This window comes from Pengzhenrongella phosphoraccumulans, from assembly GCF_045689905.1.
Classification (GTDB): Bacteria; Actinomycetota; Actinomycetes; order Actinomycetales; family Cellulomonadaceae; genus Pengzhenrongella; species Pengzhenrongella phosphoraccumulans.
Genome location: NZ_CP144210.1, coordinates 850,844 through 908,514, shown reverse-complemented (window position 1 = coordinate 908,514; position 57,671 = coordinate 850,844). Strand labels below are relative to the sequence as shown.

Annotated in this window: 45 protein-coding genes and 1 pseudogene (2 of these 46 running past the window's edge); 30 read left to right on the top strand and 16 right to left on the bottom strand. The window is 71.1% G+C overall.

What is annotated here, in order from left to right; all coding sequences use genetic code 11:
* The 7 genes from VTA80_RS04330 to VTA80_RS04300 all read right to left on the bottom strand — a co-directional run.
* Positions 1–91 carry the start of a ferredoxin family protein gene (locus VTA80_RS04330; protein ID WP_407344178.1) on the bottom strand. Its footprint begins 197 nt before the window's first position, so only the first 91 of its 288 coding nucleotides appear in the window; the start codon lies at positions 89–91; the stop codon falls past the left edge of the window.
* Positions 88–1,401, bottom strand: coding sequence for an FAD-dependent oxidoreductase (locus VTA80_RS04325; protein ID WP_407344177.1), 1,314 nt, complete (start codon positions 1,399–1,401; stop codon positions 88–90). Before VTA80_RS04325 ends, VTA80_RS04330 begins: the two co-directional genes overlap by 4 nt.
* Positions 1,402–1,412: 11 nt before the next feature.
* Positions 1,413–2,321: an electron transfer flavoprotein subunit alpha/FixB family protein gene (locus VTA80_RS04320; protein ID WP_407344176.1), complete on the bottom strand. Its 909-nt coding sequence runs from the start codon at positions 2,319–2,321 to the stop codon at positions 1,413–1,415.
* Between the two features lie 31 nt (positions 2,322–2,352).
* Positions 2,353–3,129 carry an electron transfer flavoprotein subunit beta/FixA family protein gene (locus VTA80_RS04315; protein ID WP_407344175.1) on the bottom strand — a complete coding sequence of 259 codons (777 nt, stop codon included), beginning with the start codon at positions 3,127–3,129 and terminating at the stop codon, positions 2,353–2,355.
* A 222-nt stretch (positions 3,130–3,351) separates the two neighbouring features.
* Positions 3,352–5,499: a 1,4-alpha-glucan branching protein GlgB gene (glgB, locus tag VTA80_RS04310; RefSeq protein WP_407345684.1), complete on the bottom strand. Its 2,148-nt coding sequence runs from the start codon at positions 5,497–5,499 to the stop codon at positions 3,352–3,354.
* Between the two features lie 157 nt (positions 5,500–5,656).
* Positions 5,657–7,321, bottom strand: a complete 1,665-nt coding sequence (gene treS / locus VTA80_RS04305) for a maltose alpha-D-glucosyltransferase (protein ID WP_407345683.1) — start codon at positions 7,319–7,321, stop codon at positions 5,657–5,659.
* A gap of 92 nt (positions 7,322–7,413) precedes the next feature.
* The gene (locus VTA80_RS04300; RefSeq protein ID WP_407344174.1) at positions 7,414–9,447 is read right to left on the bottom strand and encodes an alpha-1,4-glucan--maltose-1-phosphate maltosyltransferase; all 2,034 of its coding nucleotides are present in this window, start codon (positions 9,445–9,447) and stop codon (positions 7,414–7,416) included.
* 96 nt (positions 9,448–9,543) lie between these two features.
* Between VTA80_RS04300 and glgP the strand changes: the two genes are divergently transcribed.
* Positions 9,544–12,120 carry an alpha-glucan family phosphorylase gene (gene glgP / locus VTA80_RS04295; protein ID WP_407344173.1) on the top strand — a complete coding sequence of 859 codons (2,577 nt, stop codon included), beginning with the start codon at positions 9,544–9,546 and terminating at the stop codon, positions 12,118–12,120.
* A 104-nt stretch (positions 12,121–12,224) separates the two neighbouring features.
* Here the strand turns inward: glgP and VTA80_RS04290 are convergent, their stop codons facing one another.
* Both VTA80_RS04290 and glgX read right to left on the bottom strand, forming a co-directional pair.
* The gene (locus tag VTA80_RS04290) at positions 12,225–13,712 is read right to left on the bottom strand and encodes a DUF222 domain-containing protein (RefSeq protein ID WP_407344172.1); all 1,488 of its coding nucleotides are present in this window, start codon (positions 13,710–13,712) and stop codon (positions 12,225–12,227) included.
* Positions 13,713–14,062: 350 nt separating this feature from the next.
* On the bottom strand, positions 14,063–16,282 hold the full coding sequence (gene glgX, locus VTA80_RS04285; RefSeq protein WP_407344171.1) for a glycogen debranching protein GlgX: 2,220 nt from the start codon (positions 16,280–16,282) through the stop codon (positions 14,063–14,065).
* Positions 16,283–16,513: 231 nt separating this feature from the next.
* Here glgX and VTA80_RS04280 point away from each other — a divergent pair, with 231 nt between their 5' ends.
* Together VTA80_RS04280 and VTA80_RS04275 are read left to right on the top strand one after the other, a co-directional pair.
* Complete coding sequence (locus tag VTA80_RS04280) at positions 16,514–17,317, top strand: electron transfer flavoprotein subunit beta/FixA family protein (protein ID WP_407344170.1); 804 nt, start codon at positions 16,514–16,516, stop codon at positions 17,315–17,317.
* A gap of 62 nt (positions 17,318–17,379) precedes the next feature.
* Positions 17,380–18,369, top strand: coding sequence for an electron transfer flavoprotein subunit alpha/FixB family protein (locus VTA80_RS04275; protein ID WP_407344169.1), 990 nt, complete (start codon positions 17,380–17,382; stop codon positions 18,367–18,369).
* 22 nt (positions 18,370–18,391) lie between these two features.
* Here VTA80_RS04275 and VTA80_RS04270 read toward each other — a convergent pair whose 3' ends face one another.
* Positions 18,392–19,393 (bottom strand): phosphotransferase family protein, encoded by a 1,002-nt coding sequence (locus VTA80_RS04270; protein ID WP_407344168.1) that lies wholly within the window; start codon positions 19,391–19,393, stop codon positions 18,392–18,394.
* A 58-nt stretch (positions 19,394–19,451) separates the two neighbouring features.
* On the opposite strand from VTA80_RS04270, the gene VTA80_RS04265 reads away from it, so the two are divergent.
* From VTA80_RS04265 to VTA80_RS04240, 6 genes and pseudogenes are all read left to right on the top strand, one after another.
* Positions 19,452–20,693, top strand: a complete 1,242-nt coding sequence (locus VTA80_RS04265; RefSeq protein ID WP_407344167.1) for a cysteine desulfurase family protein — start codon at positions 19,452–19,454, stop codon at positions 20,691–20,693.
* The gene (mnmA, locus tag VTA80_RS04260; protein WP_407344166.1) at positions 20,690–21,823 is read left to right on the top strand and encodes a tRNA 2-thiouridine(34) synthase MnmA; all 1,134 of its coding nucleotides are present in this window, start codon (positions 20,690–20,692) and stop codon (positions 21,821–21,823) included. Before VTA80_RS04265 ends, mnmA begins: the two co-directional genes overlap by 4 nt.
* Positions 21,820–22,605, top strand: a complete 786-nt coding sequence (locus VTA80_RS04255) for a dienelactone hydrolase family protein (RefSeq protein WP_407344165.1) — start codon at positions 21,820–21,822, stop codon at positions 22,603–22,605. The genes mnmA and VTA80_RS04255 overlap by 4 nt, the downstream gene beginning before the upstream one ends.
* Positions 22,602–23,636, top strand: coding sequence for a hypothetical protein (locus VTA80_RS04250; RefSeq protein WP_407344164.1), 1,035 nt, complete (start codon positions 22,602–22,604; stop codon positions 23,634–23,636). Before VTA80_RS04255 ends, VTA80_RS04250 begins: the two co-directional genes overlap by 4 nt.
* Positions 23,637–23,708: 72 nt before the next feature.
* A pseudogene (ligA, locus tag VTA80_RS04245) lies at positions 23,709–25,942 on the top strand (NAD-dependent DNA ligase LigA).
* Positions 25,943–25,958: 16 nt separating this feature from the next.
* Entirely contained in the window at positions 25,959–27,227 is a 1,269-nt protein-coding gene (locus tag VTA80_RS04240) for a GNAT family N-acetyltransferase (protein ID WP_407344163.1), read from the top strand.
* A gap of 12 nt (positions 27,228–27,239) precedes the next feature.
* Here VTA80_RS04240 and VTA80_RS04235 read toward each other — a convergent pair whose 3' ends face one another.
* Positions 27,240–28,424: an ROK family protein gene (locus VTA80_RS04235; protein WP_407344162.1), complete on the bottom strand. Its 1,185-nt coding sequence runs from the start codon at positions 28,422–28,424 to the stop codon at positions 27,240–27,242.
* 108 nt (positions 28,425–28,532) lie between these two features.
* Between VTA80_RS04235 and VTA80_RS04230 the strand changes: the two genes are divergently transcribed.
* The 11 genes from VTA80_RS04230 to VTA80_RS04180 all read left to right on the top strand — a co-directional run bounded on the left by VTA80_RS04230 (position 28,533) and on the right by VTA80_RS04180 (position 40,792).
* The gene (locus VTA80_RS04230) at positions 28,533–30,053 is read left to right on the top strand and encodes a sugar ABC transporter ATP-binding protein (RefSeq protein ID WP_407344161.1); all 1,521 of its coding nucleotides are present in this window, start codon (positions 28,533–28,535) and stop codon (positions 30,051–30,053) included.
* A complete protein-coding gene (locus VTA80_RS04225) occupies positions 30,050–31,126 on the top strand; it encodes an ABC transporter permease (protein ID WP_407344160.1) in 1,077 nt (358 codons plus the stop codon). Before VTA80_RS04230 ends, VTA80_RS04225 begins: the two co-directional genes overlap by 4 nt.
* 145 nt (positions 31,127–31,271) lie before the next feature.
* Positions 31,272–32,339: a substrate-binding domain-containing protein gene (locus tag VTA80_RS04220; protein ID WP_407344159.1), complete on the top strand. Its 1,068-nt coding sequence runs from the start codon at positions 31,272–31,274 to the stop codon at positions 32,337–32,339.
* A gap of 125 nt (positions 32,340–32,464) precedes the next feature.
* Complete coding sequence (locus VTA80_RS04215) at positions 32,465–33,649, top strand: Gfo/Idh/MocA family protein (RefSeq protein WP_407344158.1); 1,185 nt, start codon at positions 32,465–32,467, stop codon at positions 33,647–33,649.
* A 54-nt stretch (positions 33,650–33,703) separates the two neighbouring features.
* Entirely contained in the window at positions 33,704–34,708 is a 1,005-nt protein-coding gene (locus VTA80_RS04210) for a sugar phosphate isomerase/epimerase family protein (protein ID WP_407344157.1), read from the top strand.
* A 68-nt stretch (positions 34,709–34,776) separates the two neighbouring features.
* The gene (locus tag VTA80_RS04205) at positions 34,777–35,199 is read left to right on the top strand and encodes a pilus assembly protein CpaE (RefSeq protein WP_407344156.1); all 423 of its coding nucleotides are present in this window, start codon (positions 34,777–34,779) and stop codon (positions 35,197–35,199) included.
* A gap of 32 nt (positions 35,200–35,231) precedes the next feature.
* A complete protein-coding gene (gene gatC, locus VTA80_RS04200) occupies positions 35,232–35,528 on the top strand; it encodes an Asp-tRNA(Asn)/Glu-tRNA(Gln) amidotransferase subunit GatC (RefSeq protein WP_407344155.1) in 297 nt (98 codons plus the stop codon).
* Entirely contained in the window at positions 35,528–37,063 is a 1,536-nt protein-coding gene (gene gatA, locus VTA80_RS04195; protein WP_407344154.1) for an Asp-tRNA(Asn)/Glu-tRNA(Gln) amidotransferase subunit GatA, read from the top strand. The genes gatC and gatA overlap by 1 nt, the downstream gene beginning before the upstream one ends.
* Positions 37,060–38,586, top strand: a complete 1,527-nt coding sequence (gene gatB, locus VTA80_RS04190; protein ID WP_407344153.1) for an Asp-tRNA(Asn)/Glu-tRNA(Gln) amidotransferase subunit GatB — start codon at positions 37,060–37,062, stop codon at positions 38,584–38,586. The genes gatA and gatB overlap by 4 nt, the downstream gene beginning before the upstream one ends.
* A 173-nt stretch (positions 38,587–38,759) precedes the next feature.
* Positions 38,760–39,149, top strand: a complete 390-nt coding sequence (locus VTA80_RS04185; protein WP_407344152.1) for a GNAT family N-acetyltransferase — start codon at positions 38,760–38,762, stop codon at positions 39,147–39,149.
* A 65-nt stretch (positions 39,150–39,214) separates the two neighbouring features.
* On the top strand, positions 39,215–40,792 hold the full coding sequence (locus tag VTA80_RS04180) for a peptide MFS transporter (RefSeq protein ID WP_407344151.1): 1,578 nt from the start codon (positions 39,215–39,217) through the stop codon (positions 40,790–40,792).
* A gap of 102 nt (positions 40,793–40,894) precedes the next feature.
* On the opposite strand, the gene VTA80_RS04175 is transcribed toward VTA80_RS04180, so the two are convergent.
* Positions 40,895–41,479 carry a DoxX family protein gene (locus VTA80_RS04175; protein ID WP_407344150.1) on the bottom strand — a complete coding sequence of 195 codons (585 nt, stop codon included), beginning with the start codon at positions 41,477–41,479 and terminating at the stop codon, positions 40,895–40,897.
* 127 nt (positions 41,480–41,606) lie between these two features.
* Here VTA80_RS04175 and VTA80_RS04170 point away from each other — a divergent pair, with 127 nt between their 5' ends.
* Complete coding sequence (locus VTA80_RS04170) at positions 41,607–42,548, top strand: 2-hydroxyacid dehydrogenase (protein ID WP_407344149.1); 942 nt, start codon at positions 41,607–41,609, stop codon at positions 42,546–42,548.
* Positions 42,549–42,602: 54 nt separating this feature from the next.
* Here the strand turns inward: VTA80_RS04170 and VTA80_RS04165 are convergent, their stop codons facing one another.
* Together VTA80_RS04165 and VTA80_RS04160 are read right to left on the bottom strand one after the other, a co-directional pair.
* Positions 42,603–43,607, bottom strand: coding sequence for a LacI family DNA-binding transcriptional regulator (locus VTA80_RS04165; RefSeq protein ID WP_407344148.1), 1,005 nt, complete (start codon positions 43,605–43,607; stop codon positions 42,603–42,605).
* 42 nt (positions 43,608–43,649) lie between these two features.
* Positions 43,650–44,393 (bottom strand): MerR family transcriptional regulator, encoded by a 744-nt coding sequence (locus tag VTA80_RS04160; protein ID WP_407344147.1) that lies wholly within the window; start codon positions 44,391–44,393, stop codon positions 43,650–43,652.
* A 124-nt stretch (positions 44,394–44,517) separates the two neighbouring features.
* On the opposite strand from VTA80_RS04160, the gene VTA80_RS04155 reads away from it, so the two are divergent.
* The 9 genes from VTA80_RS04155 to VTA80_RS04115 all read left to right on the top strand — a co-directional run bounded on the left by VTA80_RS04155 (position 44,518) and on the right by VTA80_RS04115 (position 55,706).
* On the top strand, positions 44,518–45,189 hold the full coding sequence (locus VTA80_RS04155; RefSeq protein ID WP_407344146.1) for a 4a-hydroxytetrahydrobiopterin dehydratase: 672 nt from the start codon (positions 44,518–44,520) through the stop codon (positions 45,187–45,189).
* 34 nt (positions 45,190–45,223) lie between these two features.
* Positions 45,224–46,948 (top strand): dihydroxy-acid dehydratase, encoded by a 1,725-nt coding sequence (gene ilvD, locus VTA80_RS04150; protein ID WP_407344145.1) that lies wholly within the window; start codon positions 45,224–45,226, stop codon positions 46,946–46,948.
* A gap of 66 nt (positions 46,949–47,014) precedes the next feature.
* Entirely contained in the window at positions 47,015–48,745 is a 1,731-nt protein-coding gene (locus tag VTA80_RS04145; RefSeq protein ID WP_407344144.1) for a glycoside hydrolase family 13 protein, read from the top strand.
* Positions 48,746–48,811: 66 nt separating this feature from the next.
* Positions 48,812–51,070 (top strand): carbon starvation CstA family protein, encoded by a 2,259-nt coding sequence (locus VTA80_RS04140; protein WP_407344143.1) that lies wholly within the window; start codon positions 48,812–48,814, stop codon positions 51,068–51,070.
* Positions 51,070–51,294 (top strand): CstA-like transporter-associated (seleno)protein, encoded by a 225-nt coding sequence (locus tag VTA80_RS04135; protein WP_407344142.1) that lies wholly within the window; start codon positions 51,070–51,072, stop codon positions 51,292–51,294. The genes VTA80_RS04140 and VTA80_RS04135 overlap by 1 nt, the downstream gene beginning before the upstream one ends.
* Positions 51,295–51,513: 219 nt before the next feature.
* Positions 51,514–53,409 (top strand): acetolactate synthase large subunit, encoded by a 1,896-nt coding sequence (locus tag VTA80_RS04130; protein WP_407344141.1) that lies wholly within the window; start codon positions 51,514–51,516, stop codon positions 53,407–53,409.
* A 12-nt stretch (positions 53,410–53,421) separates the two neighbouring features.
* Positions 53,422–53,946, top strand: coding sequence for an acetolactate synthase small subunit (gene ilvN, locus VTA80_RS04125; RefSeq protein WP_407344140.1), 525 nt, complete (start codon positions 53,422–53,424; stop codon positions 53,944–53,946).
* Between the two features lie 45 nt (positions 53,947–53,991).
* On the top strand, positions 53,992–55,020 hold the full coding sequence (gene ilvC / locus VTA80_RS04120; RefSeq protein ID WP_407344139.1) for a ketol-acid reductoisomerase: 1,029 nt from the start codon (positions 53,992–53,994) through the stop codon (positions 55,018–55,020).
* A 125-nt stretch (positions 55,021–55,145) separates the two neighbouring features.
* On the top strand, positions 55,146–55,706 hold the full coding sequence (locus VTA80_RS04115) for an ASCH domain-containing protein (protein WP_407344138.1): 561 nt from the start codon (positions 55,146–55,148) through the stop codon (positions 55,704–55,706).
* Here VTA80_RS04115 and VTA80_RS04110 read toward each other — a convergent pair.
* Both VTA80_RS04110 and VTA80_RS04105 read right to left on the bottom strand, forming a co-directional pair.
* Positions 55,703–56,725: an N-acetylglucosamine kinase gene (locus VTA80_RS04110; protein WP_407344137.1), complete on the bottom strand. Its 1,023-nt coding sequence runs from the start codon at positions 56,723–56,725 to the stop codon at positions 55,703–55,705. The two genes, VTA80_RS04115 and VTA80_RS04110, sit on opposite strands and share 4 nt — an antisense overlap.
* Positions 56,722–57,671 carry the 3' portion of a 6-phospho-beta-glucosidase gene (locus VTA80_RS04105; RefSeq protein ID WP_407344136.1) on the bottom strand. It continues 328 nt past the right edge of the window, so only the last 950 of its 1,278 coding nucleotides appear in the window; the start codon falls outside the window, past its right edge — the gene reads right to left on this strand; the stop codon is at positions 56,722–56,724. The genes VTA80_RS04110 and VTA80_RS04105 overlap by 4 nt, the downstream gene beginning before the upstream one ends.

The window sequence follows — 57,671 nt, the reverse complement described above, 5'->3', positions numbered from 1 at the left end:
CGACCTCCTGGTTGACCTCGATGTGGCTCTCTTCCTCGTCGAGCTCGAAACGGTTCCGCGCGAGGCGGTCCGGGACAGAAAGTGGTTTCACAGTGCTCGTACCCCCGCAAGGCCGTCTTTGATGAGGTGCATGAACTTGACCGGAGACTTCTTGAAAGCCTTCATCGCGACCTTCACCATGTGTTCGCGCGGTGTGTTGTCGAGATTGAAGACGCCGTAGAGGACATTCCCGATGAGCTCGCCGTACTGCTTGTACATGCGCTCGGTCTCGAGGAATGCCGGTGCCTTGGCGTACGTCTCCATGTCCTTGCCGGCGTACGAGGCGAACAGCGCCTCGCGGTACCCGGCCAGGCCAGCCTTGGACGTGTCCTTGTGGTCCAGCGCCGCGCCGATGCCCTTGGCTGCGGCAACGCCGGAGGCCACGGCCAGGTCCATCCCGCGCACCGTGAGACCGGTGTTCAGGGTGAGGCCGGCAGCATCTCCGACGACGACGAGGCCGTCCATCGAGATCTCGCCGACCATGGCCAGGCCGCCCTCTGCCACGAGGTGGCAGCCGTACTCGACGACCTCGCCACCCTCGAGGTACGGGGCGATGAACGGGTGCGTCATGAAGTGGTCGAGGACGTCGGTCGTCGACTTCTTCTTGGCGGTGAGGTCGTCGAGGCGCAGCACGACACCGACGGAGATGGACTCCGTGTTGGTGTACATGAAGCCGCCGCCGCCGATCCCGAGCGTGCAGTCGCCGACGACGGCGAATGCCGCACCTTCGTCGCCCGTCACGCTGAAGCGGGACTCGATGGTCTCGCGAGGGAGGTTGACGACGCACTTCACGCCGATCGCCAGGTGGTTCAGGGGCTCCTTGGTGCGCAGCCCCACCTCCTGGGAGATGAACGAGTTCACGCCGTCAGCAGCCACGACCACGTGGGCGCGCAGCTCGTCGTCGCCGGCCTTGACACCGACGACGCGCTTGCCCGTGGGGCCGTCCTCGGTGAGGACCTTGTCCACGCGGACACCGGGCATGAGGAACACGCCGGCCTCTTCGCACTTCTCCGCGAGCCACGGGTCGAGCTTGGCGCGCAGCACCGTGACGGCGTTGACCGGGTCGGCAAGGCGCGTGTCCTTGTAGTCGATCCCGATCGAGCTGTCAGCGTTGAGGAAGTTGATGTAGTTGCGCGTGATCTTGCGCTCGACAGGTGCCTCGGTGAGGAAGTCGGGGAAGATCTCCTGCATCCCGCGGCAGTAGAGCACGCCGCCGGAGAGGTTCTTCGCCCCTGGAGCCTCGCCACGCTCGATCAGCACGACCGAGTGGCCCTGCGTCGCGAGCTGATAGGCCGCGATGGAACCGGCGATGCCGGCCCCGATCACGATCACGTCGAAGTCGGGCTCCGGGCTCTCGGTCACGTCCGACGTCGTCACTGGAGGGCGGCCGTGATCGCGGGCACGAGGGCGTACAGGTCTCCGACGAGGCAGTAGTCGGCCTCTTTGAAGACCGGCGCGTTCGCGTCGGTGTTGATCGCCACGATCGTCTTGGCCCCGCGGACGCCGACCATGTGCTGGAGCTGGCCGGAGATGCCGATCGCGAAGTACACGTCGGGGGAGATGTGCGCGCCGGAGACGCCGATGTACCGGTCCTTGCCGAGCCAGTCGAGGCCTTCGGCGACGGGCCGCGAGCACGCGACCTCCGCCTTGACGACGGCGGCCAGGGCGTTGACCAGTGCGAGGTCTTCCTTGGTCTTCAGGCCGCGGCCGATCCCGACGACGCGCGAGGCGGCACCGAGGTCGACCTGCTCGAACGAGGACGGCTTGGTCTCGACGACCGTGATCCCCAGCGGCGTGGCGGTGACGGCCTCGACCTCGACGGCGGTGCTCGCGGCCGGCACGGGGCCACCCTCGAGCAGGAGCGCCAGCGGACCGGTGACCGAGACGGTCTCCTCGGCGATGCCGCCGAAGATCGAGCAGGCCACGACGACGGCGTCGCCCTCGGCCACGACCGACTTGGCGCCGGTCAGGACGGGAGCCTGCAGGCGAGCCGCAGCAGCACCGAGCAGGACCCGGTCGCTCGCGCGGTTGGCCGCCAGGAGCAGCGACGGGGCCGCCGCAAGGACGGCGTCGGCGACGGCGGTGGCGTAGGCCTCCGCCGGCGCGGAGCCGGCTGCGTCGAACCAGATGACCTTGTCCACGCCGGCGCCGGCGACCGTGTCGGCCACCTCGCGGGTGCCGACGACGGCGACGGAGACCGACCCGCCGAGAGACCGTGCGGTGTCGATGAGGGTCCCGATCGCCGGGTCACCGGCGACGATGATCCACGTGTTCACGCTCATGTGCGTTGTCTTCTCTCTCGTCTCGACGGTTTCAGAGCGCGCCGGCGCCGCGCAGGGCGGCGACGAGCTCGGCGGCAGCGGCCGCGGGGTCGGTCACGTCGATCATCTGTCCCTTGCGGGCCAGCAGATCGGGGCGTGCCGTGCCGGTGACCGTGACGGTCCCGGCAGCTGCGGGGACGTCGAGAGCGGCGAGGTCGAGGGACTCCACCGGCTTCTTGCCCGCCGCGAGGATGTCCTTCATGCCCGGGACGCGGGCGACCGCGGCGTCGGTCGACGCGGCGAGCACGACGGGACCCGTGATCTCGAGCACCTGGGTGCCCGTGGGGATCGCGCGCTCGACGCGCAGCGCGCCGGCCTGGCCGGTGATCGAGATGACCTCGGCGACCGCGGGCCAGCCGAGCTGGCCGGCGAGGACCGTCGGAACCATCTTGGCGCCGACGTCCACCGACGAGTCACCGGTGATGACCACGTCGACGTCACCGATGTGGCGCACGGCGGCGGCGAGCACCGCGGCGAGCTGCGTGGAGCCTGCCGACTCGAGGGAGTCGTCTGCGACGATCACGGCACGGTCAAATCCACGGGACAGGGCGGCCTTGCGGGCCAGGGTCGCATCGACGCGCTTGCCGCCGACCGTGAGGCCGATGACCTCGCCGCCGGTGGCGTCCGCGAGGCGGCGCGCCAGTTCGGCGGCCACCGGGTCGTACTCGCTGAAGCCAGGCTTGGCCCGGCTCCAGTCCACGGTGCCCTCGGCACCAACGGTTGCATCCTGCGGGTTCGATGCCCATTTGTAGGCTACGACGATTTTCATGGCAGAGATCGTTCTCCTCTCGCCTCGCAGCGCAGCTCTAGTCAGGACGATCTGATGGCCGGCGAGGGCTCCTATGCTACGACACCGAGGGGTGCACTTTTGTGGGACCAGGGACATGATGCGACAAACCCCGCTCGCCCAGGGCGAACGGGGTTTGTCGGTCAACAGCCGGTATCACCAGATGATGGCCGGCCCCATAACGGGCAAATCTGACATTGCGATTCAGCTGGTGACCGGGGTCCGGTCGGGCACCAGGTACAGCACGCCGAGCGGCGGGACCCTCAGTCGGGCCGAGTGTGCCCGGCCGTTCCACGGGACGGGCTCGGAGTACACGAGGCCGAGGTTGCCGACTCCCGAACCGCCGTAGATCTCGGAGTCCGTGTTGAGGATCTCCCGCCAGGGGCCGCCCTCCGGCAGCGCCAGCCGGTAGTCCTCGTGCGGGGTGCCCGCGAAGTTGACGACCACGGCGACGACGCCCCCGTGGCTGTCCCGGCGCAGGTAGGCCAGCACGTTGTGGTTCGCGTCGTTGGAGTCGATCCACTCGAAGCCCGCCGGGTCGAAGTCTCGGGACCACAGTGCCGGGTGGGAGCGATAGGCGGCATTGAGATCGATCAGCGCGCGCTGCACTCCGGCGTGGTCGGCGTAGTCGAGCTCGTACCAGTCGAGTCCGTGACCCTCCGCCCATTCCTGCCCCTGCGCCCACTCGCAGCCCATGAAGAGGAGCTGCTTGCCCGGGTGCGACCACTGATAGGCGAGGAGGGCGCGGACGCCGGCGAACTGCTGCCACCGGTCCCCGGGCATCTTCGACACCAGCGAGCCCTTGCCGTGCACGACCTCGTCGTGGCTCAACGGGAGCACGAAGTGCTCCGAGAACGCGTACACGAGCGAGAAGGTCGCCTCGTGGTGGTGGTAGCGGCGGTTGATGGGCTCCTCCGCCAGGTACCGGAGGGTGTCGTTCATCCAGCCCATGTTCCACTTCAGGCCGAACCCGAGCCCGCCGACGCTCGTCGGCGCCGTGACGCCCGGGTACGCCGTCGATTCCTCGGCGATCAGCATGACGCCGGGGGTGCGGCGGTAGGCGGTCGCGTTGGCCTCCTGGAGGAACGAGATCGCCTCGAGGTTCTCGCGCCCGCCGTACATGTTCGGCTGCCACTGGCCGGCCTCGCGCGAGTAGTCGAGGTACAGCATCGAGGCGACGGCATCGACCCGGAGCCCGTCGATGTGGAAGTCCTCGAACCAGTACGTCGCGTTGGCGACGAGGAAGTTGCGCACCTCGTGGCGGCCGAAGTTGAAGACGTAGGTGCCCCAGTCCATCTGCTCCCCGCGCTGCGGGTCCGGGTGCTCGTACAACGGGGTGCCGTCGAAGCGCCCGAGCGCCCACTCGTCCTTGGGGAAGTGGGCGGGCACCCAGTCGAGGATCACGCCGATGCCGGCCTGGTGCAGGGCGTCGACCAGGAACCGGAAGTCGTCGGGGTGGCCGTACCGCGCCGTCGGGGCGAAGTAGGAGGTCACCTGATAGCCCCACGAGCCACCGAACGGGTGCTCGGCGACGGGCATGAGCTCGACGTGGGTGAAGCCCATCTCGACGACGTACTCGGTCAGCTCGACGGCGAGGTCGCGGTAGGACAGCCCCGGTCGCCAGGAGCCCAGGTGGACCTCGTAGATGCTCATCGGGCCGCTGTGCGGGTCGTGCGACGACCGGTCGGTCAGCCAGGCTGCGTCGTGCCACGCGTGGTTCGACTCGACGACCACGGACGCGGTCGCCGGCGGGGTCTCGGCGCCCTTGGCGAGCGGGTCCGCCTTCTGGCGCCAGCCGCCGTCGGCCGCGAGGATCGCGAACTTGTACCGGTCCCCGGCCCCGACGTCGGGCACGAACAGCTCCCAGACGCCGCTCGTGCCGAGCGAGCGCATGGCGTGCGAGGCGCCCTGCCAGTGGTTGAAGTCACCGACGACCTGCACGGCGCGGGCGTTGGGCGCCCAGACCGCGAACGACGTGCCGTGGACCTCGCCGAGCACGCTCGGATAGGTGTGGAGGTTCGCCCCGAGGACGGTCCAGAGCTCCTCGTGCCGCCCCTCGCCGATCAGGTACAGGTCGACCTCGCCGACGCTCGGCATGAACCGGTACGGGTCGTCCACGAGGTTGGTCTCGTCGCCGTAGGTCACGCGCAGCCGGTAGTCGGGCACGGTCGCGGTCGGGAGCGTCGCGGCCCAGACGCCGTCCTGCACGTGCGTGGCAGGCCACTCGCCCTCGAGCGTGACCACGACGACCGCATCCGCGAGCGGACGCAGCGCGCGCACCGTCACGTTTCCGGCCTCGATGTGGGGCCCGAGGACTGTGTGCGGGTCGCCGTGCCGACCGGCCGCGATCATCGCGAGCTCGGGGGACGGCTGGGGCTTGCGTGCGGGCGTCTTCCGCGTGCGTTCCATGGCCCTACCTTTCCACGCCGCTGACGCGCAGCAGCACGATTCTCAGTTGGTGACCCGGACCGGCTCAGCGCCGGGGCGGGCTCGGGGTGCTCACTGGGACTCAGAGAGCGATCGTGAACCAGAAGAACTCGCGGGACCCGAGCGTGATCGACAGCGTTCCGTCCTCACCCACGGTGGGGAACACCGCACCGCCGAACACGTCCGTCAGCCGTGCGCCCGCCCAGTCGGGCAGCGTGAGGGTCGTCGCCCTCGCGGTCGAGGCGAGGTTGGCGACGCAGAGCAGCGACTCCTCGGGCAGTCCGCGCACGAAGGCGAGGACCGACTGGTTGTCGCTCGTGACCGGCTGGAAGTCGCCCGCGCCGAGCGCCGGGTGCAGGCGGCGGACCGCCAGCATGCCGTGCACCCAGTGCAGCAGCGAGGACGGCTGGGCCAGCTGGACCTCGACGTTGGTGTTCGTGTAGTTGTGCACGAGCGACTGGACCACGGGCAGGTACAGCTTGCCCGGGTCGGCGGTCGAGAAGCCCGCGTTGCGGTCCGGGGTCCACTGCATCGGCGTGCGCACCGCGTCGCGGTCGTGCAGCCAGATGTTGTCCCCCATGCCGATCTCGTCGCCGTAGTACAGGCACGGGCTGCCGGGCAGCGAGAAGAGGAGCGCGTGGGCGAGCTCGGTCTCGTTGCGCGAGTTGTCCAGCAGCGGGGCGAGCCGACGGCGGATCCCCACGTTCGCCCGCATGCGCGGATCGGGGGCGAACCACCCGTACATCGACGCGCGCTCCTCGGTCGAGACCATCTCGAGCGTCAGCTCGTCGTGGTTGCGCAGGAACGTGCTCCACTGCCCGGACCGGGGGATCTTCGGGGTGTCAGCGAGGATGTCGACGATGTGGGTGGCCCGCTGCTCCTTGAGCGCGTAGAAGATGCGCGGCATGACGGGGAAGTGGAAGCACATGTGGCACTCCGGCTCCTCGTCGGTGCCGAAGTACTCGACGACGTCCTCGGGCCACTGGTTCGCCTCGGCGAGGATGATCCGGCCGGGGAACTCCTTGTCGATCACGCGGCGCAGGTCGCGCAGGAACGCGTGCGTCTCGGGCAGGTTCTCGCAGTTGGTGCCCTCGGCCTCGAAGAGGTACGGCACGGCGTCGAGCCGGAAGCCGTCCACCCCGAGCCGCAGCCAGAAGCGCGCCACGTCGGTCATCGCCTCGATGACCTGCGGGTTCTCGAAGTTGAGGTCCGGCTGGTGGCTGAAGAAGCGGTGCCAGAAGAACTGGCGGCGCACGGGGTCGAAGGTCCAGTTGGACGTCTCGGTGTCCACGAAGATGATGCGCGCATCCCCGTAGCGCGTGTTGTCGTCGCTCCAGACGTAGAAGTCCCCGTACGGCCCCTCGGGGTCGGAGCGGGAGGCCTGGAACCACGGGTGCATCTCGCTCGTGTGGTTCATCACGAGGTCGACCACGAGGCGCATCCCGCGCGCGTGGGCCTGCTCGATGAGCTCGGTGAAGTCGGTGATCGAGCCGTACTGCGACGCGATCGACATGTAGTCGGACACGTCGTAGCCGCCGTCGCGCAGCGGTGAGGGGTAGAACGGCGGCAGCCACAGGCAGTCGACACCGAGCCACTGCAGGTAGTCGAGGCGGTTGATCAGGCCCCGGAAGTCGCCGTTGCCGGCGCCGGAGGAGTCCGAGAACGACCGGACCATGACCTCGTAGAACACCGCTGTCTTGTACCAGTCGGGGTTGTCCGAGAGTCCGGTGGCGCTGAGCGCCGGCACGGGCGGCTGACGCCGGGCCGGGAGGGCGCCGAACGCGAGCTGGACGGCTGCCGAGGCGGATCCAGGTCCCGACGACGGGGGTGTGGGCGCGCTCACGGGTTCCTCACGTGGATGACGTGCGCGCACTGGACCTGCGGGTCGAGGGAAACGAACGGCTCGCTGCCCCACGCGTAGGTCAGGCCGGACAGCTCGTCGTGCGCGGCGAACAGGACATCTGCCACGGGTTCGTGCGCCGGCACGCCGAGCGCCCCCAGGTCGAGGGAGATCGTTCCCTCGTGGGTCGCGTGCGGATCGAGGTTGACCACGATCACGACGGTATCGGCCTGACCGGTGGGGGACTGCTCGGCGGCGATGTAACGCGAGAAGCACAGCAGCGCGTCGTCGGACGTGCGGTGCACGCGGAGGTCGCGCAGCTGCTGCAGGGCGGGGTGCGCGCGCCGGATCTCGTTGAGCCGCGTGAGGAGCGCCTTGATGCCGAGCGTGTCGGCGCGGGCCCAGTCGCGGGGCTTGTACTCGTACTTCTCGTTGTCGATCTGCTCCTCGACGCCGGGGCGCGGGACGTCCTCGACGAGCTCGTACCCGGAGTAGATGCCCCAGGTCGGCGAGCCGGTCGCGGCGAGCACGGCGCGCACGGCGAACGCCGCCTGGCCGCCGCCGGAGAGGTATGGCGGCAGGATGTCGTGCGTGGTGGGCCAGAAGGACGGGCGCATGAACGAGCCGTCCTCACCGGAGACCTCGCTCAGGTACTCCTCGAGCTCCTTCTTCGTGTTGCGCCAGGTGAAGTACGTGTACGACTGGTGGAACCCGATGCGTGCGAGCGTCTGCATCATCGCCGGGCGGGTGAACGCCTCGGCCAGGAAGATCACGTCGGGGTGCTGGGCGCGGACGTCCGCGAGCAGCCACTCCCAGAACTCGAGCGGCTTGGTGTGCGGGTTGTCGACCCGGAACGCGGTCACGCCGTGGTCGATCCACACCTGGACGACGCGGCGCACCTCGGCATAGATCCCGGCGGGGTCGTTGTCGAAGTTCACCGGGTAGATGTCCTGGTACTTCTTCGGCGGGTTCTCGGCGTAGGCGATCGTGCCGTCGGCGCGGGTCGTGAACCACTCTGGGTGTGCGGTGACCCAGGGGTGGTCGGGTGAGCACTGCAGCGCGAGGTCGATGGCGATCTCGAGGCCGTTGGCCCGCGCCGTCGCGACGAACACGTCGAAGTCGTCGAACGTCCCCAGCTCGGGGTGGATCGCGTCGTGCCCGCCGTCGGCGGACCCGATCGCGTACGGCGAACCGGGGTCACCCGGGGCAGGGGTGAGCGAGTTGTTGCGGCCCTTGCGGAACGTGGTGCCGATCGGGTGGATCGGGGTGAGGTAGACGACGTCGAACCCCATGGCGGCGATCGCCGGCAACCGCTGGGCGGCCGTGGCGAACGTGCCCGAGCGCCACCGCTTGAGCTCGGCGTCGAACATCGCGCCTTCCGACCGGGGGAACATCTCGTACCAGGACCCGGCGAGGGCGAGCGGGCGGTCGACGACGAGCGGGAGGGGGGCCGACGGCGAGACGTGGTCGCGCAACGGGTGGGCGGCGAGCGTCGTGCGGACCTGGCTGCTGAGCGCTGCACCGAGGCGGACGTCGGCGGGCCGGGCGGGGTCGCGCAGCGCGGCGATCGCGTCGGTCAGGATGCGCTTGGCGGCCCGGGGCAGGTCGGGGCGTTCGGCCGCGCGGGTCAGGACGAGGACGCCTTCCGCGAGCATGAGGTCGACGTCGATGTCAGCGGCGATCTTGATCGCGGCGTCGTGCGCCCAGGTCGCGAACGGGTCGGACCATCCTTCGACCCGAAAGCTCCACGCGCCGGGGGCGTCGGGCACCAGTCGGGCTTCGAACCGGTCCAGGCCGGGTGCGATGTCCACCATGAGGCCGGTGGAGTGGTCGACGCCGTCCGGGCCGATCAGGACGGCGGTCGCGGCCACGGCGTCGTGCCCCTCGCGGAACACGGTCGCGCGGATCGGGACTGCCTCGCCCACCACTGCCTTGGCGGGCCACCGCCCTCCGGCGGCCGCGGGGCCGACATCGAGAACGGGGATTCGGCCGATGCCACCGGGCAACGCCAGGGTCTGAAGGGGACTGTCCACGCCCTGAACTTACCGATCCCTAGCGGGTGCTGCGTTCACGCTCGTCGGTTGGACGATCGTTTCTCTGGTACGCGCGACGCTTGTAGGGTCTGGCACGTGAAAGCAATTCGTCGATTCACTGTCCGCACCCTCCTGCCGGTCGCGCTTGACGATCTCGATGAGCTCGCCCACAACCTCCGTTGGTCCTGGCACGCGCCGACGCGTGACCTGTTTGCCGCAATCGACCCCGCCCTCTGGCACACGGTCAAGGGCGACCCCGTCGCGATGCTCGGCGCGCTCCGCCCGGAGCGGCTCGCGGCGCTCGCGGCCGACGCCGATTTCGTCGCGATGGTGCGCTCGGCGTCCCAGGATCTGCAGCACTATCTGGTCGACCCGCGGTGGTACCAGGAGTCCGCGGCCGCCGGCGCGGTGCTGCCGACCGCGATCGCGTACTTCTCGCCCGAGTTCGGGATCACGTCCGTCCTGCCCCAGTACTCGGGCGGGCTCGGCATCCTTGCCGGGGACCACCTCAAGAGCGCCTCGGACCTCGGTGTCCCGATCGTCGGGGTGGGGCTGCTGTACGGCGCGGGGTACTTCAAGCAGTCGCTCACGCGGGACGGCTGGCAGGTCGAGACCTACCCGGTCCTCGACCCGGACGGTCTGCCGCTGATGCTCGTGCGCGAGGAGGACGGCACGCCGTCCATCGTGTCGGTCGGGCTGCCTGGCGGCCGCACGCTGCACGCCCGGGTGTGGACCGCCGCCGTCGGCCGGGTGCCGCTGCTCCTGCTCGACTCGAACGTGCCCGAGAACGACGAGGCCGCCCGGAAGGTGACCGATCGCCTGTACGGCGGGGGCGGCGAGCACCGGCTGCAGCAGGAGCTGCTGCTCGGCGTCGGCGGGGTGCGCGCGCTGCGGCTCTGGTCCCGGCTGACCGGTGCGCTCGAGCCGGAGGTCTACCACACCAACGAGGGGCACGCGGGGTTCCTCGGCGTCGAGCGGATCCGCGAGCTCGTCAGCTCGGCCGGGCTGACCTTCGAGGAGGCCCTCGAAGCGGTGCGGGCCGCGACCGTCTTCACCACCCACACCCCGGTCCCCGCCGGGATCGACCGGTTCGAGTCGGACCTGGTGGCGCGCTACTTCAGTGGGGACAACGCCCAGCCGGGCGTCCCGGTGGCCAAGGTGCTCGCGCTCGGCGCCGAGGACTACCCCGGCGGTGATCCGACCCTGTTCAACATGGCCATCATGGGCCTGCGGTTCGGGGGGCGCGCGAACGGTGTGTCGCTGCTGCACGGTGAGGTGTCGCGCGGCATGTTCAAGGCGCTGTGGCCCGGGTTCGACGAGTCCGAGGTCCCGATCACGTCGGTGACCAACGGGGTGCACGCTCCGACCTGGGTCGATCACCGGCTCATCGAGCTCGCTGCGGAGCGGTTCACGCTGGAGGAGTCGGCGACCGGGAGCGGCTGGCTCCGTACCGACGGCATCACGGACGAAGAGCTCTGGGAGATGCGGCACACGCTGCGCTCGCAGCTCGTGCTGAACGCGCGTGCCCGCCTGCGGGCGTCCTGGCGCCAGCGCGGCGCGAGCCCGGCCGAGCTCGGGTGGGTCGACGACGCGCTGTCCGCCGAGGTGCTCACGATCGGGTTCGCCCGGCGTGTGCCCACGTACAAGCGGCTCACGCTCATGCTCCGCGACCCGGACCGTCTGCGGGCGTTGCTGACGAACCCGAAGCGGCCGATCCAGCTGATCATCGCAGGCAAGTCGCACCCGGCCGACGACCAGGGCAAGCGCCTCATCCAACAGCTCGTGCGGTTCACGGACTCGTACGACGTCCGCGGCCGGATCGTGTTCCTGCCCAACTACGACATCGCGATGGCCCAGGCGCTCTACCCGGGGTGCGACGTGTGGCTGAACAACCCGTTGCGCCCGCTCGAGGCCTCAGGAACGTCGGGGATGAAGTCGTCGCTCAACGGCGGGCTCAACCTGTCCATCCTCGACGGCTGGTGGGACGAGTGGTACGACGGCGAGAACGGCTGGGCGATCCCCACCGCCGATGGCGTCGAGGATGCGGACCGTCGGGACGAGCTCGAGGCCGCCGCGCTGTACGACCTCATCGAGAACCAGGTCGCGGCCCGCTTCTACGATCGCGACGAGCGCGGGCTGCCCGTGACGTGGCTCGGGATGATCCGGCACACGCTGGCGACGCTCGGGCCGAAGGTCCAGGCGACCCGCATGGTGACCGACTACGTCCAGCGCATGTACGCCCCGGCTGCGATCGCGGGTCGCGAGCTGGACGGGCCCGACTTCACCGGCGCCCGGGAGCTCGCAGCCTGGAAGGCGACGGTGCGGGGGCAGTGGCCGCAGGTCCGCGTCGACCACGTCGAGTCGGGGGTGGGCGAGGTCCCGCAGGTCGGTGACCGGCTGCACGTGCGTGCCTACGTCTCGCTCGGTGCGCTCGCGCCGACCGACGTGGAGGTGCAGGTCGTGCACGGGCGGGTCTCGGAGGCCGACGAGCTGCTGACGCTCGGGACGCAGGCGCTCGATCTCGACGAGACCTTCGAGGGTGGCCGGTTCTCGTTCGGGGCCGACGTCCTGCTCAACTCGTCCGGTCCGTTCGGGTACACCGTCCGCATCGTGCCCAAGCACACCGGCCTCGCATCGATCGCCGAGCTGGGCCTGGTCGCCAACGCCTCCTAGCACCCTTGCCCCGCTGCACCAGCTCTCTGGCGCGCGGGGTCGGCCGTGCGTCGGTAGAGCGGTGCTTCGGTTGAGTGGCGCAAGAGTTCAGCTGGTGCGTCGGGTCAGCGGCGGATGACGACGCCGTGGCGGTCGGTGAACTGCCAGCCGGTAGGTGTCCAGGTGATCTCGATGCCGTGGTCGTGGGTGTGGTCGTGGTGGTGCCAGCACAGCAGCACCCCGGTGGTGGCATCGGTGTCGCCGTGGTCACGGAACCATTGGATCGAGTGGTGGCATTCACACATGCGTGGGGGTGCGGTGCAACCCGGGTATTGACAATGTTTGTCCCGGGCGATGATCGCCCGACGCAATTGGCCGGTGAAGGTGCGTTTGGCGCGGCCGATATTGATGAGCTGCGAGTCCGGGCTGAACATGAACCGGCTGATCTCCGCGTCGCACATCAGCTTGTCCAGTACGACGCGTGGGACCGGTTGCCCGTCCTCGAACACCGCCGGGCGAAGCACCTGCGGGACCAGCGGTGCGGGGTTGAGCAGCCCGCCAACGGGTGGGGAGTCGATTAGCAGGGCCGGGTCCACCCGGTCGCAGTCGGTGGGATGCAGGGCTGGGTCGAGCAGGTGGGTCACCCCGGCGCGGGTGGTCATTGCGATCAGGGTCGGGTAGTCCACCAGGACAGAGATGTGCGGTCGTACTGAGGCGTGCTTGCCGGTCAGGCCCTGGTCCAACGTGAGTCGGGCCAGGTCCGACAACGCACCCGCCCGACGCTGCGACGCGGTCCGGTCATCCCCAGCGGCCGGCACGCCCTGCACGGCCTGCAGGGCGACCAACAGCCCTTGGCCGTGCTCGGTGGTGAGGAAGCCGGACAGGTGGCACCCACCGGTGGTGGCGGAGATGTCGAAGAACTCCCGTTCGGTGGCGCCGGTGTACCCGCGCTCGTCCGCCTCCGGGTCCGCCGCCGCGGCCCAGCGGCGGGCGAGCATGCGCAACGTGTCGGCGCTGACCTGGGCGGCCTGGTTCAGCAGGAACCGTTCCCCCACCGGGGCGTCGGGGTCGGACAACACCTGACGGCGCAGGTCGCTGGTCGCCGCGGCCGTGGTCAGGATCTCGGCCTGCTCCACACTGACCCGCCCCTCACCCCCGGTGACCACCGCGGCGGCAGTCAACGGCAGCTCGTCCCGCAACGCGTGGGCCAGGCGCGTCATCCGCTTGGCCCGGGCGTAGGTCAGATGCGCACGCCGGGCCAGCCAGGTCGGGAACGTGCGCGCCCCGTTGACGTTCCACGGCACCTCGCACTCCACCACGGGCAGCACACGGGTGGCGATGGCCTGCAACCGGTCCGACAGCTCAAACACCACGTCGAACAACTCCAACGCCCCGGCCCCGTCCAGATCCCGCGGAGACACGTCCGCCAACGCGTCCACCTGCGCGCGGATCACCGCCACCCGATCCGCCAACGACAACGACGCCAGTCGCGCGGACGAGCGCGACGGCGTGGGTGTCGGCACGGGCGTAGGTGTGGGCAAGAGCGGCTGGGTGGCCGGCGGGGTGGGTGCGGGCGGCTGCGACGACGCGCGCTCGTCCTCTTCAGAGGTCATCTCACACCCCCACATCGCTGCGTGTCAGGAATACCCCTGCTGCCTCAGAACCGGTGAAACTCACCATTCCGATGCAATCCACACTAACCGGGGCCACTGACATTCCCCGCGACGTCGTCGGGCAGGGGGTGTGGACAAAGAAAGCGCGCCTAAGCCTGTGGATTGGCATGCGCGAAAGCGGCCTGGGGTCGGCCCATCAATGGCAATCCGGCCGCCATTTCTTCTCGGCACAGCGAATCCGGGCTTCGCGGTGCGGCCCAGCGAGCGAGTCACCCGCAGCGAGCGGCTTACCCCAGCGAGTGAGCGACCTGCAGCGAGCGGTCACGTGCAGCGAGCACGGTCACCACTGGTCAGCGCGTCACGTAGACCCGCAGGGAGAGGGCCTCCAGGTCGACGGTCTCGCCCGAGGCCGCGTGCAGGCCGCCACCGATCGCGGCCGCGGCGCGCTCGCCCGGCTCGTCCCAGGTGCTGTCCCAGGCGAGCTCCCACTGGGTGGGGTGCTCGTCGGCGAGCGTGACCTCGACCAGGTCGAGCGCGCCGTTGATGACGATGAGCACGTCCGACGTCGCCCCCTCGGCCGTCCCGCTCGGCACGCTGCGCAGCATCTGCAGCGTGCGCACCGCCGGATCGTGCCAGCGGTCGTGCCCGAGCACGGACCCGGTGGAGTCGAACCAGGCGAGGTCGGGCCGCCCACCGGCCTGCGGGCGCGCGCCCCGGAAGAACGTGTCGGGGCGCAGCGCCGCGTGCTCGCGCCGCAGGAGCAGGAGGTAGCGCGTGGTCGAGAGCAGGTTCCGCTGCCACTCGGTCAGGTCCCAGTTCAGCCAGGAGATCTTGTTGTCCTGGCAGTAGGCGTTGTTGTTGCCCTGCTGGGTGCGCCCGAGCTCGTCGCCGGCGCTGATCATCGGGGTCCCGGCAGAGAGCAGGAGCGTTCCCACGAGGTTGCGCAGGGACCGCTGCCGCAGCGGCAGGATCTCCCAGCCGACCGAGTCAGACAGGACGGCGCCCTCGATCTCGTGGTTCCACGACCGGTTGTCGTCCGTGCCGTCGCGGCCGTCCTCGCCGTTGGCAGCGTTGTGCTTGTGGCTGTACGACACGAGGTCGGTCAGCGTGAACCCGTCGTGCGCGGTGACGAAGTTGATCGACGCGCCCGGACCCCGCATCAGCGGCGGGTCGCTGTGACCGAAGAGGTCGACCGAGCCGGCCAGCCGCGTCGCGAGCTCGGCCACGCCGTTGCCGGGCCGGCCGTGCGCCGCCTGCGCCGGGTCGGAGAGCCAGAACGAGCGCACCGCGTCCCGGTACCGGTCGTTCCACTCCGCCATCGGCGCAGGGAAAGCCCCGGTCCGCCAACCGCCGGGGCCCAGGTCCCACGGCTCGGCGATGAACTTCAGGCCGCGCATCGTCGGATCCGTCTGCAGTGCGACGAGGAGCGGATGGTCGGGGTCGAAGCCGCCTTCGCCCCGTCCGAGCGTGACCGCGAGGTCGAAGCGGAAGCCGTCGACGCCGACCTCGCCCGCCCAGTACCGCAGCGAGTCGAGCGTCATCTGGATGACGCGCGGACGCCGGAAGTCGAGCGAGTTGCCGCAGCCGGTGACATCGGCGAACCGCGCCGGGGTGCCGCCGTCGTGCAGGTAGTAGACCGTGTTGTCGAGCCCGCGCCACGAGAGGTGCTGACCGCCGTCGCCGCCCTCGCACGTGTGGTTGTAGACGACGTCGAGGATGACCTCGAGCCCGGCCTCGTGCAGCAGCTCGACCGCGCCCTTGACCTCCGCGAGCACCGCGCTGGCGCCGCCCGCGCGAGAGGCCGCCGTCGCGTAGGCCTCGTGCGGGGCGAAGAAGCCGGCGGTGTTGTACCCCCAGTAGTTGGTCAAGTTCTTGTCGATGAGGTGCGGCTCGGACGTGAACGCCTGGATCGGCAGCAGCTCGAGCGTCGTGATGCCCAGCGAGAGCAGGTGGCTCACGGTCGCCGGGTGCGCGAGGCCGGCATACGTGCCGCGGAGCTCGGCCGGGACGCCCGGCAGCGTCATCGTCAGGCCGCGGACGTGCGCCTCGTAGACCACGGTGTCCCGCCACGGGATCTCCTGGTGCACGACCGGCGCGCCGTGATAGGCGGTGTCGACGACGACCGAGAACGGCACGAACGTGGCGGAGTCGCGGGGATCGGCCGGGCCGTAGATGTCGCCCACGCCGTTCTCGTCCACGACGTGGCCGTAGGTCTCGGGGGTGTACGCGAGCTCACCGGTCAGGCCGCGGGCGTACGGGTCGACGAGGAGCTTGGCGGGGTTGTTGCGCAGCCCGCGCACCGGGTCCCAGGCACCCGAGGTGCGGAACCCGTACCGCTGACCGGCGAACACGCCGGGTACGTGCGCGTGCCAGATGCCGTAACTCGGCCCACCCAGCGGCACGCGCCGTTCGCTCCAGCCGGACGGCTGCGCCGCGTCGGCATCGAACAGGCACAGGTCGACCCCGGTCGCATGCGACGCCAGCACGGCCACGTCGACGCCATCCGAGGCGAGACGGACACCGAGCGGCGGAACCGGCCGGGCCGCGGGGGTGTGCAAGGCGCGGCTCATCTGTCTATCCTCTCGCAGACCGTGCGCGATCGCGGCGAGCGCCCCCGCGATCCGCACGTCTGTACCGGGTGAGAACCGTCACGCAGGGGTCGCCCGATCGCGCGGGGGCTGGGTGCTGGCGGGGAGTCGCACAATGTCGTCGAGTAACCTTCCTGCGTGCTCGCGTCGGGCACGCCTGACGCACTGACGCCCGTGGGTGGCCGTGCTGCGACCGAAGGGATCACACCTCACATGAGAATCGTGGTGTGCGTCAAGCACGTGCCGGACATCCAGTCCGAGCGAAGCCTGGGGCCCGACGGTCGGGTCGTCCGCGACGGCGGTGACGGCACGCTGAACGAGCTGGACGAGAACGCCGTCGAGGCAGCCCTGACGCTCCTCGAGGCCCACTTCGACGCCGGGGGCACCGGCGAGGTGCTCGCGCTGACGGTCGGGCCCGACGACGCCGAGGACGCCGTGCGCCGCGCGCTCCAGATGGGCGCCGACGTCGCAATCCACGTGCTCGACGACGCCATCGCCGGCTCGGACGTCTTCGGCACCGCCACCGTCCTCGCGGCGGCGATCCGGCACCTCGGCGCGCAGGAGCCCATCGACCTCGTCGTGACCGGGATGGCGGCGCTCGACGGGCAGACGTCGATGCTCCCGGCGGCGCTCGCGTACGCGCTCGACCTCCCGCAGCTCACGCTCGCGACCGAGGTCACGATCGACGCAGGCGTCGTGCGCGTGCGTCGCGAGCTCGACACGGCCTCCGAGATCCTCACCGCGAACCTGCCTGCGCTCGTGAGCGTCACCGACCAGTCCAACGAGCCCCGGTACCCCAACTTCAAGGGCATCATGGCCGCGCGCAAGAAGTCGGTCGCGGTGCTCACCCTCGCCGACCTCGGGGTCGATCCCGCCACGGTCGGCGCAGCCGGCGCCCGGACCGTCGTCCTCGAGGCCGCGGCGCGCCCGGAGCGGGAGAACCGCATCCTCGTGACCGACGACGGCACCGCGGCTGCCCGGCTCGTCGCGTACCTCGTCGACAACAAGCTTGTCTGAGTCCTGACCGTCGTCCCCGCCCGCCCGGGCGAAGACCCACCCGCTTCCAAGGAGTTCCTGCGATGAGTTCCTCGCTCTCCGGCCCCGCACTGGTGCTGCTCGACCACCACGACGGCCGGTTGCGCCCGCCGGTCGCCGAGCTCGTGACCGCCGCACGGCTGCTCGGCGCGGACGTGCACGGGATCTTCTTCGGCGAGGACCTCGAGGGGATGCGTCCGGCGATCGGGCTGGCCGGGATCTCCGTCGTCTACCGCGTCGGCGGGGGAGCGGCGGGTGCCGTGGCGCTCGCGCCGGTCTCGGCCGTCGCGCAGGTCGTCGCCGAGCTCGCCGTCGAGCACCACGCCAGCCTCGTCCTGCTCACCTCGACGTTCGAGAACAAGGAGATCGGCGCGCGGGTCGGCGCGGCCACGGGAGCCGGCGTCGTCGTCGATGCCGGGGCCCTGGCCGTCGAGGAGGGCCGCGTCGTCGCGGAGAAGTCGGTCTTCGCCGGCACCTGGAACACCCGGTGCGCGATCACCACTGGCCTCGCGGTCGTCGCGGTCAAGCCCAACTCGCTGCACGCGCAGGACGCGGATGCGCCGACGACGCCCGAGATCGTCGAGGTCGCTCTGCCTGTGAGCGACTCCGCGCGCGCCGTCACGGTCGTCGAGCGCACCGCGCGCCCGGCGTCGAACCGCCCGGAGCTCGGTGAGGCCGACGTCGTGATCGCCGGCGGGCGGGGCACCAACGGTGACTTCACCGCCATCGAGGAGCTCGCGGACCTGCTGGGCGCCGGGGTCGGCGCCACCCGCGTGGCGACCGACGAAGGCTGGATCGACCATGCCGCGCAGATCGGCCAGACGGGCGTCACGGTCGCCCCGCGGCTCTACATCGGCGCCGGGGTCTCCGGCGCGGTGCACCACCGCGGCGGCATGCAGTCCGCGGGCGTGATCGTGGCCGTGAACTCCGACCCCGAGGCGCCCATCTTCGAGATCGCCGACTTCGGCATCGTGGGCGACCTGTTCACCGTGCTGCCCCAGGTCACCGCCGAGCTCCGGGCCCTCAAGGCCTGACCGCTCGGCTCGCCTCGGCTGCTCAGTCGGGCAGCCGCCGCAGCCAGTCGAGCGCGACGGCCGCCTGCGCGTGCTGGAACCGGCGCAGGTTGGGCACCCCGATGGGTGGGGCCTGGTGCGACGAGAGCGTGAAGTAGCCCGCGAGCGCGGCCAGGACCGAGCGCAACGCGTGCGGCGCGACGCCCACCGCGACCGGGTGGGACCAGAACAGGTCGTCGGCGAGGCCGCCGCCCTGCATCTCCACGCTCGGGAGCATGAACGCCAGGTCGAGCCACGGGGCGCCGATCGCGGCGTGCGGCCAGTCGACGAGCCACGTCCGGTCGTTGTCCAGCAGCACGTTGTCGGCCCGCAGGTCACCGTGGACCAGGCCCGTCCCGGCGGCCGCGTCCACCCAGCCCCGCTCCCACTCGGCGAGCTCGTCCAGGTGCGCCAGCACCCAGGCGCCGCGGGGGCCGAAGACCGCCGCGCCCTGGGCCCGGCCGGTCGAGGGCGCGGCAGCGATCGTCCGCCAGCCGTGGAAGTCGTCCGCCAGGGTCGACGCGATGGAGCGCAGGGAGTTCGGTTCGAGGGGTCGAACCGTGGCGAGGTCCGTGACGGCTGCCAGCACCCGGTCGAGCTCGTCGTTGCGCCACGGCTGCTCGGGCGAGCGGCCGTGCACGGCCTCGAAGCAGAGGATGACCCACGTCCCGTCATCATCCGACCAGAGCAGCCGCGGTGCGTTTACCTCGGGCGGCAGCGCGGCCGCGACCACGATCTCGCGTCGAGCCAGCTCGGGGGACTGCGGGTTCTGCTCGGCAGAGACGGCCTTGACGAAGACCTCCGACCCGTCGCCGAGCTCGAGCACCGCGGCGAAACCCGGGCTGAACCCGCTCGTCGCGCTGGTCTCGGAGCTCACCGCCGCGCCCGCCAGCTGAGCGATCCGCGCGCGGACGGACCGGGGAAGGTCGCGCCAGGTCAACCGGGATCCGGAGAAGGCGACGGGGGGCTGGCCGGCTGCTTCGACGGCGATGAGGGGGTCTTGCACGTTCCTATCCTGCCAGCGTCGCCGGGACCCGTGACGAAAGTTCGTAGACTCAACCCTTGTGACGGCCTATCTCGACCACGCGGCGACCACCCCGATGCGGCCCGCCGCCATCGAGGCGCTCACCGCGGAGCTCGCGCTCACCGGGAACGCGTCCTCCCTGCACGCCGCGGGTCGGGCGGCGCGTCGGACCGTCGAGGAGGCACGCGAGCAGCTCGCCGCCGCGCTCGGTGCGCGCCCCAGCGAGGTCGTGCTGACAGCCGGAGGCACCGAGGCCGACAACCTCGCGGTGAAGGGCATGTTCTGGGGCCGCCGCGCGCAGGACCCGACCCGCCGCCGCATCGTCGTGTCCGCCATCGAGCACCACGCCGTGATCGACCCCGCGTTCTGGATGGCCGGGCACGCCGGCGCCGAGATCGTCCTGCTGCCCGTGGACAGCGACGGCGTCGTGGACCTCGATGCGCTCGCGGCGGAGCTCGAGACCTCCGGCGAGCAGGTCGCGTTCGTGTCCGTGATGTGGGCGAACAACGAGGTCGGCACGATCTCTCCGGTCGCCGAGGTCGTGGCCCTCGCGCACCGCCACGGCATCCCCGTGCACGCCGACGCCGTCCAGGCCGTCGGCCAGGTGCCGGTCGACTTCACCGCGTCCGGCCTCGACGCGATGACCGTCAGTGGGCACAAGCTCGGCGGTCCGCACGCCACGGGCGCACTGCTCGCCCGGCGCGACCTCGCGCTCACCCCCGTGCTGCACGGCGGCGGCCAGGAACGCGGGGTCCGGTCGGGCACGCTCGACACCCCCGGTACGCGCTCGTTCGCGGTCGCCGTCGATGCTGCGGTGCGCGAGCAGCCCGAGCACGCCGCCCGACTGACCGCGCTCCGGGACGACCTGATCGCCCGCGTGCGGTCCGCCGTGCCGGGCGCCGTGCTGCACGGACCCGAGCCGCGCACCGGGTCGGCGGCGGCCCGCGGGCCCGCGAACCGCCTGCCGGGCAACGCCCACTTCACCTTCCCCGGGTGCGAGGGTGATTCGCTCCTGTACCTGCTCGACTCCGCCGGCGTGCAGTGCTCGACCGGCTCGGCGTGCCAGGCCGGCGTCCCTCAGCCGAGCCACGTGCTCCTCGCGATGGGGGTGAGCGAGACCGACGCCCGCGGGGCGTTGCGGTTCAGCCTCGGCCGCACCTCGACGACGGCCGACGTCGATGCGCTCGTCGCCGTGCTCCCCGGGGTGGTCGAGCGGGCCCGGTCGGCGGGACTCGCCTCCACGACCTCCACGACCTCCACGACCTCGGCGGCCACGCGATGAAGGTCCTCGCCGCGCTCTCGGGCGGGGTCGACTCCGCCGTCGCGGCCGCGCGTGCGGTCGAGGCGGGGCACGACGTCGTCGGCGTCCACATGGCGCTGTCGCGCAACCGGGAGCAGTTCCGCACCGGGTCGCGCGGGTGCTGCTCGATCGAGGATGCGGGCGACGCGCGCCGAGCGGCCGACGTGCTCGGGATCCCGTACTACGTGTGGGACCTGTCCGAACGCTTCGAGCAGACCGTGGTCGCCGACTTCTTCGCCGAGTACGAGGCGGGCCGCACGCCCAACCCGTGCGTGCGTTGCAACGAGCACATCAAGTTCGAGGCGCTGCTCGACAAGGCCCTCGCGCTCGGTTTCGACGCGGTGTGCACCGGCCACTACGCGCGGATCGAGCTGCGGCCCGACGGCTCGCGCGAGCTGCACCGCTCCGCCGACCTCGCCAAGGACCAGTCGTACGTCCTGGCCGTCATCGGGCCGGACCGCCTGGCCCGGTCCATGTTCCCGCTCGGGGACGCCGCGTCCAAGGACGAGGTCCGGGCCGAGGCCGCGCGCCGCGGCCTGGCGGTCTCGGCCAAGCCGGACTCGTACGACATCTGCTTCGTGGCCGACGGCGACACCCAGGGCTTCCTGCGTGAGCGTTTCGGTGCGCGTCCGGGCGACATCGTCGACTCCGCCGGTCGCGTGATCGGCGCGCACGACGGCGCCTACGCGTACACGGTCGGGCAGCGCAAGGGGCTGGCGATCGGCCGGCCCGCGCCCGACGGCAAGCCCCGCTACGTGCTCGAGGTGCAGCCGACGTCGAACCGCGTGGTGGTCGGGTCGGTCGCCGAGCTCGCGGTAGGTGCGATCCTGGCCGACGACGCGGGGTGGCTCGCCGATGCGGGTCAGTGGGATGCGGGTCGGTGGGTCGAGTGCTCGGCGCAGGTGCGGGCGCACGGCGAGGCCGTTCCCGTGCGGGCGCGGGTCGGGCCCGACGGGCGCGTGCGCGTCGAGCTCGACCGGACGCCGGGCGCCCGCGGGCTTCGCGGGGTGGCGCCCGGGCAGTCGATCGTCCTGTACGACGGCACGCGGGTGCTCGGGCAGGCGACGGTGGGGGCCACCGAACGGATGACGGCGACGACGGAGGACAGATGAACGCATGGACAGTGGAACCTGCGGACGCGCTGGACGACTTCGACGCGCCGGACGACCAGGACGCGCCGGACGACCCGGATGCGTCCGATGGTGCGGATGACTCCGATGGCACGGGGGACTCCGATGGCACGGAGGACTCCGACGGGCTCGCGGACGACGATGAGACCTCGGTCCCCCGAGCTGCTCGGGGCTCGTCCGGACCAGCCGTCGTCGTCGTGCACGACTGGTACGGCCCGCTGCCGCACCTCGCCGACTTCGCCGACGAGCTCACGATGGCCGGGTTCGACGTCGAGCTGGTCGACCTGTACGACGAGGTGACGACGGACGATCCGGGCCGCGCGGAGGTGCTCGCCGAGGCCCTCGACGGGCCGGACGCGCTCGAGCAGATCGCGGCCGCCGCCGAGCGGCTCCGCGACGGTGGCGCCTCGCACGTCGGTGCCGTGGGCTTCTCGCTCGGGGGATCGTTGGTGCTGCGGAGCGCGGCGGCCGGGGAGTTCGACGCCGTCGTCGTCTACTACGCGACCTGCGACGTCGACGACGCCGCCCGGCTCACCTGCCCGGTCCAGCTCCACCTGGCGCAGCACGACGAGTTCGAGTCGGCCGACGACGTCGAGGAGTTCGTCGCCGCGGTGCGGGCAGGCGGCGCGACCGTGGACGACTTCCTGTACCGCGGCACCGAGCACTCGTTCGCGAACGCGGATGTCGCCCTCTCCGACCCGCACGCGGCCGAGGTCGCCCTCGCGCGCACGATCGGCTTCCTGCACGCGCGGCTCGCCGGATGACGGCTGTCGCTGGGCTCGGTCCCTGGGCCGGGTCCGACGTGCTCGAGGCGCAGACCGCCGTCGTCGGCGAGCTGACGAGCACCCCCACCGGGGTCGGCGGGCTGCCGTTTCTCGTCCAGCTGCCCGGTCGCGGGTACGGCGCCGAGCCGGTCGGGCGCGCGACGGTCTTCCTGGCCGAGATGAGCTCCGAGCTGGGCCCGCACGGCTGGAAGCTCGCGGACCGGCCGGGTCGGGACTCGTCGCGCGCCGCGGCGTTCCTGCGCGAGGACCTCGACGCGCTCGCGGTCGCGGCGTACGGGTACGTGGGGCCGGTCGTGGTGAGCACGACCGGTCCGCTGACCCTCGCGGCGAGCCTGTACCTCGCGCGGGGCGACCGCGTGCTGTCGGACCCCGGCGCGGTCCGGGAGCTGGCCGAGTCCCTCGGGGTGGGGATCGCCGAGCACCTCGCCGCGCTCCGGGTCGCGGTCCCCGGTGCCGAACCGGTCCTCGCGCTCGACGAGTCCCGGCTCGCCGAGGTACTGCTGGGGCGGGTCGCGACGTTCTCGGGCAACTCGGTGATCCGGGCGGTAGTGCCCGGGGTGGCTAGCGAGCGGCTGCGGACGGTGGCCGACGCCGCCCGGACCGCGGGCGCCGGCCGCGTCGTCGTGCACAGCGGTCCGTCCTGGATCCCGGTGCGGACGATCGTGGCCGCGGGCGCCGACGGCCTGGGTCTGACGATCGAGGGGTTCGACGATCGCGGATGGGAGCGGATCGGCGAGGCCGTCGAGGCGGGCGTCGCCCTCTGGGCGTCCCTGCCGGCAGCCTTGCCCGACCGGGCGTCCTCGCGGAAGTCGGGACCGGACGTCGTCGGGCAGGCCGCTGAGCTGCTGCGCCCCTGGGGGCGGCTCGGGATGCCGGCCGCCGCCCTGCGTGACGTCGTCGTCCTGCCCGCTGCGGTGTCGACGGCGCCCACGCCTGACGCCGCGCGCACCGCGCTGGCCGACGTGATCCGGGCGACGGAGATCATCGCGGAGCGCGCCGAGGAGGGCTGAGGTCCGCGCGCGACGCGGCCTCGCCACGCAGCCGTGGGCGGCTCGCGGGATGATGGACCCGTGAGCGACCAGATGATCGACCCCGCCGCCGTCGATGCCGACGTCGACCCGACCGACGAGGCGGGCATCCGGCACCGGTGGGCCACGCTCGCCGAGCAGATCCGGGACCACCAGTTCGCGTACTACGTGCGAGACGCGCCGACCGTCAGCGACGGGGAGTACGACCTGCTGCTGCGGCGGCTCGCGGCGATCGAGGACAGGTTCCCCGCGCTGGGTCTCAAGACCCCGAGTCTCCGACCCAGCTCGTCGGGGGGGCGTACTCGACGGACTTCACCGCGGTCGACCACGTGGAGCGGATGCTCTCGCTCGACAACGCGTTCTCCGCCGAGGACCTTGCGGCGTGGGCCGAGCGGGTGCACCGCGACCTGGACGGCACGGTCGACGTCGTGCACTACCTGTGCGAGCTGAAGATCGACGGCCTGGCGATCGCGCTGCTGTACGAGAACGGCCGGCTCGTGCGGGCCGCGACGCGCGGCGACGGGCGCACCGGCGAGGACGTGACCAACAACGTCCGGACCATCGAGGGCGTGCCGCAGGTGCTCGCCGGCACGGATCATCCGGCGCTGATCGAGGTGCGGGGCGAGATCTTCCTCCCCGTGGAGGGCTTCGAGGAGCTCAACGCGTCCCAGCTCGAGGCGGGCAAGCCGCCGTTCGCCAACCCCCGCAACGCCGCGGCGGGCTCGCTGCGGCAGAAGGACCCACGCGTGACCGCGTCGCGGCCGCTGCGGATGCTCGCGCACGGGATCGGCGCCCTGCGCTGGGACGGGCCGGGGACCGCCATCGACCGGCAGTCTCAGGGGTACGACCTGCTCGCGGGCTGGGGCATCCCGGTCTCGACCCGCAGCCAGGTCGTGGACGACCTCGCCGGCGTGGAGCGCGTCATCGAGCACTACCGCGAGCACCGCCACGACGTCGAGCACCAGATCGACGGCATCGTGATCAAGGTCGACGAGATCTCGCTGCAGCGCCGCCTGGGCGCGACGAGCCGGGCGCCGCGGTGGGCGATCGCGTACAAGTACCCGCCCGAGGAGGTCAACGCGAAGCTGCTCGACATCCGCGTGAACGTCGGCCGGACCGGCCGGGTCACGCCGTACGGCGTCATGCAGCCGACGCTCGTGGCCGGCTCCACCGTGGAGATGGCGACGCTGCACAACGCGAGCGAGGTCAGGCGCAAGGGCGTGCTGATCGGCGACACCGTCGTGCTGCGCAAGGCGGGCGACGTGATCCCCGAGATCGTCGGTCCGGTCACCGAGCTGCGCGACGGCACCGAGCGCGCGTTCGTGATGCCGACGCTGTGCCCGTCGTGCGGCACCGCGCTCGCGCCCGCGAAGGAGGGCGACGTCGACATCCGCTGCCCCAACTCGCGGTCCTGCCCCTCGCAGCTGCGCGAGCGGCTCTTCCACGTCGCCTCGCGCGGTGCGTTCGACATCGAGGCGCTCGGCTGGGAGGCGGCCGGGGCGCTGCTCGACGCCGGCGTCGTGACCGACGAGGGCGACCTGTTCGCGCTGGACGCCGAGGCGTTGCGGCGGGTCCCGCTGTTCGTGCTGTCGGCGAACTCCAAGGTCAAGGGCCGTGTTCGGGAGGCGGGCGACCTCAACGCGGTGGGGGAGTCCCTGCTCGCCAACCTCGCCAAGGCCAAGACGGACACCGCCCTGTGGCGGGTGCTCGTCGCGCTCTCGATCCGGCACGTCGGGCCGACGGCGGCCCGCGCGCTGGCGGGGGAGTTCGGCTCGCTCGCGTCGATCGAGAAGGTCGCGCGCAGCGGGGATGCCGGCGCGCTCGCCGTCGTGGACGGGGTAGGCCCGACGATCGCGGCGGCGGTCCGCGACTGGTTCGAGCAGCCCGACGACCCCTCGGGCTGGCACGCCGAGATCGTGCGCAAGTGGGCGGCCGCCGGAGTGACGATGGAAGACGTCCGCGACGAGTCGGTGCCGCGCACCCTCGAGGGCCTGACCCTCGTGGTCACCGGGTCGCTCGAGGGCTACTCGCGGGACGGCGCCAAGGAGGCCATCATCGCCCGTGGCGGCAAGGCGGCCGGGAGCGTGTCGAAGAAGACCGACTACGTCGTCGTCGGCGCGAACGCGGGCACCAAAGAGGCCAAGGCGCGCGAGCTCGGGCTGACGATCCTCGACGAGGAGGCCTTCACCCGGCTCCTCGCCGACGGCCCGGTGCCGCTCGACGACGGGCCGGGCTCGCTCGACGACGAGCTGGACCTGCCCGTGGGTGCCTTGGAGCCACCGGGTTGACGAGAGGAGCGGGGCCATGGCTGATCTGGTGATCCGGGTCGCGACCGTCGACGACATCGCCGCGGCGGGCGCGCTCACGGCGGAGGCGTACCACTCGGATCGGCTGATCGACGACGAGGACGAGTACCTCGCCGAGCTCCTCGACGCCGAGCGACGGGCCCGCGAGGCGACCCTGCTCGTCGCGCTCGTTCCCGTCACGGCGGGTTCGAAGGTCACGGCGGGTTCGACGGCCATGGCGGTGGTCGGCACGATCACGCTCGCCCCGGCGGGCAGCTCGTACGCGGAGATCGCGGAACCGGGTGAGGTCGAGGTGCGGATGCTCGCCGTGGCCCCCGAGGCCCGTCGCCGGGGCGTCGCAGAGGCGCTCACGCGAGCGGCGATGCTCGAGGCCGTCACGCTCGGGTCCGCGCGGGTGGTCCTGTCGACGCTCGGGGCGATGGCCACGGCGCAACGCCTGTACGTCCGCCTCGGGTTCACGCCCCGTCCCGAGCGCGACTGGCACCACGAGGGCGTCCTGCTGCGGGTGTACGCGTGGGACGTCCCGGCGGGACCCGGGATCCGCGTCGAGACCGCCGTCTGGCCGCCGCGCGAGGTGCACGACGTCGGTGGTTGGTGGGTCGGGGTCTCCGGCGGCTTCACGCGTCGGGCGAACAGTGTGGTGGCGCTCGCCGAGCCCGACGACGTCCCGGCGAGCATCGACGAGGTCGAGCGCGTCTATGCCGAGGCCGGCCAGCGACCGATCTTCCGGGTCTGCGCGCAGTCCATGCCCGAGGACCTCGACGAGATGCTGGCCGAGCGCGGCTATCGCGACGTCGCGCACACGCTCGTGCTGGTCCGCACCGACCTGGACGCCTTCGTCGGCCTGCCGGACGAGCCGGCCCCAGGCCCGGTGACGTACGTGCTCGGCGACGAGCCCGACGAGGGGTGGCTCGCGGTGTGGCTCGCGGACAAGGCGACCCGCCCGGTCGAGCGCGCGCTGGCTCTGGCCGTCGTGACGGGGGCACGCGCGGCGTTCCTCAGTGCGCGACAGGCAGGCTCGACGGTCGGCGTGATCCGGATCGCGTCCGAGCAGGACTGGGTCGGCCTGTCCTGCCTCACGGTCACGCCCGACGCCCGACGCCACGGCGTCGGGCGCGCGCTCACGCTGGACGCCCTGCGGATCGCGGCCGGCAGGGGCGCGCGGCACGCGTTCTTGCAGGTCGAGGAGTCGAACGCGACGGCGATCGCGCTCTACGAGGCGTTGGGGTTCACCCCGGCCGAGCGGTACCACTACCGCCAGCACTGAGGTTCAGCGGGCTCAGCCGAGGAGGGCGTCCATCGCCGCGGGCGAGAGCACGTGGTCCGCGGCCATCCAGCTGGCGCCGAGCACTCCCGCGCGTCCCTTGGTGCGAGACGTCACGATGCGCAGGTGCTCCGTCGCCAGGGGCAGCGAGCGCCGGTAGACGACCTCGCGGATCCCGGCGAGCAGGTGCTCGCCGGCCTCGGCGACGATCCCGCCGACCACGATCACGGACGGGTTGAGCAGGCTGACGCAGGTCGCGAGCACGCGGCCGATGTCCCGGCCCGCCTCGCGGACCGCGCGGCTCGCCGCGAGGTCGCCGGCCCGGACGAGGGCCACCACGTCGGTGCTCGTCGCGGTGTCGGCGCCGAGGGCCCGGAGCGCCTCGGCGATCGCCCCCCCGCTCGCGATCGCCTCGAGGCAGCCCACGTTCCCGCAGCGGCACGCGACGTCGAGCCCGCCGGGGACTGCGATGTGCCCGAGGTCGCCCGCCGCGCCCTGGGCGCCGCGCCGGATCCGGCCGTCGCTGATGATGCCCGCGCCGATGCCCGTGGCGACCTTGACGAACAGCAGGTGGTCGACATCGGGCCAGATCGCCGAGTGCTCACCGAGGGCCATGAGGTTCACGTCGTTGTCGACCAGGACCGAGGCCCCGAGCAGGCCGCCCAGCAGGCCCGGCACGTCGGCGTCGTCCCAGCCGGGCATGATCGGTGGGTCGATGGGACGCCCGGTCGAGTGCGCGACGGGCCCCGGCAGGCCGACGCCGACGCTCACGAGGTCGGACAGCGACCGGTGCGCGGCGGCCACGAGCTCGGACCCCATCGCGGCGACCCGTTCGAGGACCTCGACGGGTCCGGCGGCGATGGACATCGGCTCGGTCCGCTCCGCCAGCACGTGCTGGGCCAGGTCGGTCACCGCGACGCTCGCGTGGGTGGCGCCGAGGTCGACGGCGAGCACGATCCGGGCGGCCGGGTTGAACGCGAACGTCGCGGGTGGGCGACCGCCGGTGGAGCTGGCCTCGCCGGCGGGCGCGACGAACCCCGAGGCGAGCAGCAGATCGACCCGCGCGGCGATCGTCGACCGCGCCTGGCCGGTGACCTGCGCCAGGTGGGCGCGCGTGCGCGGCTGACCGTCGCGCAGGAGCTGGAACATCTCGCCGGCGCCCGTCGGGCGGGGGGCGGCCCTGAGCTGTTCCGCGGTCATGCGCCTAGTGAACCATCCCGGCTTTGGCAAGTCACATTTGCATAACTTCTACGCCTGTCTTGCTACTTTTGCTTGACGATCGACAGAACTTTCCCCTAGGTTCCGAGCATGGTCACTGTGGACCCGCCGCCGCCGTTGCTGCAGATGCGCGGGATCGTCAAGCAATTCCCGGGAGCCCGGGCGCTCGACGGCGTCGATCTCGAGATCCGTGCCGGCGAGGTGCACTGCGTGCTCGGCCAGAACGGGGCCGGGAAGTCCACCCTCATCAAGGTCCTCTCCGGGGCGCACCAGCCGGACGAGGGCGAGATCCTCCTCGACGGCGTGCCGGTCACCATCACCGACCCGGTCGCCGCGCTCCGGCTCGGCGTGGCGGCGATGTACCAGGAGCTCGACGTCGTCGACGGGTTGAGCGTCGCGGAGAACATCTTCTTGGGGCACGAGCTCGCGACCGCCGGCTTCTCCCGCCGCCGGGCGGCCCAGCACCGCACCCGGGACCTGCTCACCCGGCTCGGGCACGGCGACGTCTCGCCCAACCGTGAGGTCGGGCGGCTCTCCGCCGCGGGCAAGCAGATCATCAGCATGGCGCGCGCCCTGTCTCGAAACGCCCGGGTCATCATCATGGACGAGCCCTCCGCGGTGCTCGACGCGGGCGAGGTCGCCAACCTGTTCCGGGTGGTGCGCGAGCTCACCGCCTCGGGCGTCGCCGTCGTGTACATCTCGCACCGCCTGGACGAGATCCGCCAGATCGGCGACCGGATCACCGTCCTCAAGGACGGGCGCACGGTCGCGACCGGGCTGGCCGCCGCCGACACACCGACGGCGGACCTGATCCGCCTCATGACCGGGCGGACCGTCGAGCACGCCTTCCCGGTGCGCCCCGCGATCGCCCCGGATGCCCCGGAGCTGCTGCGGGTCGAGGCCCTGGCGTTGCGCGGGGTGTTCGCGGACGTGTCGTTCGAGGTTCGCGCGGGGGAGGTCGTCGGGCTGGCCGGCCTGGTCGGCTCGGGGCGCTCCGAGATCCTCGAGACCGTGTTCGGCTCCCGGCGATCGACCTCCGGCCAGGTCGTGGTCGCGGGCGACCGGCTGCGCCCGGGCTCCGTCGCCGCGGCCGTCGGCGCCGGCGTGGGCCTGTGCCCCGAGGAGCGCAAGAGCCAGGGGCTGCTCCTCGACGAGCCGATCTACCGCAACGTCACGCTGTCGACCTTCGCCCGGTTCGCGCACGCGTCGTTCCTTGACGAGGCGGGGGAGCGGGCGGCTGCTGCGGTGCAGATCGAGGCGCTCGACCTGCGCCCGAGCGATCCGGACCGGCAGGCGCGCACGCTGTCGGGCGGCAACCAGCAGAAGGTGCTGCTCGCGCGATGGCTCGTGCACGGCTGCAAGGTGCTGCTGCTCGACGAGCCCACCCGGGGCGTCGATGTGGGGGCTCGCGCCGAGATCTACGCCCTGATCCGGGACCTGTCCGCCCGGGGCGCCGCCGTCGTCGTCGTCTCGAGCGAGATCGAGGAGGTGCTCGGTCTGTCCGACCGCGTGCTCGTCATCTCCGAGGGGCGCGTCGTGCACACGGGACCGTCAGCCGAGATCGACGAGCACCGGGTGCTCGACCTCGTCATGGAAGGAAGTGCGGCATGACCGAGCACCCCAGCGTTGGACCGGCGGTGCCTTTGGGCACGGTGCCGGCGGTCGACGAGTCCGCCCGCGTCGAGCGGGTGGCGGCCGGCGCGTCGTCGGCCCGGGGGGTTCGCGGGCTGCTCGGGGGCGCGGCGGGCCGCAACCTCGGGCTGGTCATCGCGCTCGTCCTGCTGTGCGTCGTCGGGATCGTGACCGCCGGCGAGCGGTTCGCCAGCGTCGACAATCTCATGACGATCCTCCGGTTCGGCGCGGTCATCGGGGTGGTGAGCATCGGGATGACGTTCGTCATCACCGGCGGTGGGATCGACCTGTCGATCGGGTCGGTGATCGGGCTCGCGTCGGTGTGGGCCTCCACCCTGGCGACCCAGACGATGGCGCAGAACACGCACTGGATCGTGATGGTGGGCGTCGCGCTCGCGGTCGGGACGGGGTGCGGGCTGGTCAATGGCGTCCTGATCGCGTACGGCAAGGTCGTCGCGTTCATCGCGACCCTCGCGATGATGGTCGCCGCGCGCGGACTCGCGGAGATGATCGCCAACCGCCAGACCCAGATCGTCAAGGTCGAGCCGTTCCTCGAGTTCTTCCGCACCGACATCCTCGGGGTCTCGGTGCTGGTCTGGATCTTCGCGGCGGTCGCGATCGCCGGCTGGATCCTGCTGAACCGGACGACCTTCGGCCGACGCACGCTCGCAGTCGGGGGGAATCCCGAGGCGGCCCGACTGGCCGGGATCAAGGTCAACCGCCACCTGATGTACCTCTACGCGCTCGCCGGCCTGACCGCCGGCATCGGTGCCGTGATGATGCTGGCGCGCACCACCGCCGGTAGCTCGACCCACGGGACGATGTACGAGCTCGACGCGATCGCCGCCGTCGTCGTCGGTGGCACGCTGCTCATCGGCGGCCGGGGCACGATCGTCGGCACCGTGTTCGGCGTGCTGATCTTCGCGACCTTGACGAATGTGTTCACGCTGAACAACCTGTCGATCTCGGCCCAGTCCGTGGCCAAGGGCGCGATCATCGTCGTCGCCGTCCTGCTCCAGCAGCGCATCGCCGCCCGAAGTCGTGCGACATGAGGCAGCGACGGGTCCATCGGACCCACCATCCACCCGGCTCGTGCACCCGCGGTGACCGCGGCTGATCTCGCTCGACCGGTCTGTCCCGACACCGGCCCCCTCTCGTCTGGCTCCGTCCCGTCTTCACTCGCTCTGGAGGATTGTCATGTCCGCATCACTGACGCTGCGTCATCGACTGCTGCTCGCGGCCGGCTCGACGGCCGCGCTTGCCCTCGTCCTGACCGGCTGCACCTCGAACACCCCCGCCCCGGCTGCCACGTCCGCGCCGGCAGCGGGCGCCGTCGCCCCGGGCGGGGTGAGCGACAACGACGCACCGGGCGACAAGGTCCGGATCGGGTTCTCCGCCCCGGCCGCCGACCACGGCTGGATGGGTGCCATCACCAAGGCCGCGGTCGCGGAGGCCGCCAAGTACGACGACGTCGAGTTCATCCAGGCGGAGGCGACGAACGACGTCAACCTCCAGATCAGCCAGATCGAGACCTTCATCAACGACAAGGTCGACGCGATCGTGCTGCTCCCGTTCGACGGGGCCGCCCTCACCGAGGTGGCGAACCAGGCGATGGAGGCGGGCATCGTGGTCATCAACGTCGACCGCGAGTTCTCCGACCCGAATGCCGCGCGCACCACCGTCCTCGGGGACAACTACGGCATGGGCGTCAGCGCGGGCAGCTACATCTGCACGGCGCTCAAGGGCAAGGCCGGCGCGATCGTCGCCGAGATCGCCGGGATCGACTCCCTGCCGCTGACCCAGGACCGCAGCAAGGGCTTCGCGGACGCGCTGGCGACCTGCGGGCTGAATGTCAACAACCGCGTCGCGGCGGACTTCACGGTCCAGGGCGGCGAGGCGGCGACGGCGAACCTGCTCCAGGCCGCACCGAAGATCGACGCCCTCTGGAACCACGACGACGACCAGGGCGTCGGGGTGCTCGCGGCCATCGAGAACGCCGGGCGCAACGAGTTCATCATGGTCGGCGGTGCGGGGTCGGCGAACGTGATGCGCTCGATCCAGGCCGACGACACCGTCCTCAAGGCCACTGTCATCTACCCCTCGACCCAGGCGGCCGACGGCGTCAAGCTCGCCCGGCTGCTCGTGCAGGGCAAGTCGATGAGCGACCTCGTCGAGGTCGAGGTTCCTCGGAAGGTGCAGCTGTACGCGCCGGTCGTGACCAAGGACAACGTCGACAAGTACCTCTCCACCGCCTTCGAGTCCTGAGCGTCGTCAGACCCGCGTCCTGACGACCGAGCGGGGAGCGGTGCGGGGGCCACCCGGCTCCCGCACCCTCCCTCCCAGCCGGCCCGACGACGACCGGCGCACCACGAGAAATGAGGAAGCCTGAGATGGTTGACGAGGACCTGCCGCACCTGGGTGTCGGCATGATCGGGTACGCCTTCATGGGCGCCGCGCACTCCCAGGCCTGGCGCACTGCGCCCCGGTTCTTCGACCTGCCGATGCAGCCCACGATGACGGCGTTGTGCGGGCGGAACGAGGTCGCCGTCCGGGCGGCCGCGCACCGGATGGGTTGGGCCGAGGTCGAGACCGACTGGAAGGCCTTGATCGCGCGCGACGACGTCGATCTCGTCGACATCTGCACACCGGGCGACACCCACGCCGAGATCGCGATCGCGGCGCTCGACGCGGGCAAGCACGTCCTGTGCGAGAAGCCGCTGGCCAACTCCGTGGAAGAGGCCCACGCCATGGCCGCCGCCGCGGCGCGGGCGTCCGAACGCGGCATCCAGGCGATGGTCGGCTTCACCTATCGGCGGGTGCCGGCGATCCAGCTGGCGCGCCGGCTCGTGGCCGACGGGCGGCTCGGGGAGATCCGGCAGGTCCGCGCGCAGTACCTCCAGGACTGGCTGGCCGACCCGGCGGCGCCGCTGTCCTGGCGGCTCGACAAGGAACGCGCCGGGTCGGGAGCGCTCGGCGACATCGGCGCCCACATCGTCGACCTCGTGCAGTTCATCACCGGGCAGCACCTCACGGGCGTCGCGGGGATGCTCGAGACCTTCGTGCACGAGCGGCCGATCGCCGCCGAGTTCTCCGGGCTGCACGGGCACGGCGGCGAGGGCCGGGGGCCGGTGACGGTGGACGATGCCGCGATCTTCATGGCCCGTCTGTCCGGCGGCGGGATCGGGGTCTTCGAGGCGACCCGGTACGCGTGGGGCCGCAAGAACGCGATCCGGGTCGAGATCAACGGCACGACCGGGTCGGTCGCGTTCGACTTCGAGGACATGAACGTCCTGAACTTCTACGACGCCACGCAGGACGCGGTCGAGGCGGGCTTCCGGCGCATCATCGTCACCGAGCCGGGGCACCCGTACATCGCGGCCTGGTGGCCGGCGGGCCACGGCCTCGGCTACGAGCACTCGTTCACCCACCAGGTCGTCGACCTGATCGGCGCGATCGCGGCCGGTCGCCAGCCCGAGCCGAGCTTCGCGGACGGTCTCCAGGTGCAGCTGGTGCTCGACGCCGTCGAGCGAAGCGCGGCCGACCAGTGCGCGTGGATGGCGGTGCCGAGCCCCTGACCCGCCGCACCACCCCGTCCCCCACCGCCGTCTTGAAGAATGAGGAGCATCGACATGGCACGACCGATCACGTTGTTCACGGGGCAGTGGGCCGACCTGCCGCTCGAAGAGGTGGCCCGGCTGGCCTCCGGATGGGGGTACGAGGGCCTGGAGATCGCCTGCTGGGGCGACCACCTCGATCCGTGGCGCGGCGCGGAGGACGACGCGTACATCCAGGGCAAGCTCGACCTCCTGGCCAAGTACGACCTCAAGGTGTTCGCGATCTCGAACCACCTCAAGGGCCAGGCGGTGTGCGACGACCCGATCGACCAGCGGCACCGGGACATGCTCTCGGACCGGGTCTGGGGCGATGGAACCCCCGAGGGCGTGCGTCAGCGGGCGGCCGAGGAGATGAAGCTGACCGCGCGCACGGCGGCCCGGCTGGGCGTCAAGACGGTCGTCGGCTTCACGGGGTCCTCGATCTGGAAGTACGTGGCGATGTTCCCGCCGGTGTCCCAAGAGCTGATCGACGCCGGGTACCAAGACTTCGCCGACCGGTGGAACCCGATCCTCGACGTGTTCGACGAGGTAGGGGTGCGGTTCGCCCACGAGGTCCACCCGAGCGAGATCGCCTACGACTACTGGACGACCGTCCGCACGCTCGAGGCCATCGGTCACCGTCCGGCGTTCGGCCTGAACTGGGACCCGAGCCACTTCATCTGGCAGGACCTCGACCCGGTGGGCTTCATGTCGGACTTCCGGGACCGGATCTACCACGTCGACTGCAAGGACGCGAAGCGCCGGATCGGCAACGGCCGCAACGGCCGCCTCGGTTCGCACCTGGCCTGGGCCGATCCCCGGCGCGGCTGGGACTTCGTGTCGACGGGGCACGGCGACGTGCCGTGGGAGGACAGCTTCCGCATGCTCAACACGATCGGGTACGACGGTCCGATCTCGGTGGAGTGGGAGGACGCCGGCATGGACCGGCTGGTCGGCGCACCCGAGGCGCTGGAGTTCGTGAAACGGCTCGCCTTCGACCCGCCGACCGCCTCCTTCGACGCCGCGTTCAGCACCCGGTAGGGGTAATTCATCCGTCCGGGTCCATCACTCACCTGGCGCGCAGATCCAGGTCATCGGATACTTTCCCGATGATCTCCATCGAGCTCGCCTGGCAGCTGAACGTCGCCGGCGTCCGCTGGTACCCGCGCTCCGGCGACCGCTTCACGATCCTGCAGCCCGAGCTGACCGGTGACGTCTTCACGATCAGCGACATGATGGTGGAGGCCCACGAGTTCCCCACCGGAACCGTGCTGGGCTTCAACGGGACCACGGAGTGGGCGATGGACTCGGTCTCGAAGGACGACGCGCTCTGGCTGCCCGGCGAGGACCAGCTGCGCACGCTGCTCGGCGGGACGTTTCGCTCCCTGGTCGTCGTCGACGGGGCCTACCTGGTGACGACGAGGTCGCCGTCGGGCATCGAGCAGACCTTCGGGGCCGACGACGCGTCGGACGCGTACGCCCAGGCGCTGCTGGCCCTCGTGGCCCTGGCGGTGGGCGGCGCCGTCGCCTGAGCCGTCGGGGCCCACCGTCTAGACTCCACGCCATGTCCACCATCTCCCGCGACGAGGTCGCGCGCGTGGCCGGGCTGGCCCGGATCGACCTGACGCCCGCCGAGCTCGATCGCCTTGCCGGCGAGCTCGACGTCATCGTCCAGTCGGTCGCCCGGGTCAGCGAGGTCGCCACAGCTGACGTCCCTGCTACGAGCCACCCGCTGCCGATGTTCAACGTCTTCCGCGCCGACGTCCCGGAGCCCGCGCTCCCGGTGGCCGACGTGCTGGCGGGTGCGCCCGCCGCCGAGGAGGGCCGCTTCATGGTCCCCCAGATTCTCGAGGAAGACTGATGACCGCCGAATCGACCGATCTGACCCGGCTCTCCGCCGCCGCGCTGGCCAGCAAGCTCGCCGCCGGCGACGTGTCGAGCGTCGAGGTGACGCGGGCGCACCTGGACCGCATCGCCGACGTCGACCCGGCCGTGCACGCGTTCCTGCACGTCTGCGGGCGCCGCGCCCTGGCCACCGCCCGCGACGTGGATGCCCGCCGGGCCGCCGGCGAGGACCTGCACACGCTCGCCGGGGTGCCGATCGCGGTCAAGGACATCATCGTGACCAAGGGCGTCCCGACGACGGCCGGCTCGAAGATCCTCGAAGGCTGGATCCCGCCCTACGACGCCACCCTGGTCTCCCGGATCAAGGCGGCGCGGCTGCCCATCCTCGGTAAGACCAACATGGACGAGTTCGCCATGGGGTCGAGCACCGAGCACTCCGCCTACGGACCGACGCACAACCCGTGGGACCTCGACCGGATCCCCGGTGGGTCCGGCGGTGGGTCCGCGGCCGCGGTGGCCTCCTACGAGGCGCCGCTCGCGATCGGCACCGACACCGGTGGCTCGATCCGCCAGCCCGGTGCCGTGACCGGCACCGTCGGCGTCAAGCCCACCTACGGCAGCGTGTCGCGCTACGGCCTGATCGCGCTCGCCTCGAGCCTGGACCAGGCCGGTCCGGTCACCCGGACCGTGCTTGACTCCGCGCTGCTGCACGAGCTGATCGGCGGGCACGACCCGCGCGACTCGACCTCGATCCCCGAGCCCCTGCCCCCGCTGGTCGCCGCCGCCCGCCAGGGCGCGCTGGGCGATCTGCACGGCGTGCGCGTCGGCGTCGTGGCCGAGCTCAACGGCGAGGGCTACTCCGCGGGCGTGCGCGCCCGGTTCAGCGAGTCCCTGAACCTGTTGGAGCAGGCCGGCGCCGAGATCGTCGACGTCTCCTGCCCGCACTTCGGCTACGCGCTGGGCGCCTACTACCTGATCCTGCCGGCCGAGGCCTCGAGCAACCTGGCCAAGTTCGACGGCATGCGCTTCGGTCTGCGCGTCGTGCCCGACGGCGCCGACGGCCTCGCCGCGACCGCCGAGCGGGTCATGTCGGCCACGCGTGGCGCGGGCTTCGGCGACGAGGTCAAGCGCCGCATCATCCTCGGCACGTACGCGCTCTCCGCGGGCTACTACGACGCCTACTACGGCAGCGCGCAGAAGGTCCGCACGCTCATCCAGCGCGACTTCGCGGCGGCGTTCGAGCTGGCCGACGTGCTCGTCTCCCCGACCGCCCCGACCACGGCGTTCAAGCTCGGCGAGAAGCTCGAGGACCCGCTCGCGATGTACCTCAACGACGTCGCCACGATCCCGGCGAACCTCGCCGGCGTCCCGGGCATGTCGATCCCGAACGGCCTGTCCGACGACGGCCTGCCCGTCGGCTTCCAGATCCTCGCCCCCGCGAAGGCCGACGACCGCCTCTACCGGGTCGGCGCGGCCCTCGAATCCCTGCTCGAGACGAAGTGGGGCGGCCCGCTGCTCAGCAAGGCGCCTGAACTGGAGGTTGGACGATGAGCACCCCGAGCAATCACGCCCCCGTGGACCTGATCGACTACGACGAGGCCATCGCCCGGTTCGACCCCGTCTTCGGCATCGAGGTGCACGTCGAGCTCGGCACGCGCACCAAGATGTTCGACTCCGCGCCCCAGGTGTTCGGCGCCGAGCCCAACACCGCCGTCTCGCCGACGTCGCTGGGCCTGCCCGGCGCGCTGCCGGTCGTCAACGGCACCGCGATCGAGTACGCGATCCGGATCGGCCTCGCGCTGAACTGCACGATCGCCGAGACCTGCCGGTTCGCGCGCAAGAACTACTTCTACCCGGATGTGCCGAAGAACTTCCAGACCTCGCAGTTCGACGAGCCCATCGCGTTCGACGGGTACCTCGACGTCGAGCTCGAGGACGGCACGATCTTCCGCGTCGAGATCGAGCGCGCGCACATGGAAGAGGACGCGGGCAAGAACACCCACGTCGGCGGCGCCACGGGCCGCATCCAGGGCGCCGAGTACTCCCTGGTCGACTACAACCGCGCGGGCATCCCGCTGGTGGAGATCGTCACCCGCCCGATCGAGGGTGGCGGCGCCCGGACCGGCGAGATCGCCCGGGCCTACGTGCGCTCGTTGCGCGACATCTTCCGGGCCCTGGGGGTCTCCGAGGCCCGCATGGAGCGCGGCAACGTGCGTGCGGACGTCAACCTGTCGCTGCGCGAGACTCCGCAGTCCCCGCTCGGCACCCGCTCGGAGACCAAGAACGTCAACTCGTTCCGGTCCGTCGAGCGGGCGATCCGGTTCGAGGTCTCGCGGCAGGCGGCGATCCTTGCGGCCGGTGGTTCCGTGGTCCAGGAGACCCGGCACTGGCACGAGGACACCGGCACCACGACGGCGGGTCGGATCAAGTCCGACGCCGACGACTACCGCTACTTCCCCGAGCCCGACCTGCTCCCGGTCGCGCCGAGCCGCGCCTGGGTCGAGGAGATCCGCGCGAGCCTGCCTGAGATGCCGGTAGCGCGCCGCAACCGACTGCAGTGCGTGTGGGAGTACGCCGACGCCGAGATGCGCGACGTCGTCAACGCCGGGGCCCTCGACCTGATCGAGGCCACCGTGGCCGCCGGTGCCAGCCCGGCGTCGGCCCGCAAGTGGTGGATGGGTGAGCTCGCCCGGGTCGTCAAGACGACCGACGGCGAGCTCGAGGATCTGCCGATCACGCCCGTCCAGGTCGCCGATCTGCAGAGCCTGGTCGACTCCGGGGCGCTCAACGACAAGCTCGCCAAGCAGGTGCTCGAAGGGGTGCTCGCGGGGGAGGGTTCGCCCCAGGAGATCCTCACCGCGCGTGGCCTGGGGGTCGTGTCCGACGACGACGCCCTGCTGGCCGCCATCGACGAGGCGCTGGCCGCTCAGCCCGATGTCGCGGAGAAGATCCGGGGCGGCAAGATCGCCGCCGTCGGCAGCGTGGTGGGGGGCGTCATGAAGGCGACCCGGGGGCAGGCCGATGCGGCCCGCGTCCGCGCACTCATCCTCGAGAAGCTCGGCGTCGAGGGCTGATCTCGTGCGCCAGGAGACCCGATGAGGAAGCCCACGCTCGTCGGCGAGCTCGTCACGCTGCGGCCCGTCGCGGCACGTGACGCGGACGGGCTCTGGGAGATCGTCACCGATCCCGAGAGCCGTCGCGTCACAGGTCAGACGGCTGTTCTCAGCCGGGACGAGGTCGACCGCTGGTGCGAGACGGTGTCCGAACGCGACGGCCGGATCGACCTCGCCGTGACCGCCGGGGGAGCGACGAGTACCTCGGCGTCATCGTGCTGTCCGAGATCGACGAGCTGCGGGGGAGCGCCGAACTGCGGCTCTCGATGCGGCCCGGGAGCCGGGGGCGCGGCTACGGCGGCGAGGCGATCGGTCTCGTCCTCGGGCTCGGGTTCGACGGCCTCGGGCTGCACCGGATCGGGTGCGACGTGCTGTCCATCAACTCGCGTGCGCTCGGGGTCTACAAGAGCCTCGGGTTCACCGTCGAGGGGCGTCTGCGGGACGCCTACCGGGACGGCGAGGGCTACTGCGACGCGATCGTGCTGGGGCTCCTTGAAGACGAATACCGGACCCTCTCTACCTGATCCTTAACGTCTCCATATTGCCTCTGTGGTCAGACTTTGCGGATTCATGGTGAATCATGGTCCGAATGAGTCAGCATCCTCGACAACTCCAGCCGGCCGCCGGCACGGTTCCGCGTAACCGCGGATTCTTCGGCCACCCGCTCGGCCTGATGACCCTTTTCACCACAGAGCTGTGGGAGCGGTTCAGCTACTACGGGATGCGCGCCATCCTGCTCTACTACTTGACGGATGCTGTGGCCAAGGGCGGCCTGGGCATCGGCGAAACCACCGGTCTGGCCATCGTGTCGATCTACGGATCGTCGGTCTATCTGCTCGCCGTCGTCGGTGGCTGGCTCGCGGACCGGATCCTCGGGGCCCGCAGGTCGACGCTGTACGGCGGTGTCGTGATCGCCGCCGGGCACATCTGCCTGTCGGTGCCGAGCGCGCAGTTCTCCTACCTCGGGATCGTCCTGGTCGCGCTGGGGACCGGCCTGCTCAAGCCCAACGTCTCGGCGATGGTCGGTGAGCTGTACTCCCGCGAGGACGGCCGGCGCGACTCCGGCTTCTCGATCTTCTACATGGGCATCAACATCGGTTCGCTGTTCGCACCGATCCTCGTGGGCGCCGCCCGCGCGATCGGCGGGTACCACGCGGGCTTCGCGGTGGCAGCGGTGGGCATGGCGCTCGCGCTGGTGTTCTTCGTCGCCGGACGGCGTCTGCTGGGGGCCGCCGGTGCTGGTGCGCCGAACCCCCTGACGCCGGCCGACCGGCCCGGGCTCATCCGCTCGGGTGGGATGATCGGCGGCCTCATCGTGGCCGTCCTGCTGGGCGCACGCCTCATCTCTGGATCGTTCGGCGTGAGCACCCTGATCGACACCCTGTCGATCCTCGCGTTCGCCGCCCCGGTGGCGTACTTCGTGGTGATGATCCGGTCGCCCAAGGTCACCACCCCCGAGCGGTCACGCCTCAAGGCGTACATCCCGCTCTTCATCGCGGCGACGCTGTTCTGGATGATCTTCGAGCAGGCCGCCACGACGTTGGCGAGCTTCGCGGCGAACCGCACCGACCTGTCGGCGTTCGGCACGAACATCGCGCCCGAGCTGTTCCAGTCGGTCAACCCGGCCGCGATCATCCTGCTCGCGCCGGTCTTCGCGTGGCTGTGGATCAAGCTCGACAACCCGCCGCCGACGGCCGTGAAGTTCGCGATCGGGCTCACGCTCGCGGCGTCGTCGTTCCTGTTCCTGTCGGCGGCGTCGTACGCCGCAGGCTCCGACGGCAAGACCCCCGCATGGGTGCTCGTGATCGTCTACGTGGTCCAGACCCTCGGCGAGCTGTGCCTGTCGCCCGTCGGCCTCGCCGCGACGACGTTGCTCGCCCCGCGGGCGTTCCGGAGCCAGGCGATGGCGTTGTGGTTCCTCGCCCCGGCCGCCGGGCAGGCCATCACGGCCCAGCTGGTGACCGCGACGGAGGGGACCACGGACACCGTGTACTTCGGTGCCATCGGGGTCGTCGCGCTCGTGTTCGCGGTCGCGCTGTTCGCTGTCGCTCCGTGGGTGGAGCGGCACATCGTGGCGGGTGCCGAGACCAGTGCCGAGGCCGCCGAGGCGGCTGACGCGGCTGACGCCGCCGACGAAGCCGGGGCCGAGGACGCCGTCGTGCGCTGAGGAGCGTCCCGACCGGCACGGCAGTTCATCGCACGGCACATGACGAGGGCCGCGCACCATCAGGTGCGCGGCCCTCGTCGTCCTTGGGCGTGCTGGGCTGCCTCAGCGCAGCCAGGTCGCCCGCTGGACGAGGGGGAGCCCGGCCCACCTGCGCCCCAGGCCCCAGGTGTCACCCGCGTACAGCACGGCCAGCGTGATGATGACGAAGGCGTAGATGAGGTGGTCGTCGAGCACCGGGTTGTTGGACCCCTGCGCGAACGTCCACGCGGAGAGCCACATGAGGACCAGCAGGATGGACCCCGTCACGGCGGCGATCCGCATGCCGATCCCGAGGATCAGCGCCAGGCCGATGCCCAGCAGCCCGATCATGAACAGCCAGTCGCTCGCGGGGCTCGCGAGGCTGGCGAACGTGTCCTTGAGCGGTCCGGCCGTGGCGAACTGCAGGTAGCCCTGGCTCGGCGAGCCGCCGTTGATCCACGCGACGCTCGGGTCGCCCTCGGCGACGGCGGCGCCCGTGGCGTAGTGCAGCCCGAAGGTCTTGTCGAGGAAAGCCCACAGGAAGATGAACCCGAGGGCGATGCGGGTCACGGCGAGCATCCGTCGGCCCGTTGCGGACGTGACGACGTCGTCCTCGATCAGCATGGCGGGGCGCGTCGATTGAGCACGAGAGGAGCGAGTGGTGGACATGAACTGCCTCCTTGCCTGGGTCGGTGCCGAGGTCCCTGGTTGCTATGCCCCGTTATGACCAATTTGGCGGGGCAAGGTAAGCCTGTCCTGGGCCGAAGGTCCCCTCTTTCAAGGGGAGGATGAGGACATGCCCACCGCCCTTTCCCTCACCGTCACGGTGCCCGACGCCGCCACCCTCGCCGACCTGCAGGCCCCCGCGGGGGTCCGGCTGATCGAGTGGGGGATGTCCACCGACCTGCCGCTCGACGTCGCATCCACGGTCGACGCCGTCGTCGCCCCGCACGGGTTCGTCGACCCCGTCGGGTTCGCGCGCCTGCACGACCTGTCCAGGCTCTCCTTCGTCCAGCTGCCGAGCGCCGGGTACGAGCACGTGCTGCCGCACCTGCCCGCGGGGATCGCGCTCGGCAACGCGCGTGGCGTCCACGACGACGAGACCGCCGAGCTCGCGATCGCCCTCGTCCTTGCGTCGCTGCGCGGCCTGGACGAGTGCGCGCATCAGCAGACCGCCCACCAGTGGATCTCCCGCACCCGGATGTCGCTCGCCGACCGGCGGGTCATGGTGCTCGGGCACGGGTCGGTCGGCTCGGCGATCGCCGCGCGCCTCGAACCGTTCCGCGTCGACCTCGTGCGCGTCGCGCGGACGGCCCGCGACGAGCCCTGCGGGCACATCCACGGCACCGACGAGCTCGCCGCACTGCTTCCGACCGTCGACGTCGTCATCGTCATCGTCCCGCTCACCGACGAGACCCTCGGCCTGGTCGACGCCGATTTCCTCGCGCTCATGCCCGACGGCGCGCTGTTCGTCAACGTGGCCCGCGGCACCGTGGTCGACACCGACGCACTCCTGGCCGAGCTGGAGTGCGGGCGGCTGCGTGCCGCGCTCGACGTGACCGACCCGGAGCCGCTGCCGGCCGATCACCGTCTGTGGAGCGTGCCGGGCGTGATCATCACGCCGCACGAAGGGGGCAACACGACCGCGACCCACGCGCGGATGGTCGCCCTGGTGCAGCGCCAGCTCGACCTGCTCGCTGCGGGGGAGCCGCTCGTCAACGTGGTCGCGCGGACCTGACCGCCCGCCCGACTGGGGAGTCAGCCCGCCGGGGGAGTCAACCCGCCGGGGGAGTCAGCGCGCCCGGCAGGACCCGCGCTCGACGAGCGCGGTCGGCAGCCGCCGGTGCGGCTCGAGCACCTCACGGCCGTCGATGAGGTCGATGATCAGGCGCATGGCCTCGAACCCCATGCGCTGGATGGGCTGGCTGATCGTGGTCAGGGGCGGGGTGGTCAGGGCGGATTCGGGGACGTTGTCGAAGCCGATCACCGACAGGTCGTCCGGTACCACCCGGCCGAGCTCGCGGGCCACGTCCATCGTGCGGATGGCCGAGAGGTCGTTGGCCGCGAAGATCGCCGTCGGCGGCTCGGCGAGCGACAGCAGCTCCCGGGCGGGCTGGTCGGCTGTGTCCTCGCGATACCCCGCGACCCGGACGAGGTCCGGATCGAAGGCGATGCCGGCGCGCTCGAGGGAAGAGCGATAGCCCTCCTCGCGCAGCCGGGCCGACTTGAGGTCCGGGCGTCCACCGAGGAACCCGATGCGCCGGTGGCCCAGCCCCAGGAGGTACTCGGTCGCGAGCACGGCGCCGGCGCGGTTGTCGGAGTCCACCGTGGGCAGGTCGGACGGACCGGTGTGCGGGTCGACGGCGACCACGGGGATGGCGTAGTCGCCGTCGACCACCGTCGGGGTCACGAGGATGGCGCCGTCGATCAGCGTGCCGCCCAACCGCGACAGGTAGCGGCGTTCCCACCCGACGTTGCTGCCGGCCCGACCGCCGCCGGAGTAGGCGAGCAGCTCGTAGCCGCTGCCACGGACCGCCCGGGAGATCCCCTTGAGCAGCTCGGTGCTGAAAGGCTCGAAGTCGGCCACGAGGACCCCGATGACGTTGGTCCGGCGGGAGCGCAGGCTCCGCGCGACGAGGCTGGACTCGTAACCGAGGTCATCGATGACGGACTGGACGCGAGCTGCGGTCCCGACCGCCACCCCGTAGCGGTCGTTCAGCACCTTGGAGACCGTCGCGACCGAGACCCCCGCCACGCGCGCGACATCGCTGATGGTCGTCTTGCCTGGTGAGGTCACGGCTCGAGTGTACGAATCGACGCCGCGGCGGGGGTCTCGTTCCTATCGAAGGGCGGTGCGCGCGTAGACCGTCATCGCCTCGTGCAGGTAGGCGGGCAGGCCCGGCGCGACCGCGTCGTACGTGGCGGCGAACCGTTCGTCGTCGACATACATCTGGCCGAGGCCCTCGTACGCCGCCGCCGTGGGGGTCCAGAAGATGCTGATCTGCGCGAAGTGCCGGGCCACGAGCGCCTGCACCCGGGCGTCGCCCGATGCCGCCCCCTCGGCCATCGCGGCCGCGAGGCCGGCGTTGATCGCCGCCGTCTCGGCGTGGTGCGCGGCCTGCCCCGCCGGCCCCAGCCGCTCCCACGCCGCGTTGCCGCGGTCGACCGGGTCCTCGCCCCACCGCTCGCGCGCCTCGGCGTCGTACGCGCTGTTGTCGAACCCCTCGTAGAGCTTGTCCGCTGCCATGTCCTCGCCTTTCGTCAGTGCCGTGATGGTGGTGGCGACCGTCCGCGCGAGCCGGTCGAACCGGTCCCGCTCGGTCAGCAGCCGCTCGTGGTGCTCTCGCAGCCGCTCGAGCAGCTCGCCCGAGAGCATGTCGGCGACCGTGGCGAGCGGGACGTCGAGCTCGCGCAGCACGAGGATCTGCTGCAGCCGCAACAGCTCGTCCCGCCCGTACGCGCGCCGCCCGCCGGGTCCGACGTCGCGGGGCTCGAGCAGCCCGATCGCGTCGTAGTGGCGCAACGTCCGCGAGGTGACCCCTGAGAGCCGGGCCAGCTCGCCGATCTGCCACGTGCCGTTCATCGATCGCTCCCCACCATCGTGCGGACGGTCCGTCCGCCCTCGAGGTCCACCGTAGAAGTTGACGCTACGTCAACTGCAACTCTTCAGGACGCGGGTCTCGGGGGCCGATGCCACAGTGGGTGCCATGGCCGAGAAGCTGACGTACCTTGCCGCGCAGTCCGCCGTCGACGCCCGCCACTGGCGGGTCGTGCTCGGCGCGCTGCAGGCGAGCTTCCGGACCGAGACGTTCGTGCGCGGCGTCGATTTCGTGGGTCGCGTCGCCGACCTCGCCGAGGTGGCCGGGCACCATCCGGACGTCGACCTGCGCTACCCGCGCGTCCGGCTGTGGCTCACGACGCACGACGCCGGTGGGCTCACCGTCCGGGACGTCGAGCTCGCCCAGGCGATCTCGGCGGTCGCGGACGAGCTGGGGATCGCCGGCGAGCCCGAACGCCCGCGCAGCCTCGAGATCGCGATCGACGCGATGGACATCGCCCGGGTGCTGCCGTTCTGGCGCGCGGTGCTGGCCTACCGCGACGAGGCCGTGCCTGACGTCGGCGAGTCGCCGGCCCTGGTCGATCCCGACGGCATCGGCCCAGCGGTGTGGTTCCAGCAGATGCAGGTCCCGCGGACCGAGCGCAACCGCCTCCACCTTGACGTCGATGTGCCGCACGACGTCGCGGCCGGGCGTGTCGCCGCGGCGATCGCCGCCGGTGGCCGGCTCGTGTCCGACCGGCAGGCGCCCGCGTTCTGGGTGCTGGCCGACGCCGAGGGCAACGAAGCCTGCGTGTGCACCTGGCAGTCGCGGGACGGCTGACCGCGTTCGCACCTGCCCGCCTAGACTCGCGCACATGACGGCGAAGACCGAGACGACAAGCACCTCGAGCGGTATCGACATCAAGCCGCGCAGCCGGCTCGTGACCGACGGGATCGAGGCGACCGCAGCGCGCGGCATGCTGCGCGCCGTCGGCCTCGGCGACGACGACTTCGCGAAACCGCAGATCGGCGTTGCGAGCTCGTGGAACGAGATCACGCCCTGCAACCTGTCCCTGGACCGGTTGGCCAAGGCGGTGAAGAACGGCGTGCACGCGGCGGGGGGCTTCCCGCTCGAGTTCGGCACGATCTCGGTGTCCGACGGCATCTCGATGGGCCACGAGGGCATGCACTTCTCGCTCGTCTCGCGCGACATCATCGCCGACAGCGTCGAGACCGTGATGCAGGCCGAGCGCCTGGACGGCTCCGTGCTGCTCGCCGGCTGCGACAAGTCGCTGCCCGGCATGCTCATGGCCGCCGCCCGGCTCGACCTCGCCTCGGTGTTCCTCTACGCGGGCACGATCGCGCCAGGCTGGGTCAAGCTCGAGGACGGCACCGAGAAGGACGTCACGATCATCGACGCCTTCGAGGCCGTCGGCGCGTGCCGCAAGGGATTGATGAGCGAAGAGGACCTGGGCCGCATCGAGCGGGCGATCTGCCCCGGCGAGGGCGCCTGCGGCGGGATGTACACCGCCAACACGATGGCCTCGGTCGCCGAGGCGATCGGGATGTCGCTGCCCGGCTCGGCGGCGCCGCCCGCCGCGGACCGTCGCCGGGACAACTTCGCGATCCGCTCGGGCGAGGCCGTCGTGAACCTGCTGCGGCTGGGGATCACCGCGCGGCAGATCATGACCAAGGAGGCGTTCGAGAACGCGATCGCCGTCGTGATGGCGTTCGGCGGGTCGACCAACGCCGTGCTGCACCTGCTCGCGATTGCCTACGAGGCCGAGGTCGACCTCACGCTCGACGACTTCACGCGCGTGGCCGCCCGGGTGCCGCACCTCGGCAACCTCAAGCCGTTCGGCCAGTTCGTGATGAGCGATGTCGACCGGGTCGGGGGCGTGCCCGTCGTGATGAAGGCGCTGCTCGACGCCGGCCTGCTCCACGGCGACTGCCTCACCGTGACCGGCAAGACCGTTGCGGAGAACCTCGCGGACATCAACCCGCCGGACCCCGACGGCAAGATCCTGCGTGCGCTGGACAACCCGATCCACGCGACCGGGGGCATCACGATCCTCAAGGGCTCGCTGGCGCCGCAGGGCGCCGTCGTGAAGTCCGCCGGGTTCGACTCCGACGTCTTCGAGGGCACCGCTCGGGTGTTCGAGCGGGAGCGGTTGGCGCTCGACGCGCTCGCGGACGGCACCATCGTGGCCGGCGACGTCGTCGTGATCCGGTACGAGGGCCCCAAGGGCGGCCCGGGGATGCGCGAGATGCTGGCCATCACCGGTGCGATCAAGGGGGCCGGGCTCGGCAAGGACGTGCTGCTGCTCACCGATGGCCGGTTCTCCGGCGGCACGACGGGCCTGTGCGTGGGGCATGTCGCGCCCGAGGCCGTCGACGCCGGCCCCATCGCGTTCGTGCGCGACGGCGACCGGATCCGGCTCGACGTGGCGAACGCGCGGCTCGACCTGCTGGTCGGCGACGACGTGCTCGCGGCCCGCGCCGTCGGCTGGGAGCCGCTGCGGTCCGCGTACACGCGGGGCGTGCTCGCCAAGTACGTCAAGCTCGTGCAGTCCGCATCCGTCGGCGCCGTGCTGATCTGACGACCGCCCGCACGTGTGGTGGCCCAGCGCTGGGTCGTCTTGAGGACTTACCCGAGGAGTTGTCACGTGACCGAACCAACCGCTGCTGCTGTCGTCGCGCCCTGGTGGACGAGCGCCGTCGTCTACCAGGTCTACCCGCGCAGCTTTGCCGACTCGAACGGTGACGGCATCGGGGACCTGCGGGGGATCGCAAGCAAGCTCGACCATCTCCAGCTGCTCGGGGTCGACGTGATCTGGCTGTCGCCGGTCTACGCGTCGCCGCAGGACGACGCCGGCTACGACATCTCCGACTACCGGGCGATCGACCCGTCGTTCGGCACGCTCGAGGACTTCGACGCGCTGCTGGCCGACGTCCACTCGCGCGGGATGAAGCTCGTGATGGACCTCGTCGTCAACCACACCTCGGACGAGCACCCGTGGTTCGTCGAGTCGCGGTCGTCCCTCGACAACCCCAAGCGGGACTGGTACTGGTGGCGGCCGACGCGGCCGCACATGGAACCGGGTGCGCCCGGCGCCGAGCCGACGAACTGGGGCTCGGCGTTCTCCGGGCCGGCCTGGGACCTGGACCCCCTCACGGGCGAGTACTACCTGCACCTGTTCTCGCGCAAGCAGCCGGACCTGAACTGGGAGAACCCGCAGGTGCGCGCTGAGATCTACGCGATGATGCGGTGGTGGCTCGACCGCGGGGTCGACGGCTTCCGGATGGATGTCATCAACTTCATCTCCAAGGCCGTGCGTGCGGACGGTTCGCTGCCGGACGGCATCGTGCACGACGGCGCCCTGTACGGCGACGGTCAGCCGCACTTCGGCTGCGGCCCCCGCCTGCACGAGTACCTGCAGGAGATGCACCGCGAGGTCTTCGCGGGCCGCGACGTCGCGCCGCTGACGGTGGGGGAGATGCCCGGCGTGACCGTCGACGACGCCGTGCTGTTCACCGACCCGGCGCGCGCCGAGGTCGACATGGTGTTCCAGTTCGAGCATGTCGGCCTCGACCACGGCGCGGGCAAGTTCGACGTCCACCCGCTGCGCCTCACCGACCTCAAGGCGTCGTTCGGCCGGTGGCAGGCGGGGCTCGCCGAGGTGGGCTGGAACAGCCTGTACTGGGACAACCACGACCAGCCGCGCATCGTGTCGCGCTTCGGGGACGACGGCGAGCACCGCGAGCTCTCCGCGACCATGCTCGCGACGGTGCTGCACCTGCACCGCGGCACCCCGTACGTCTACCAGGGCGAAGAGCTGGCCATGACGAACGCGCACTTCACCTCCATCGACTCCTACCGGGACATCGAGTCCCTCAACCACTACGCGGAGGCGCTCGCCCACGGCCAGGCGAACGAGGACACGCTGCTCGCGTCGCTGCGCGCGATGAGCCGGGACAACGCCCGCACCCCGGTCCAGTGGGACGCGACCGCGCAGGCCGGCTTCACGACCGGCGAGCCGTGGATCGCCGTCAACCCCAACTACCGCGAGATCAACGCGGCGGCGCAGCACGACGACCCGGGTTCCGTCTTCAGCTTCTACCGCCGGCTCATCGAGCTCCGGCACACCGAGCCCGTGGTCGCGCTGGGCGACTTCACGATGCTCCTGGCCGACGACGAGGCGGTGTACGCGTTCGTGCGGAGCCTGGAGGGCACCGAGCTGCTCGTGCTGGGCAACTTCACCGGTGCCGCGCAGCCGGTCACGTTGCCGAACGCGCAGGTCTGGGCCGGTGCCGAGCTCGTGATCGGGAACTACTCGGACCCGGGAGTCGTTGATTCTCTCCGGCCGTGGGAGGCTCAGGTCTGGCGCCGCGGTTAGAATGATCATTGTCACGTCGACGCCAACCGCACAGGTGGGGCGCTGTGACGCCAATCCTGGAGCCTCATGGCCGACATCGACGTCGAATATGTCCGCACGGATCCCACCTCGCCGCCGGTAGCCGTGATCGACAGATCGCCGATGACGCCGCGCAAGAAGCTCCTGTTCGCCGCCATCGGGCTGCTCGGTGCGGTCTCGTGGGCGATGATCGCGTTCTTCCGCGGAGAGAGCGTGAACGCGGTCTGGTTCGTGCTGGCCGCCGTCTCGACGTACGTGGTGGCCTACCGGTTCTACGCCCGCCTCATCGAGTACAACGTGGTGAAGCCGCGCAACGACCGGGCGACTCCGGCTGAGACCTACGACAACGGCAAAGACTTCATGCCGACGGACCGCCGGGTGCTGTTCGGCCACCACTTCGCCGCCATCGCCGGGGCCGGCCCGCTCGTTGGACCGGTGCTCGCCGCGCAGATGGGGTACCTGCCCGGCACCATCTGGATCATCTTCGGCGCCGTGCTCGCCGGCTGCGTGCAGGACTACCTCGTCCTGACCCTCTCGGTGCGCCGCGGCGGCCGCAGCCTCGGCCAGATGGCCCGGGACGAGCTCGGCCGCGTCGGCGGAACCGCCGCGCTGGTCGGCGTCTACGTCATCATGATCATCGTCATCGGGATCCTCGGACTCGTCGTCGTCAACGCGCTGGCCAAGAGCCCGTGGGGGGTCTTCTCCATCTCAATGACCATCCCGATCGCCCTGTTCATGGGTGTCTACCTGCGGATCCTGCGGCCCGGCAAGGTGTCCGAGGTCTCCGTGATCGGCCTCGTGCTCCTGCTGCTCGCGATCATCTCCGGCGGCTGGGTCGCCGAGACCACCTGGGGTCAGGACTGGTTCACGCTCGGCCCGGTCACCATCGCCTGGTGCCTGATCGCCTACGGCTTCGCCGCGTCGATCCTGCCCGTCTGGTTGCTGCTCGCCCCCCGCGACTACCTGTCGACCTTCATGAAGGTCGGCACCATCGCGCTGCTCGCCGTCGGGATCCTGTTCGTCCGGCCCGAGATCCACGCGCCGGCCGTGACGTCCTTCGCCATCGAGGGCAACGGCCCGGTGTTCGCCGGGTCGCTGTTCCCGTTCCTGTTCGTCACGATCGCGTGCGGCGCCCTGTCGGGCTTCCACTCCCTGATCGCCTCCGGCACGACGCCCAAGATGCTCGAGAAGGAGGGGCAGGCCCGCATCATCGGCTACGGCGGCATGCTCGTCGAGTCGTTCGTCGCGATCATGGCTCTGGTCACCGCCCTGGTGATCGACCAGAACCTCTACTTCGTCATGAACGCCCCCGCCGCACTCACCGGCGCGACTCCCGAGACCGCCGCCCTGTACGTCAATGGCCTCGGCCTCGCAGGTGCTCCCATCACGCCCGCCGACATCTCCCAGGCTGCGGCGAACGTCGGCGAGGCCTCGATCATCTCCCGTACGGGAGGTGCGCCGACGCTCGCGATCGGCATGTCCCAGGTGCTCTCGGGCGTGTTCGGCGGTTCCGCGCTGGCCTCGTTCTGGTACCACTTCGCGATCATGTTCGAGGCACTGTTCATCCTCACCACGGTCGACGCCGGCACCCGCGTCGCCCGGTTCATGCTCTCCGACACCATCGGCAACCTCGGCGGGGCCTTCAAGCGCTTCCGTGACCCGTCGTGGCGCTTCGGCGCGTGGCTCTGCTCGGCCCTCGTCGTGGGCTGCTGGGGCGCGATCATGCTCATGGGCGTCACCGACCCCCTGGGTGGCATCAACACGCTGTTCCCGCTGTTCGGCATCGCCAACCAGCTGCTCGCGGCGATCGCGCTGACCGTGGTCACCGCCGTGCTGGTCAAGCAGGGTCGGGGCAAGTGGGCCTGGATCGCCGGCGCGCCGCTCATCTGGGACCTCATCATCACGATGACCGCGTCGTACCAGAAGGTGTTCTCCAGCAACCCGAAGATCGGGTATTGGGCCCAGCACCAGGCGTTCCTGGACGCCAAGGCCTCCGGTGCCGAGACGTTCGGCTCGGCCGCCAGCCCCGCCGCGATCGATGCGGTCATCCGGAACACGTTCATCCAGGGCACCCTCTCGATCGTGTTCGCGCTGCTCGTGATCGTGGTGGTGGGTGCGGCCGTGGCCGTGTGCATCCGCGCGATCCGGGTCGGCGGGCTCCCGACCACCGAGGACCCGGACCTGCCGTCGCACCTGTTCGCGCCGAACGGCCTCATGGCCTCCCCGGCCGAGAAGGCCGTGCAGGCCGAGTGGGACGCGCTCGGGCGTGGCGGTGACCGCAAGCCGGTCGCGACCGGCGCGCACTGATGGGTACGCCCGCACGGCACGGCGGTGCCGTGCGGGCGGTCCTCGTCGGGCTCCGCAGGGCCGCCGTGGGCGTGCGGTGGTACTGCACGACGCTGATGGGTGACCACGACTACGCGCGCTACGTCGAGCACCTCGCCCGGGTCCATCCCGAGCAGGAGCCCGAGACCGTGCAGCAGTACTGGCGCTCGCGGCACGACTCCCCGGTCCAGGCACGGTGCTGCTGACCGTCCATTGAGTGAACACGTGAACCACGATGTGAGACAGGCACTGAACGGCGTGACAGTGAGCCGTGCGCTGGGCTAACGTATGCGTCGTGCAGCCGATTCTCGTAGTTACCGAGCGCGTCGACTGAGGTCCAGCTCAAGGATCTCGGCCACGCGCTTCCCCCTCGTCCAGCCCGCAAGGGCCGAGGGGTTTTTTTGTGCCACGACAAGGAGAGACCGATGGTCCAGGGACACCACCCGGCACCACCGCGGGGCGGCGCCGTGCGCGCCACTCCCGCGCCCGCCGGCGCAGCACGTGCCGCCACGCCCGACGCACTCGCGACGAGCCACCTCGCCGCGGTGGCCCAGCCCGCCGCCGTCGGGCCGGAGGCGGTCAGCGGCGCGAAGGCGATCGTCCGGGCCCTCGAGGAGGTCGGCGTCGACGTCGTCTTCGGGATCCCCGGCGGCGCGGTCCTGCCGCTGTACGACCCGCTCATGGACTCCACCCGGGTGCGCCACATCCTGGTGCGGCACGAGCAGGGTGGCGGACACGCGGCCTCGGGCTATGCCCACGCGACCGGTCGGGTCGGCGTGTGCATCGCGACGTCGGGCCCCGGTGCGACGAACCTGGTGACCGCGCTCGCGGACGCCAACATGGACTCGATCCCCGTCGTGGCGATCACCGGGCAGGTGGGCGCTTCCATGATCGGGACGGACGCGTTCCAGGAGGCCGACATCGTCGGCATCACCTTCCCGATCACCAAGCACAACTTCCTCGTCACCAACGCGGACGACATCCCGCGCATCATTGCCGAGGCCTTCCACATCGCTTCGACGGGTCGGCCGGGTCCGGTGCTCGTGGACGTCGCGAAGTCGGCTCTCCAGGCGAACACCTCGTTCTCGTGGCCCCAGCAGCTCAACCTGCCCGGCTACCACCCGGTCACCAAGCCGCACTCCAAGCAGATCCGGGAGGCGGCCCGCCTGCTCGCGACCGCTCGCCGCCCGGTGCTCTACGTCGGTGGCGGGGCGATCCGCGCGGGGGCCTCGGCCGAGCTGCGCAAGCTCGTCGACGCCTCGGGCGCCCCGGTCGTCACGACGCTGATGGCGCGCGGCGCGCTGCCGGACTCCCACCCGCAGCACCTCGGCATGCCGGGCATGCACGGCACGGTCCCAGCGGTCGCGGCCCTGCAGAAGGCGGACCTGATCATCGCCCTCGGCGCGCGGTTCGACGACCGGGTCACGGGCAAGCTCTCGAGCTTCGCGCCGCACGCCACGATCGTGCACGCCGACATCGACCCGGCCGAGATCGGCAAGAACCGCGCCGCGGACGTGCCGATCGTCGGCGACCTGCGCGAGGTCATCACCGACCTGCTGCCCGAGCTCGCCCGCGAGCACGCCCAGCGCGGCAAGCCCGACCTCGAGGGCTGGTGGCGCCAGATCAACGACTGGCGCGAGACCTTCCCGCTCGGGTACGCGGAGCCGGAGGACGGCCACCTCGCACCGCAGCACGTGATCCAGCGCATCGGTGAGATCTCCGGCCCGGAGTCGATCTTCGTCGCCGGCGTCGGGCAGCACCAGATGTGGGCCTCGCAGTTCATCAAGTACGAGCGCCCCAACTCCTGGCTCAACTCGGGTGGCCTGGGCACCATGGGCTACGCGATCCCGGCCGCGATGGGGGCCAAGGTTGGCGCCCCGGATCGCGTCGTGTGGGCGATCGACGGTGACGGCTGCTTCCAGATGACCAACCAGGAGCTCGCCACCTGCACCATCAACGACATCCCGATCAAGGTCGCGGTGATCAACAACTCCTCGCTCGGCATGGTCCGCCAGTGGCAGACCCTGTTCTACGAGGAGCGCTACTCCAACACGGATCTGCACACCGGTCACGGCACCGTGCGGATCCCGGACTTCGTCAAGCTGGCCGACGCCTACGGCGCCGTGGGCCTGCGGTGCGAGACCAAGGCCGACGTCGACGCCACGATCAAGCGCGCGATGGAGATCAACGACCAGCCCGTCGTCATCGACTTCACCGTCTCGCGCGACGCGATGGTGTGGCCCATGGTGACGGCCGGGGTCAGCAACGACGAGGTGCAGTACGCGCGGGGAATCTCCCCGTCGTGGGACCGCGAGGACTGAGGCGACATGGCAATGAGCAGGCACACTCTGTCCGTCCTGGTCGAGAACAAGCCCGGCGTGCTCACGCGCGTCGCGGGGCTGTTCGCCCGTCGGGCGTTCAACATCCACTCCCTCGCGGTCGGTCCGACCGAGCACGAGGACATCTCGCGGATCACCTTCGTGGTCGACGTCGAGGACGCGCCGCTGGAGCAGGTGACCAAGCAGCTCAACAAGCTGATCAACGTCATCAAGATCGTCGAGCTCGAAGCGCCGACGTCGGTCCAGCGCGAGCTGATGCTGGTCAAGGTGCGGGCTGAACCCGCTCAGCGCAGCGGCGTCCTCGAGGTCGTCGACCTCTTCCGGGCGCACGTGGTCGACGTCGTGCCCGATACCCTCACGATCGAGGCGATCGGCCGGCCCGACAAGCTCGAGGCGATGCTGGCGGCGCTCGCGCCCTACGGCATCCGCGAGATCGTGCAGTCCGGCACGGTCGCGATCGGGCGCGGCTCGCACTCGATCACCGACCGCGCCTTGGACCGCGTCAGCCGACCGGCCTGACCCCCCCACCGTCTTCCGCACCACCCCCACACAAGGAGATCCACCGTGGCAGAGCTTTTCTACGACGACGACGCCGACCTCTCGATCATCGCGGGCCGCAAGGTCGCCGTGATCGGGTACGGGAGCCAGGGGCACGCGCACGCGCTCAACCTGCGCGACTCGGGCGTCGACGTGCGCGTCGGCCTGCGCGAGGGTAGCGCCTCCCGCGCCAAGGCCGAGAACGAGGGCCTGCGGGTCCTGTCGGTCGCGGACGCGGTCAAGGAGGCCGACGTCGTCGTCGTGCTGGCGCCCGACCAGGCCCAGCGTTCGGTCTACCGCGACGAGATCGCGCCGAACCTGGCGACCGGTGCAGCGCTCGTCTTCGCGCACGGCTTCAACATCCGGTTCGGCTACATCACGCCGCCGGCCGGTGTGGACGTCGTGATGATCGCGCCCAAGGGGCCCGGACACCTCGTGCGCCGCGAGTACGTGGACGGCCGCGGCGTGCCCGTGATCGTCGCCGTCGAGCAGGACGCGACCGGTGGCGCGTGGGCGCTCGCGCTCTCGTATGCCAAGGCGATCGGTGGCCTGCGGGCGGCCGGTATCAAGACGACCTTCACCGAGGAGACCGAGTCCGACCTGTTCGGCGAGCAGGCCGTGCTGTGCGGTGGCGTCTCCCAGCTCATCCAGTACGGCTTCGAGACGCTGACCGAGGCGGGCTACCAGCCCGAGGTCGCGTACTTCGAGGTGCTGCACGAGCTCAAGCTGATCGTCGACCTCATCAACGAGGGCGGCATCGCCAAGCAGCGCTGGAGCGTCTCGGACACCGCCGAGTACGGCGACTACGTCTCCGGGCCGCGCGTCATCGACCCGAGCGTGAAGGAGAACATGAAGGCGGTCCTCGCGGACATCCAGAGCGGCGCCTTCGCCAAGCGGTTCATCGACGACCAGGACGCCGGCGCACCCGAGTTCAAGGCGCTGCGCGCCAAGGGCGAGGCGCACCCGATCGAGGCCGTCGGTCGCCAGCTGCGCAAGCTGTTCGCGTGGGTCAAGCCGTCCGACACGGACTTCGTCGAAGGCCACGCCGCCCGCTGACCGCGCTCCTGCGCCAGGACGTCAGGATCCGCCCGTTCGAGACCGTTTCGACGGGCGGATCCCGGCATCTCGGCCCGGTGCAGTGGCGTGAGGCGCACGGGGTGCAGTTCTCTAGCGGGAAAAGGGTGAGTTCATTGAGTGAGACCGAGATCGATATCGAGTCCGGGGACGAGATCGAGGCGTTCTGGGAGCTCGCGCGGCGCGGGGTGGGGCTCGGCCGCCTGGGCGTGATCGTCGGCCCGAGCCCGTCCGAGAGCGTGCCGCCGCCGGCGTGGGCGTTCGGTGATTCGCCCAAGCTCGCCGACGAGCTCCTCGACCTCGTGCTCATGGGGACCAAGACGGCGACGTCGTCCGGGGCCTGGGAGTACGACGACGAGGCGCCCATGCCCGCGGAGGGCGACCTGTCGATCATCCTCGACGGACGCGGACACCCGCGGGCCCTCGTGCGCACGACGTCGATCCGCGTGGTGCCCTTCGCGGAGGTCGACGCCGACTTCGCCGCCCTCGAGGGCGAGGACGACCTGTCGCTCGAGGCGTGGCGTGCCGGTCACGAGGTGTACTTCACCCGTGGCCTCGCGGCGCGCGGTGCCACGTTCGACGCGTCGATGCCCGTGGTCCTCGAGCTGTTCGAGGTCACGTTCCCGTCGCCGGGGCATGGGGCGCACCGGGGCAGTCGCTCGGTCTAGCACCACCGGGCCTCGGGTGGCGGGGTGAGCGCGGCGACGGCGGCTCGATGTGCCGATGGCGGCGCCTCGAGGTTGTCGAGGACCAGCAGGCTGGCGCCCAGCACCGGTGGTGCCGCGACATGGACGAGGCGGGCGGCGGGCGCGCTGAGTGCGAGTCCGTTCTCGATGCCGGCCAGGAGCCGAGGATCCCGGGCAGCGAGCACGCCGCCACCGAGCACGATCGGCACGCTCGTGCCGAGCAACTCGAGCCGGGTCAGCGCCGCGACCACGAGGGCGACGATCTCTGCACCCTGCCGGTCGACCACGGAAGCAGCGACGGGATCGCCGGCGCGCGCCGCCGCGAACAGCACGGGGGCCAGCGTCGAGAGCACGTCGTGGTGCAACCGCCCGAAGTGCAGGTCCTCGATGACGGTCATGAGGTCAGGGCGCCCCAGCGCCTCGGGCACGAGATCGGTCAGGATGGTCCCAGGTCCGCGGCCGTCGACCGCCCGGGCGGCGTGCCAGATGCTCTGCTCACCGAGCTCGGAGCCGCCGCCCCAATCGCCGGAGATCCGGCCAAGCGCGGGGAAGCGGGCAGTCTTGCCGTCCTTGCGGCGCCCCACGCAGTTGATCCCCGTCCCGCAGACGACGGCGACCGCCTCGGGCTCGGCCGTGCCCGTCCGCATCAGCGCAAAGGTGTCGTTGTCGACGATCACCGGGCGCCGGGACGCGGTGACCCAGCCGAGCCCGGCGATCGCCGCACTGAAGGTCGTGATCTCGACGGCGAGGTCGAGCCCGGACAGGAAAACCCCTGCGCACTCGACCACCGGGTCGCCGAGCTCCGCGAGAACCCGCCGAACCAGGTCGTCGACGATCGCGACCGCGGGCAGGACCCCGATCACCTGGGGGCACGACCCGGTCCCGCGCGCCCGGGCGAGCACCGTGCCCTCGCGGCTCAGTGCCACGACGTCGGTCTTGGTGCCGCCGCCGTCGATCGCGAGCGCCACGGTCTCGGTGCCCACCGGAGGGAGCACGCTCATCGAGCCCACGCCAGGTGTTCTCGGTTGCGGGCGATGAGCAGGTCGCTCAGCCGGGCGGCCCGGTCGTACTGCCCGACGAGGGGATGGGCGAGGAGTGCGCGGGTCACCCGGTCGGCACCGCCGTGGATGGCCGCGTCAAGCGCGAGCCGTTCATAGCCGGCGACGTGTGAGATGAGCCCGACCAGGTCGTCGGGCAGGGGGACGCGCGCGGACGACGTCGCCGTCGAGATCCCCGCGGCTGAGATCGTCGCCGGGACCTCGATCACGTGGTCGTCCGGGAGGAACGGGAGCGTGCCGTCGTTGCGGACGTTGACGATCTGGGTGTCGCCCAGATCCGCGGTGAGCGAGGCCAGCAGGTTCACCGCGGCCTCGGAGTAAAAGGCCCCGCCGCGGCGCGAGAGGGCCTCGGGCTTGGTCATGACGCTCGGGTCGGCGTACTGGTCGAGCAGCTCGTTCTCGACCTCCATGACGGCCTGGGCACGGGTCAGCACCCCCGGAACGAGCTGCTCGGCGAGGACCTCGTCGTGGGCGTAGAAGTAGCGCAGGTAGTAGGACGGCACGACGCCGCCCAGCAGCGTGATCACCCGGCTGGGCAGCTCGATGTCCGCCGCGATCTCGTCGAGGTGGGTGGCGAGGATCTCCGGCAGCCGGTCGACGCCGTCCACCAGGGCCGCCCGCTCCCACGTGAGGTGGTTGAGACCGACGTGGTCGAGGAGCACCGCCTCGGGGGCGACGTCGAGGGTCGCGGCGAACCGCCGCTGGAAGCCGATCGCGACGTTGCACAGACCCACCGCGCGGTGCCCCGCCTCGAGGAGGGCGCGGGTGACGATCCCCACCGGATTCGTGAAGTCGACGATCCAGGCGTCGGGCGCGGCGTACTGGCGGACGATCTCGGCGAGCTCGAGCACGACAGGGACGGTGCGCAGTGCCTTCGCGAACCCGCCCG

What these genes read in the sequence shown, in the direction of transcription:
- VTA80_RS04230 (WP_407344161.1), top strand. Translation starts at nt 28,533, where the DNA reads ATGGTCACTGTGGACCCGCCGCCGCCGTTGCTGCAGATGCGCGGGATC.
- VTA80_RS04240 (WP_407344163.1), top strand. Translation starts at nt 25,959, where the DNA reads ATGGCTGATCTGGTGATCCGGGTCGCGACCGTCGACGACATCGCCGCG.
- VTA80_RS04290 (WP_407344172.1), bottom strand. Translation starts at nt 13,712, where the DNA reads ATGACCTCTGAAGAGGACGAGCGCGCGTCGTCGCAGCCGCCCGCACCC.
- VTA80_RS04135 (WP_407344142.1), top strand. Translation starts at nt 51,070, where the DNA reads ATGGGTACGCCCGCACGGCACGGCGGTGCCGTGCGGGCGGTCCTCGTC.
- VTA80_RS04215 (WP_407344158.1), top strand. Translation starts at nt 32,465, where the DNA reads ATGGTTGACGAGGACCTGCCGCACCTGGGTGTCGGCATGATCGGGTAC.
- glgX (WP_407344171.1), bottom strand. Translation starts at nt 16,282, where the DNA reads ATGAGCCGCGCCTTGCACACCCCCGCGGCCCGGCCGGTTCCGCCGCTC.
- VTA80_RS04235 (WP_407344162.1), bottom strand. Translation starts at nt 28,424, where the DNA reads ATGACCGCGGAACAGCTCAGGGCCGCCCCCCGCCCGACGGGCGCCGGC.
- VTA80_RS04170 (WP_407344149.1), top strand. Translation starts at nt 41,607, where the DNA reads ATGCCCACCGCCCTTTCCCTCACCGTCACGGTGCCCGACGCCGCCACC.
- VTA80_RS04210 (WP_407344157.1), top strand. Translation starts at nt 33,704, where the DNA reads ATGGCACGACCGATCACGTTGTTCACGGGGCAGTGGGCCGACCTGCCG.
- VTA80_RS04175 (WP_407344150.1), bottom strand. Translation starts at nt 41,479, where the DNA reads ATGTCCACCACTCGCTCCTCTCGTGCTCAATCGACGCGCCCCGCCATG.
- VTA80_RS04155 (WP_407344146.1), top strand. Translation starts at nt 44,518, where the DNA reads ATGGCCGAGAAGCTGACGTACCTTGCCGCGCAGTCCGCCGTCGACGCC.
- VTA80_RS04205 (WP_407344156.1), top strand. Translation starts at nt 34,777, where the DNA reads ATGATCTCCATCGAGCTCGCCTGGCAGCTGAACGTCGCCGGCGTCCGC.
- VTA80_RS04110 (WP_407344137.1), bottom strand. Translation starts at nt 56,725, where the DNA reads ATGAGCGTGCTCCCTCCGGTGGGCACCGAGACCGTGGCGCTCGCGATC.
- VTA80_RS04280 (WP_407344170.1), top strand. Translation starts at nt 16,514, where the DNA reads ATGAGAATCGTGGTGTGCGTCAAGCACGTGCCGGACATCCAGTCCGAG.
- VTA80_RS04275 (WP_407344169.1), top strand. Translation starts at nt 17,380, where the DNA reads ATGAGTTCCTCGCTCTCCGGCCCCGCACTGGTGCTGCTCGACCACCAC.
- mnmA (WP_407344166.1), top strand. Translation starts at nt 20,690, where the DNA reads ATGAAGGTCCTCGCCGCGCTCTCGGGCGGGGTCGACTCCGCCGTCGCG.
- VTA80_RS04225 (WP_407344160.1), top strand. Translation starts at nt 30,050, where the DNA reads ATGACCGAGCACCCCAGCGTTGGACCGGCGGTGCCTTTGGGCACGGTG.
- glgB (WP_407345684.1), bottom strand. Translation starts at nt 5,499, where the DNA reads ATGATCGCGGCCGGTCGGCACGGCGACCCGCACACAGTCCTCGGGCCC.
- VTA80_RS04250 (WP_407344164.1), top strand. Translation starts at nt 22,602, where the DNA reads ATGACGGCTGTCGCTGGGCTCGGTCCCTGGGCCGGGTCCGACGTGCTC.
- VTA80_RS04320 (WP_407344176.1), bottom strand. Translation starts at nt 2,321, where the DNA reads ATGAGCGTGAACACGTGGATCATCGTCGCCGGTGACCCGGCGATCGGG.
- gatB (WP_407344153.1), top strand. Translation starts at nt 37,060, where the DNA reads ATGAGCACCCCGAGCAATCACGCCCCCGTGGACCTGATCGACTACGAC.
- ilvD (WP_407344145.1), top strand. Translation starts at nt 45,224, where the DNA reads ATGACGGCGAAGACCGAGACGACAAGCACCTCGAGCGGTATCGACATC.
- gatA (WP_407344154.1), top strand. Translation starts at nt 35,528, where the DNA reads ATGACCGCCGAATCGACCGATCTGACCCGGCTCTCCGCCGCCGCGCTG.
- VTA80_RS04160 (WP_407344147.1), bottom strand. Translation starts at nt 44,393, where the DNA reads ATGAACGGCACGTGGCAGATCGGCGAGCTGGCCCGGCTCTCAGGGGTC.
- ilvN (WP_407344140.1), top strand. Translation starts at nt 53,422, where the DNA reads ATGAGCAGGCACACTCTGTCCGTCCTGGTCGAGAACAAGCCCGGCGTG.
- VTA80_RS04180 (WP_407344151.1), top strand. Translation starts at nt 39,215, where the DNA reads ATGAGTCAGCATCCTCGACAACTCCAGCCGGCCGCCGGCACGGTTCCG.
- VTA80_RS04255 (WP_407344165.1), top strand. Translation starts at nt 21,820, where the DNA reads ATGAACGCATGGACAGTGGAACCTGCGGACGCGCTGGACGACTTCGAC.
- gatC (WP_407344155.1), top strand. Translation starts at nt 35,232, where the DNA reads ATGTCCACCATCTCCCGCGACGAGGTCGCGCGCGTGGCCGGGCTGGCC.
- VTA80_RS04130 (WP_407344141.1), top strand. Translation starts at nt 51,514, where the DNA reads ATGGTCCAGGGACACCACCCGGCACCACCGCGGGGCGGCGCCGTGCGC.
- VTA80_RS04315 (WP_407344175.1), bottom strand. Translation starts at nt 3,129, where the DNA reads ATGAAAATCGTCGTAGCCTACAAATGGGCATCGAACCCGCAGGATGCA.
- VTA80_RS04220 (WP_407344159.1), top strand. Translation starts at nt 31,272, where the DNA reads ATGTCCGCATCACTGACGCTGCGTCATCGACTGCTGCTCGCGGCCGGC.
- VTA80_RS04140 (WP_407344143.1), top strand. Translation starts at nt 48,812, where the DNA reads ATGGCCGACATCGACGTCGAATATGTCCGCACGGATCCCACCTCGCCG.